Origin of the sequence: Campylobacter sp. IFREMER_LSEM_CL2194 (assembly GCF_025771685.1) — a bacterium.
Taxonomy (GTDB): Bacteria; Campylobacterota; Campylobacteria; order Campylobacterales; family Campylobacteraceae; genus Campylobacter_D.
In genome coordinates, this window is sequence record NZ_JAKMQS010000001.1 from 115,343 (window position 1) to 173,013 (window position 57,671).

The 57,671-nt window shown below is 29.8% G+C and carries 56 protein-coding genes and 1 riboswitch (2 of these 57 running past the window's edge); of the genes, 19 read left to right on the forward strand and 37 right to left on the reverse strand.

Features of this window, described 5'->3' with window-relative positions:
- Both L8V79_RS00625 and L8V79_RS00630 read right to left on the reverse strand, forming a co-directional pair.
- Positions 1-342 carry the 5' portion of a peptidase U32 family protein gene (locus L8V79_RS00625; protein ID WP_257396754.1) on the reverse strand. It extends 915 nt beyond the left edge of the window, so 342 of the gene's 1,257 nt are visible here — the first part of the coding sequence; it begins with the start codon at positions 340-342; its stop codon lies off the left edge, out of view.
- A complete protein-coding gene (locus L8V79_RS00630; RefSeq protein ID WP_240379224.1) occupies positions 339-1,046 on the reverse strand; it encodes a protein phosphatase CheZ in 708 nt (235 codons plus the stop codon). Before L8V79_RS00630 ends, L8V79_RS00625 begins: the two co-directional genes overlap by 4 nt.
- 202 nt (positions 1,047-1,248) lie before the next feature.
- Here L8V79_RS00630 and glnA point away from each other — a divergent pair, with 202 nt between their 5' ends.
- Positions 1,249-2,679 (forward strand): type I glutamate--ammonia ligase, encoded by a 1,431-nt coding sequence (glnA, locus tag L8V79_RS00635; RefSeq protein ID WP_263663129.1) that lies wholly within the window; start codon positions 1,249-1,251, stop codon positions 2,677-2,679.
- A 28-nt stretch (positions 2,680-2,707) separates the two neighbouring features.
- Here glnA and purU read toward each other — a convergent pair whose 3' ends face one another.
- From purU to L8V79_RS00705, 14 genes are all read right to left on the reverse strand, one after another.
- A complete protein-coding gene (purU, locus tag L8V79_RS00640) occupies positions 2,708-3,535 on the reverse strand; it encodes a formyltetrahydrofolate deformylase (RefSeq protein WP_263702111.1) in 828 nt (275 codons plus the stop codon).
- Positions 3,532-4,641, reverse strand: coding sequence for a CCA tRNA nucleotidyltransferase (locus L8V79_RS00645; protein ID WP_263702112.1), 1,110 nt, complete (start codon positions 4,639-4,641; stop codon positions 3,532-3,534). The genes purU and L8V79_RS00645 overlap by 4 nt, the downstream gene beginning before the upstream one ends.
- Entirely contained in the window at positions 4,610-5,050 is a 441-nt protein-coding gene (gene ciaD / locus L8V79_RS00650; RefSeq protein WP_263702113.1) for an effector protein CiaD, read from the reverse strand. The genes L8V79_RS00645 and ciaD overlap by 32 nt, the downstream gene beginning before the upstream one ends.
- Complete coding sequence (locus tag L8V79_RS00655) at positions 5,047-5,295, reverse strand: hypothetical protein (RefSeq protein WP_087691144.1); 249 nt, start codon at positions 5,293-5,295, stop codon at positions 5,047-5,049. The genes ciaD and L8V79_RS00655 overlap by 4 nt, the downstream gene beginning before the upstream one ends.
- A 61-nt stretch (positions 5,296-5,356) precedes the next feature.
- On the reverse strand, positions 5,357-6,529 hold the full coding sequence (locus L8V79_RS00660; RefSeq protein WP_263702114.1) for an MFS transporter: 1,173 nt from the start codon (positions 6,527-6,529) through the stop codon (positions 5,357-5,359).
- Positions 6,530-6,531: 2 nt separating this feature from the next.
- On the reverse strand, positions 6,532-6,699 hold the full coding sequence (locus L8V79_RS00665; RefSeq protein ID WP_257396760.1) for a hypothetical protein: 168 nt from the start codon (positions 6,697-6,699) through the stop codon (positions 6,532-6,534).
- A gap of 2 nt (positions 6,700-6,701) precedes the next feature.
- Positions 6,702-7,037, reverse strand: a complete 336-nt coding sequence (locus L8V79_RS00670) for a chaperone NapD (RefSeq protein ID WP_263702116.1) — start codon at positions 7,035-7,037, stop codon at positions 6,702-6,704.
- Positions 7,024-7,950: a WD40 repeat domain-containing protein gene (locus L8V79_RS00675; RefSeq protein WP_263702117.1), complete on the reverse strand. Its 927-nt coding sequence runs from the start codon at positions 7,948-7,950 to the stop codon at positions 7,024-7,026. The genes L8V79_RS00670 and L8V79_RS00675 overlap by 14 nt, the downstream gene beginning before the upstream one ends.
- 4 nt (positions 7,951-7,954) lie before the next feature.
- Complete coding sequence (locus tag L8V79_RS00680) at positions 7,955-8,473, reverse strand: nitrate reductase cytochrome c-type subunit (RefSeq protein ID WP_263702118.1); 519 nt, start codon at positions 8,471-8,473, stop codon at positions 7,955-7,957.
- Positions 8,463-9,254 carry a quinol dehydrogenase ferredoxin subunit NapH gene (gene napH, locus L8V79_RS00685; RefSeq protein ID WP_263702119.1) on the reverse strand — a complete coding sequence of 264 codons (792 nt, stop codon included), beginning with the start codon at positions 9,252-9,254 and terminating at the stop codon, positions 8,463-8,465. Before napH ends, L8V79_RS00680 begins: the two co-directional genes overlap by 11 nt.
- The gene (gene napG, locus L8V79_RS00690; protein WP_263702120.1) at positions 9,251-10,000 is read right to left on the reverse strand and encodes a ferredoxin-type protein NapG; all 750 of its coding nucleotides are present in this window, start codon (positions 9,998-10,000) and stop codon (positions 9,251-9,253) included. The genes napH and napG overlap by 4 nt, the downstream gene beginning before the upstream one ends.
- A 2-nt stretch (positions 10,001-10,002) precedes the next feature.
- Complete coding sequence (gene napA / locus L8V79_RS00695; protein WP_263702121.1) at positions 10,003-12,777, reverse strand: periplasmic nitrate reductase subunit alpha; 2,775 nt, start codon at positions 12,775-12,777, stop codon at positions 10,003-10,005.
- A 169-nt stretch (positions 12,778-12,946) separates the two neighbouring features.
- A complete protein-coding gene (flgG, locus tag L8V79_RS00700) occupies positions 12,947-13,741 on the reverse strand; it encodes a flagellar basal-body rod protein FlgG (RefSeq protein ID WP_039626513.1) in 795 nt (264 codons plus the stop codon).
- A 17-nt stretch (positions 13,742-13,758) separates the two neighbouring features.
- Complete coding sequence (locus tag L8V79_RS00705) at positions 13,759-14,571, reverse strand: flagellar hook-basal body protein (protein WP_039668554.1); 813 nt, start codon at positions 14,569-14,571, stop codon at positions 13,759-13,761.
- 135 nt (positions 14,572-14,706) lie between these two features.
- Here L8V79_RS00705 and rpoD point away from each other — a divergent pair, with 135 nt between their 5' ends.
- The gene (gene rpoD / locus L8V79_RS00710; RefSeq protein ID WP_263678759.1) at positions 14,707-16,584 is read left to right on the forward strand and encodes an RNA polymerase sigma factor RpoD; all 1,878 of its coding nucleotides are present in this window, start codon (positions 14,707-14,709) and stop codon (positions 16,582-16,584) included.
- A 20-nt stretch (positions 16,585-16,604) separates the two neighbouring features.
- Here the strand turns inward: rpoD and L8V79_RS00715 are convergent, their stop codons facing one another.
- On the reverse strand, positions 16,605-18,698 hold the full coding sequence (locus tag L8V79_RS00715; RefSeq protein WP_263682097.1) for an RNA degradosome polyphosphate kinase: 2,094 nt from the start codon (positions 18,696-18,698) through the stop codon (positions 16,605-16,607).
- A gap of 227 nt (positions 18,699-18,925) precedes the next feature.
- On the opposite strand from L8V79_RS00715, the gene nrfH reads away from it, so the two are divergent.
- Entirely contained in the window at positions 18,926-19,420 is a 495-nt protein-coding gene (nrfH, locus tag L8V79_RS00720; protein ID WP_012661729.1) for a cytochrome c nitrite reductase small subunit, read from the forward strand.
- 16 nt (positions 19,421-19,436) lie between these two features.
- The gene (locus L8V79_RS00725) at positions 19,437-21,254 is read left to right on the forward strand and encodes an ammonia-forming cytochrome c nitrite reductase subunit c552 (protein ID WP_263702123.1); all 1,818 of its coding nucleotides are present in this window, start codon (positions 19,437-19,439) and stop codon (positions 21,252-21,254) included.
- Between the two features lie 27 nt (positions 21,255-21,281).
- Here the strand turns inward: L8V79_RS00725 and thiC are convergent, their stop codons facing one another.
- The 3 genes from thiC to rpe all read right to left on the reverse strand — a co-directional run bounded on the left by thiC (position 21,282) and on the right by rpe (position 24,170).
- Entirely contained in the window at positions 21,282-22,580 is a 1,299-nt protein-coding gene (thiC, locus tag L8V79_RS00730; RefSeq protein WP_258107586.1) for a phosphomethylpyrimidine synthase ThiC, read from the reverse strand.
- Positions 22,581-22,624: 44 nt separating this feature from the next.
- Positions 22,625-22,729: riboswitch (TPP riboswitch) on the reverse strand.
- 32 nt (positions 22,730-22,761) lie between these two features.
- Entirely contained in the window at positions 22,762-23,526 is a 765-nt protein-coding gene (locus L8V79_RS00735) for a 3'-5' exonuclease (protein WP_257396772.1), read from the reverse strand.
- Positions 23,523-24,170, reverse strand: a complete 648-nt coding sequence (gene rpe / locus L8V79_RS00740) for a ribulose-phosphate 3-epimerase (protein ID WP_263702127.1) — start codon at positions 24,168-24,170, stop codon at positions 23,523-23,525. The genes L8V79_RS00735 and rpe overlap by 4 nt, the downstream gene beginning before the upstream one ends.
- 142 nt (positions 24,171-24,312) lie before the next feature.
- Here rpe and rpmB point away from each other — a divergent pair, with 142 nt between their 5' ends.
- The 4 genes from rpmB to L8V79_RS00760 are packed head-to-tail and all read left to right on the forward strand — an operon-like array spanning position 24,313 to position 27,084.
- Positions 24,313-24,507: a 50S ribosomal protein L28 gene (gene rpmB, locus L8V79_RS00745; protein ID WP_012661734.1), complete on the forward strand. Its 195-nt coding sequence runs from the start codon at positions 24,313-24,315 to the stop codon at positions 24,505-24,507.
- A 25-nt stretch (positions 24,508-24,532) separates the two neighbouring features.
- Entirely contained in the window at positions 24,533-25,660 is a 1,128-nt protein-coding gene (locus tag L8V79_RS00750) for a potassium channel family protein (protein ID WP_263678769.1), read from the forward strand.
- 47 nt (positions 25,661-25,707) lie between these two features.
- Positions 25,708-25,923, forward strand: coding sequence for a YdcH family protein (locus L8V79_RS00755; protein ID WP_012661736.1), 216 nt, complete (start codon positions 25,708-25,710; stop codon positions 25,921-25,923).
- Between the two features lie 33 nt (positions 25,924-25,956).
- A complete protein-coding gene (locus L8V79_RS00760; protein ID WP_263663110.1) occupies positions 25,957-27,084 on the forward strand; it encodes a methyl-accepting chemotaxis protein in 1,128 nt (375 codons plus the stop codon).
- An 8-nt stretch (positions 27,085-27,092) separates the two neighbouring features.
- Here L8V79_RS00760 and L8V79_RS00765 read toward each other — a convergent pair whose 3' ends face one another.
- From L8V79_RS00765 to groES, 3 genes are all read right to left on the reverse strand, one after another.
- Positions 27,093-27,662, reverse strand: a complete 570-nt coding sequence (locus L8V79_RS00765; protein WP_263678772.1) for an NUDIX domain-containing protein — start codon at positions 27,660-27,662, stop codon at positions 27,093-27,095.
- A 118-nt stretch (positions 27,663-27,780) separates the two neighbouring features.
- The gene (gene groL, locus L8V79_RS00770; RefSeq protein WP_070256698.1) at positions 27,781-29,418 is read right to left on the reverse strand and encodes a chaperonin GroEL; all 1,638 of its coding nucleotides are present in this window, start codon (positions 29,416-29,418) and stop codon (positions 27,781-27,783) included.
- A 13-nt stretch (positions 29,419-29,431) separates the two neighbouring features.
- Positions 29,432-29,692 carry a co-chaperone GroES gene (groES, locus tag L8V79_RS00775; protein WP_149062447.1) on the reverse strand — a complete coding sequence of 87 codons (261 nt, stop codon included), beginning with the start codon at positions 29,690-29,692 and terminating at the stop codon, positions 29,432-29,434.
- Between the two features lie 162 nt (positions 29,693-29,854).
- On the opposite strand from groES, the gene L8V79_RS00780 reads away from it, so the two are divergent.
- A complete protein-coding gene (locus L8V79_RS00780; RefSeq protein WP_263702132.1) occupies positions 29,855-32,398 on the forward strand; it encodes a hypothetical protein in 2,544 nt (847 codons plus the stop codon).
- Between the two features lie 29 nt (positions 32,399-32,427).
- Here L8V79_RS00780 and hpf read toward each other — a convergent pair whose 3' ends face one another.
- The 13 genes from hpf to yajC all read right to left on the reverse strand — a co-directional run bounded on the left by hpf (position 32,428) and on the right by yajC (position 46,505).
- Positions 32,428-32,946 carry a ribosome hibernation-promoting factor, HPF/YfiA family gene (hpf, locus tag L8V79_RS00785; protein WP_012661742.1) on the reverse strand — a complete coding sequence of 173 codons (519 nt, stop codon included), beginning with the start codon at positions 32,944-32,946 and terminating at the stop codon, positions 32,428-32,430.
- 78 nt (positions 32,947-33,024) lie between these two features.
- Positions 33,025-33,705: a 3-methyladenine DNA glycosylase gene (locus L8V79_RS00790; protein WP_263702134.1), complete on the reverse strand. Its 681-nt coding sequence runs from the start codon at positions 33,703-33,705 to the stop codon at positions 33,025-33,027.
- Positions 33,702-36,641 carry a DEAD/DEAH box helicase gene (locus L8V79_RS00795; RefSeq protein WP_263702135.1) on the reverse strand — a complete coding sequence of 980 codons (2,940 nt, stop codon included), beginning with the start codon at positions 36,639-36,641 and terminating at the stop codon, positions 33,702-33,704. The genes L8V79_RS00790 and L8V79_RS00795 overlap by 4 nt, the downstream gene beginning before the upstream one ends.
- Entirely contained in the window at positions 36,631-37,035 is a 405-nt protein-coding gene (locus tag L8V79_RS00800) for a bactofilin family protein (RefSeq protein ID WP_263682088.1), read from the reverse strand. The genes L8V79_RS00795 and L8V79_RS00800 overlap by 11 nt, the downstream gene beginning before the upstream one ends.
- Positions 36,963-37,874, reverse strand: coding sequence for a M23 family metallopeptidase (locus L8V79_RS00805; protein WP_263678820.1), 912 nt, complete (start codon positions 37,872-37,874; stop codon positions 36,963-36,965). Before L8V79_RS00805 ends, L8V79_RS00800 begins: the two co-directional genes overlap by 73 nt.
- Positions 37,861-39,030 (reverse strand): Mur ligase family protein, encoded by a 1,170-nt coding sequence (locus L8V79_RS00810; protein WP_263702136.1) that lies wholly within the window; start codon positions 39,028-39,030, stop codon positions 37,861-37,863. Before L8V79_RS00810 ends, L8V79_RS00805 begins: the two co-directional genes overlap by 14 nt.
- Position 39,031: 1 nt before the next feature.
- Positions 39,032-40,399 (reverse strand): hypothetical protein, encoded by a 1,368-nt coding sequence (locus tag L8V79_RS00815; protein ID WP_173787453.1) that lies wholly within the window; start codon positions 40,397-40,399, stop codon positions 39,032-39,034.
- A gap of 1 nt (position 40,400) precedes the next feature.
- Positions 40,401-40,898: an LPS assembly lipoprotein LptE gene (lptE, locus tag L8V79_RS00820; RefSeq protein ID WP_039668573.1), complete on the reverse strand. Its 498-nt coding sequence runs from the start codon at positions 40,896-40,898 to the stop codon at positions 40,401-40,403.
- On the reverse strand, positions 40,895-43,333 hold the full coding sequence (leuS, locus tag L8V79_RS00825) for a leucine--tRNA ligase (RefSeq protein ID WP_263702137.1): 2,439 nt from the start codon (positions 43,331-43,333) through the stop codon (positions 40,895-40,897). Before leuS ends, lptE begins: the two co-directional genes overlap by 4 nt.
- 8 nt (positions 43,334-43,341) lie before the next feature.
- A complete protein-coding gene (locus L8V79_RS00830; RefSeq protein ID WP_039618681.1) occupies positions 43,342-43,683 on the reverse strand; it encodes a DUF6394 family protein in 342 nt (113 codons plus the stop codon).
- A 2-nt stretch (positions 43,684-43,685) separates the two neighbouring features.
- Complete coding sequence (gene secF / locus L8V79_RS00835; RefSeq protein ID WP_263702138.1) at positions 43,686-44,657, reverse strand: protein translocase subunit SecF; 972 nt, start codon at positions 44,655-44,657, stop codon at positions 43,686-43,688.
- Positions 44,657-46,237, reverse strand: coding sequence for a protein translocase subunit SecD (secD, locus tag L8V79_RS00840; RefSeq protein ID WP_263702139.1), 1,581 nt, complete (start codon positions 46,235-46,237; stop codon positions 44,657-44,659). Before secD ends, secF begins: the two co-directional genes overlap by 1 nt.
- Entirely contained in the window at positions 46,230-46,505 is a 276-nt protein-coding gene (gene yajC, locus L8V79_RS00845; protein WP_012661754.1) for a preprotein translocase subunit YajC, read from the reverse strand. The genes secD and yajC overlap by 8 nt, the downstream gene beginning before the upstream one ends.
- Here yajC and L8V79_RS00850 point away from each other — a divergent pair.
- Positions 46,475-47,797, forward strand: coding sequence for an apolipoprotein N-acyltransferase (locus L8V79_RS00850; protein ID WP_263702140.1), 1,323 nt, complete (start codon positions 46,475-46,477; stop codon positions 47,795-47,797). The two genes, yajC and L8V79_RS00850, sit on opposite strands and share 31 nt — an antisense overlap.
- 10 nt (positions 47,798-47,807) lie before the next feature.
- Here L8V79_RS00850 and metK read toward each other — a convergent pair whose 3' ends face one another.
- Positions 47,808-49,001 carry a methionine adenosyltransferase gene (metK, locus tag L8V79_RS00855; RefSeq protein ID WP_263702141.1) on the reverse strand — a complete coding sequence of 398 codons (1,194 nt, stop codon included), beginning with the start codon at positions 48,999-49,001 and terminating at the stop codon, positions 47,808-47,810.
- A 132-nt stretch (positions 49,002-49,133) separates the two neighbouring features.
- Here metK and sstT point away from each other — a divergent pair, with 132 nt between their 5' ends.
- The 9 genes in view from sstT to smpB are tightly spaced (at most 9 nt apart) and all read left to right on the forward strand, a layout consistent with a single transcriptional unit that may run on beyond the window.
- Positions 49,134-50,360 carry a serine/threonine transporter SstT gene (gene sstT / locus L8V79_RS00860; protein WP_263702142.1) on the forward strand — a complete coding sequence of 409 codons (1,227 nt, stop codon included), beginning with the start codon at positions 49,134-49,136 and terminating at the stop codon, positions 50,358-50,360.
- Between the two features lie 9 nt (positions 50,361-50,369).
- Positions 50,370-51,248, forward strand: a complete 879-nt coding sequence (locus L8V79_RS00865) for an aspartate carbamoyltransferase catalytic subunit (RefSeq protein WP_263702143.1) — start codon at positions 50,370-50,372, stop codon at positions 51,246-51,248.
- A 4-nt stretch (positions 51,249-51,252) separates the two neighbouring features.
- Positions 51,253-52,974 (forward strand): M3 family oligoendopeptidase, encoded by a 1,722-nt coding sequence (locus L8V79_RS00870; protein WP_263702144.1) that lies wholly within the window; start codon positions 51,253-51,255, stop codon positions 52,972-52,974.
- Positions 52,967-53,413, forward strand: a complete 447-nt coding sequence (locus L8V79_RS00875) for a hypothetical protein (RefSeq protein WP_263702145.1) — start codon at positions 52,967-52,969, stop codon at positions 53,411-53,413. Before L8V79_RS00870 ends, L8V79_RS00875 begins: the two co-directional genes overlap by 8 nt.
- Complete coding sequence (locus tag L8V79_RS00880) at positions 53,410-55,473, forward strand: ATP-dependent helicase (protein WP_263702146.1); 2,064 nt, start codon at positions 53,410-53,412, stop codon at positions 55,471-55,473. Before L8V79_RS00875 ends, L8V79_RS00880 begins: the two co-directional genes overlap by 4 nt.
- Positions 55,470-56,288 (forward strand): tRNA pseudouridine(55) synthase TruB, encoded by an 819-nt coding sequence (truB, locus tag L8V79_RS00885; protein WP_263702147.1) that lies wholly within the window; start codon positions 55,470-55,472, stop codon positions 56,286-56,288. The genes L8V79_RS00880 and truB overlap by 4 nt, the downstream gene beginning before the upstream one ends.
- Positions 56,282-56,509 carry a carbon storage regulator CsrA gene (gene csrA / locus L8V79_RS00890; RefSeq protein ID WP_012661763.1) on the forward strand — a complete coding sequence of 76 codons (228 nt, stop codon included), beginning with the start codon at positions 56,282-56,284 and terminating at the stop codon, positions 56,507-56,509. Before truB ends, csrA begins: the two co-directional genes overlap by 7 nt.
- Entirely contained in the window at positions 56,506-57,261 is a 756-nt protein-coding gene (locus L8V79_RS00895) for a 4-(cytidine 5'-diphospho)-2-C-methyl-D-erythritol kinase (RefSeq protein WP_263702148.1), read from the forward strand. Before csrA ends, L8V79_RS00895 begins: the two co-directional genes overlap by 4 nt.
- A protein-coding gene (gene smpB / locus L8V79_RS00900) for an SsrA-binding protein SmpB (RefSeq protein ID WP_039668585.1) crosses the window boundary here: on the forward strand, positions 57,261-57,671 show its 5' portion. Its footprint extends 45 nt past the window's final position; only the first 411 of its 456 coding nucleotides appear in the window; it begins with the start codon at positions 57,261-57,263; its stop codon lies beyond the right edge, outside the window. The genes L8V79_RS00895 and smpB overlap by 1 nt, the downstream gene beginning before the upstream one ends.

The following is a 57,671-nucleotide window of genomic DNA, read 5'->3' on the forward strand; positions in this document are numbered from 1 at the left end:
AAGATTGATTTCAGGTGCAAGTTCTTTAACTAAACGCATAGCACCTACAGAAGCTACTATAAAAGCATCAGGTTTCATTTCTTTTAATTTTAAAATATGCCTTTTTAAACCCTCAATTTGTGAACTAAAATGAAAACCATTAATGGTTACATAAATTTTTTTTCCTCTTGTATGAGTATAATCAATAGCCTCTTTAAAAGTTTCATAATTGAAATCCCTAGCAGTTCTTGCTCTTAATGAAAAATTACTCACTCCTGCATAAACAGCATCAGCTCCATAAGCCAACGCTATTTTTAATTTTGTAAAATTTCCCGCAGGAGCTACTATTTCAGGAATAATCATTTTTTGCCTAAACTTGCGATTAATGCCTCAATATCATCATTGCTTACAACATCTGTAGTTGTATCACCTTCAATATGCACAGCCGATCCTACGCGTTTTTCATCATCAATTTTACCTTCAAATAAACTACTCATATATCTACTTAAAGCTCTCATAACATTAATAACACGTTCGATTTTTTGACGGTGAATATCTTGGTATTGCATAGCATCCATTGCCATCATAACTTCATCTTGTCCAGTTTGTAAACAACCCGTGATTTCATCTATAATATTTTTAGCATTATTGTTAGTTTCTATGGCTTCTTTAAAGCTTACAACATTAGGAAATTTTGCATTTAGTTTTTCAAAAATTTCTATATTTTTATTCAAAGCATCGCTAATTACACAAAGCTCATTTTCTGAATTTGCAAAGAAATCATTAATAATTTCTAACTTTTCCATCATTTCAGTAGCTTTGATTTCACTATCTCTTGTAACATCATCAAGCTGATGCACAACTTTATGCTCTTTGCTAGGTGGTGGTGGTGGCCATGCCATATCTGCTCTTGCTTTATAATCACCATTAATCATTGCATCAACAATTTGTTTATTTTTTTCCTCATCTTCATACTCTGTTTCAGGCTTTGTTTCTGTTTCTTCTACAGAATCAAGATCTAAATCTTCAGTGCTATTCATTAAAGCATCTAATTCTTCTTGAGTCATTTTTACACCTTTTTAATATAAAAAACTAATGTGAAATTATATTATAAAAAAATATAAACCAATATTAATTTTGTTAATTAATTATATAAATTAATATTTTTTTGTATTTGACCATAAAAAAAATATTAATTTAAACTTAATTTAATAAAAATATACTACAATCTTAAAAAATAAATTAATACCTAATTAAAAAGGAGAGAAAATGGGTAAGTTTGTAAATAACATTGGTGAGTTTTTTAGTTATTGTCAAGAACATGAGGTTTTATTTGTTGATTTTAGATTTACTGATATGATAGGTACTTGGCACCATATTACTTACAATATAAAAGCAATTGATGATAAAACTTTTGAAAATGGAATTCCTTTTGATGCAAGCTCTTTACACGGTTGGCAACCTATAGAAAAATCAGATATGATTTTAAAACCTGATGTAGAAAGTGCATTTTTAGATCCATTTACAGCAGATCCTACTATCATAGTAATTTGTGATGTATATGATATTTATAAAGATCAAATGTATGAAAAATGTCCAAGAAGTATTGCCAAAAAAGCAATGCAACACTTAAGTACAAGCAATATCGCCGATACAGCTTATTTTGGTCCTGAAAATGAATTTTTTATTTTTGATAATGTAAAAATAGTTGATTCTTCTCATTGTGCAAAATATGAAGTAGATACTGAAGAAGGTGAATGGAATGATAATAAAGATTTCACAGATAGTTACAATAGCGGACATCGCCCAAGAAATAAAGGCGGATATTTTCCTGTAAGTCCTATTGATTCTAGTGTAGATATTAGAGCTGAAATGGTGCAAGTTTTAGAAAGAGTGGGTTTAAAAACTTTCGTACATCACCATGAAGTAGCACAAGGACAAGCTGAGATTGGTGTAGAATTTGGAAATTTAGTTGAAGCCGCTGATAATGTACAAATTTACAAATATGTAGTAAAAATGGTAGCACATTTAAATGGAAAAACAGCAACCTTTATGCCAAAGCCACTCTATGGAGATAATGGAAGTGGTATGCATGTACATATGAGTCTTTGGAAAGATGGAGTAAATTTATTCTATGATAAAGAAGGCTATGGAAAATTAAGCGAATGTGCGATTAATTACATTGGTGGAATTTTAGCTAATGCAAGAAGTGTTGCCGCATTTACCAATCCTAGCTCAAATTCCTATAAAAGAATAGTTCCAGGTTTTGAAGCACCTTGCATTTTAACTTATTCTTGTCAAAATCGCTCTGCAAGTTGTCGTGTTCCTTATGGTATTAACGAAAAAAGTGCAAGAGTAGAAATAAGATTTCCTGATAGCACTTCTAATCCTTACCTAGCTTTTACAAGCTTGCTTATGGCAGGACTTGATGGTATTAAAAACAAAACCATACCGGTTGGCCCTATGGATGAAAATTTATTTGCACTAACCCTAGATGAGATTAGAGAAAAAGGTATAGAGCAATTACCTCACACTTTAAGAGGATCTTTAGAAGCACTCATTAGAAAAAATGCTTTCTTAAAACCTGTTATGAGTGATGTGTTTATTGATGATTATCAACATATGAAATTTGAAACCCAAGTATGGCCTGTAGAAGCTAGACCAACTGCATATGAGTTTAAAACTTGCTATTCTTGCTAATTTTTGATGCCTTTTTGGCATCAAAAATTTAAAACACTATCGTTTTATTTTCGTGTATAAAAATCCTATCATCAAAGACCAAATCCAAAGCCTTAGAAAAAACATTTTTTTCCACATTACGTCCTGCTTGTTGCATAGCCTGCCAAGAATATTCATGGGTAACTGGTATAACATCTTGAGTAATAATTGGTCCCTCATCTAAGTTATTATTTACAAAATGTGCTGTTGCGCCTATAATCTTCACTCCTCTTTCATAAGCTTGCTTATAAGGATTAGCTCCTATAAATGCAGGTAAAAAAGAATGGTGGATATTAATAATCTTTCCTTCAAAATGCTCCACAAAAGATGGAGATAATATTCTCATATATTTTGCTAAAACAATATAATCAAACTCATATTGTTTTAAACACTCTAGTAATTTTTCTTCATGCTCTTGCCTACTTAAATCCTGCGCTAAAATAGCATGAAAAGGTATGTTAAATTTATCCACTAAAGGTTTTAATACCTCATAATTTGCAATAACTGCTTTAATATTTGCGTTAAATTCCCCACTAAATTGGCGGATAAGTAATTCACCCAAACAATGAGTTTCTTTAGTAGCTAAAACAATAATATCTTTTTTTCTCTTTGGTGTAATTTCAATTTGTGCATTATCAGGAAGCATGGCTTCAAGCGTTCCCTTAAAAGCTTTTATATCAAGATCACCTTCTAAATGCGCCCTAAAGAAGAAACGATTTTCTCCAACAAATTCATCATTTTTTATAATATTGATTCTATATTTAAAAATAACATCTGAAATTCTATAAATCAATCCTTTTTCATCACTACTTGAAATTTTTAAAATATATTCATTCATTTTTGCTCCTTTATATAGTTTTTTAATTCTTGTAATCTTCTTTTTTCAAGCTCAATCCCAAGCTCTTTCCCACTAAATCCTTCCTTTAGTAAATCATTTGCACTAATTTTACTTTTAAAAGTATGATGATATAAATTTAATTTCTTTGCTTGTGCTATACGCTCATTATCCCAAAGTCCAAGCCATTTACAAAGTGGCATTTTCAAAGCAATTTTAGCTAAATTAAAATCATCAATTTTACCTAAAATAAATTCTTGTTCACATTTTTTTAATAGTTCTTTTTTTAATTTTGTTTTATTGAAAAATTCCTCTTTATTTATATAAAAAAAATTCAAATACAAATATAAATACAAAGCCTCATCGCAAATTAATTTTTGACTACGCTCTAAAAGTTTTTCAAATTCTTCATTACAGCTTTGATAAAAAAATATTTTTTCTTCTAAATTTAAAATTTTGAAATACTCATAAGCTTTATTTAGTCTTGAAGTTTTAAAAATTTTATAAAGTTCATTATTAATACGCTCTTTAGATAAATCGCCTATATCCATAGTTTGCATTAATTTTAAACTTTTTTTTGCAATTGTTAAATCAAACCTGCACGCAAAAGAAATTCCACGAAGTACCCTTAAACTATCTTCAACAAAACTTATATCATCAATATGTCTTATAACCTTTGCTTGCAAATCTTGCAAACCATTAAAAAAATCTAAAAACTTAAAATCAAAAATATTTACCATCAATGCATTAACGGTAAAATCCCTTCTTTTAGCTCCTTCTTGTTCATCATTGCAAACTTTAACTTCAAAACCTCTATGGCCTGTAGAAATTTTATTTTCATAACGCGCTAGAGCTAAATCAAATTTTTTGTATTTATATACAAAAAAACTTTTTCCTACTCCATTTGCACCAAGTTTTTGCATAAGCTCATCAAAAAGCTTAGGTTCAATATCATAAATTTCTATATCATAATCATCACTAGATAAATCTAAAAAAGAATTCCTTACACAACCACCTACTAAATAAGCTCTTTGCGTGTAAGGTTTAAGTATATTTTTAATTCTTAAAAAATCTTGATCATTTTTTAAGTCTATCTTCAATCTTTGCAAGTAAAAACTCTAAAAAAGTAATTGTAATATCTAGTCTTTTTTCTATATGCTCATCTTTAGTATTTTTTAATCCTTCAAATAAAACCAAAATACGCTCTCTGAGATTTTTTAAGAAAAATTCTTCATTATTTATAATACTTTCTTCTTTTTCCTCTAAAGCTTCAACTTTAATAGCCATAGCTTGCTTATCATCTTCTTTAACTTTTACTTCTAAATCATCTAATTCTTGGATCAATTCTTGTGCAACCTTACTAATTTCTTCTTTGATTTTTTTCTCTTGAGTATTAACACTTTTTTCTTGGGTAATTTCTTCTACCATAGGAGCAAATTCATCATTTTTACTTTTTTTATTATCTAACTCTGAATTAACTTCACTTATGGCCATTTTTGCTAAATCTTCTATATTCATAGTTTTATTAACCACCTTTTAAATTCATTAATTTCTTCTTCGCTTTTCATATTAACAAAAAAATCAAGCATGTCATAATTTAAATCTTCATGATTAGAGCGCAAACCACTTAAACGCCTTATAGCATCAATAGCATTTTTATTTTGCGGATCTTGCTTTAATATATTTTTATAAATCTCCAAAGCTTCATCTTTTAAACCTTGTGCTTCATAAATAGAGGCTTCTGTTACTGTATATCGCATTATCAACTCACAAAAAATAAAATGTCAAAATTCTAACAAAAAAGACTTTAATTTATTTTAATTTTTACTTAATCACAGGAGCTTTATATGCTAAAAATACAAAAATATTAAGTATTATAGCTACCGTAATAAGCATGATAAAGCCTAAAGTAAAATTTCCAAAACTATCATGGAGCATACCTATAATCCAAGGTGCTTGAGCTGCTATTAAATACCCTATGCCTTGTGACATGGCAGAAAGTTTAGCTGCTATAAAAGAAGTTGAACTTTTTATAGCAATAAACAATAATGAAATTGTAAAAACCCCACTAGATGCAAAACCTAAGAAAATAGCTGCTAATAACAATACTAATTTTACATCACAAAAAAACACCAAAATAAAACTTAAAACATATAAAAAACCCAATGTTATAATAACAAAACCCTTAGCATGAGCTCTTAGTTTTCCTAAAACAATAGGCAATAAAAACGCCACAGGCATACCTATGATTTGAGAAAGTAATAAAACATTAGAACCAAAATCAATTCCAAAACCTTTTTCACTTATCATCACACTAAGCCAAGCAAAAAGACTATAAGATAAAAAACTTTGCAGTCCCATTACAATAGTAACTTTCCAAGCTGTTAAATTCAAAAAAAGATTTATTTTATTGATGTTTTTCTTCTTAGGACGCAATAATCTTTTGTTTTTCAAATGCGGAAAATAAAAAATCAAAGCAATCAAAGCTAAAACAACCCAAAAAAACATAGCTTGAGGCACCTCAAAAATTTTAAGCAAAGGAAGTGATAAGGCCACTCCAGCAATTGAAGATAAACCTATAATTGATCCATATAAGCCCATAATTTTATAAGCATTTTTTGCAAATTTTTCTTTTACAAAAGAAGGTAATAAAACATTAGCTATTGCAATGCCTGCCCCAATTAGAAAAACCCCAGAAAATAAACCTATATTACCCCCATAACTTCTAATAAACTCTCCAAAAACAATTAAACACAAAGCAAAAAACAAAGCTTTAATTTGCGAAAAATACGCCACAAAAAAAGATATAAGCCCAAAGGCTATCAAAGGTAAAGCTGTAAGCATTCCTGCTAGGGCTGAATTTATCTTATAATATTCTTGAATGTATTCTATCATAGGACCTATAGAGGTTATAGGTGCTCTTAAATTTAAAGCAAGGGTAATTACAACTAAAATATTAATCCAAAAGAATTTTTTATATGAAATTTGTGTATACATGATTATTTTTGATTTAATATATTTTCAAGGTATTTTTGTTTATCTTGCTTAATATTTTTTTGTTCTATTTGCTTTTGTTGTTTTACTACTTCATTTTCCTTAGAAAAATAAAAATGATCAATAATAAAAACAGAAGAAATGATAAAAATCAAAGGAATCAAAAAAACCATAATCAATACTTTCTAAAGACATTGCCATAGTATTCTATATTATCTTTTTTTAAATTCTCATCAAAAGCATTTGCCTCAAAATTTGCTTTTAAAATTTTTTCTCTTTCTTCGTCTAAGTCCTGATAAGAAAAAACCATATTAATACTCACTACCCCATCAAGCTGTTCTAATTGTTTATATGCTTTTAACTCATCATCTAAATTTTCACTTTCTATTACTACTATAATTTTTTCATCCTGAGCTAATTCCACACTACAACAAGGTGTTTTTTGAATTTGCTCTTTGAGTTTTTCTACTTTTTCTTCTTTAGTTAAAATCAACACACTAGAAAGATTCATCTATACCCCAAAATATAATTTTATCTTCATAACCTGCACTAATAAGCTCATGCTCATTTAAAAATATAAGATATTCTAGCAAAAAATCTTTATTTTGGAATCTTTTTATTGTTTTTAGGTTTTTAGTATTTACAAGTTCTATAATATTTTTTTCATTATCTCCAAAAACTGCTATTGAGCCATCTTTATTTAAAGCACAAGTATAAATCAAAAAATCTCTTTCTATATTTTTTTCTTGATCATTTTTCACTATGCCTAATTTTCTATCAGTACTACAGCTTGCAATAATTGTGTTTTTAAAATCAAGTTGATAAATATTATCCTTGTGAATATTCTTATAACTTTTCATTTTTTGCCATTTCTTCACATCAAAAAGCATTAGCTCACCACTTTCAAAACCTGCCACTAATTGAGTTTTAGTTTCATTTAAAACCACATCACTTAAGCTTGAACTAGAAAAAGTAAAATTTTTTACAACGCTTTTTGTTTTTAGATCAAAAAGCTCTATATTAGAACCTAGCAAGGCTAATAAAATAGTATTATCATCTAAAAACAAAGCTTTTTTTGCTCCATCATTAGCTAAATCATAGCTTAAAAGTTGTTTATTTTTATAAACATATAATTTTTTACTTCCAAAATCACCTTCACTTAAAATCAAAATAGCCCCATTTAAGTAATCGATACTATAAATTCTGGGGCTAAGATTTTCTTCGTAAAAATTTTTAATCTTATTTAGCTGAGTGATTTTTTGCATTTTTTTATCTTTAAGGAAATATTGTTTTATCTCTCCATTATCAAGTCCTATAAGTAAACTATTATCAGCAAGCTTTAAAGCGTTTAAATTTGAATCAAGCTTAAGCTCATAACTCAATGCATAAATACTCATTAGTAAGATTAAAAACATTTTTTTCATAATTTTATTTTACACCTTCATTTAAAACATCTAAAAGATTAGATTTTTTCTTTGATTCTTCGCTTTTAAATTTTGCTTCAAAGCTATTTCCTACCAAAGGTTTAGCATCACTTTGTGGCACATGACATTGTGTACAATTAAATCTTGCATCGCTTATCATATCTTTAGTAGATTTGTTTTTTCTTAAATCAAAATAATGACTACTTGGAAGTGGTGTAGCTCCAACATCTTTAGCAATAGTCTTATCATGACAACTTAAGCAAATATTATTATCCTTAGTAATTGGAAGCATATCCTCTAAAGTGTGCGGGATTAATGGCGGAGCATTTTCAAACGATCTTTCAATCAAAACAGACTCACCAGCCACTACTTGAGAATATTTTGCATCCAATAATTCTACATTTTCACTTTCTAAACTTGTTTTTCTTAAACCTATATCTTTTGAATCAACACTTTTAACAGCAAGCCCACAAGCACTTATTAAAACAGCTGCTGCTAAGGATAAAAAGATTTTATTTTTCATTTTCTCTCCTTAAATTTATTATACTAAAACCTAAAGCATCATCACCGCAAATATCAATACATTTTCCACATCTTATACATTCACCTGATTTTACATCTTGATCTTCTTTACCTATCATCCAAAGCACTTGTTTTTCAGGGCACACTCCAAGACATTTATAACACTTAGTGCATTTTTGTAAGCTATATCTTACTTTTAACAATGAAAAATGCGAACTTAAAGCCCAAAAAGCCCCTAAAGGACAAAAATGCGAACAAGTAAATCTTGGACTAAAAAATGTATCTATACAAAAAATAATCAAAGCCATAAAAAGCCAAGAAACACCACCGAAAATAATCCCTCTTTGGATTATTCCTATATAAGAAAATTCCTCAAAAACAGGAAAAGAAAAAAGAAAAGAAAAAATCAAAACAAAAGCTAAAACATAATAACGCAAATTTTTATTTACATTAAAAACTCTTGCTTGATTAAAACCTAATTTATTTCTAATAAAATAAGCAAAATCAGTAATGATATTGACAGGACAAACCCAAGCACAAAATGCTCTTCCAGCAAAAATAGCATAAAACAAAAATACTATCAAAGCACCACTTAAAGCCATCAAATCTACTTGCAAACTTGCCAAAGCAAGTTGAATAAATGCAAAAGGATCACTTAGTGGCACCGAAGAAAATAAAACCGAAGAGCTTAAATTTCCTTTTAATATAAAATTAAATACACCAAAAGAAAAAAAAGTCAAAATAGACAATTGCACTACTCTTCTTAAAATAAGATACTTCATAGCAATTCTCCATCGTTAAGATAATCTTTAGCCTTATTTTTATTGAATTTTTTATCTGTGTTTACATCTTGTAAACGTTTTTCATCTTTTTCATCCCAACCTTTGATGTAATTATCCCCAGCTTTTCCTAAAACAAATTCTCTAGGTAAAACTTTAATGGCTGCTTTTTGTGTTATACAAGCTTTTTCACAAATCCCACATCCAACACACACTTCATGATCTACCACAGGTAGTAAAAATGCATGCTTTGCTGTTCTTTCATTGCGTTTTGTTTCAAGTTTTAATGCTTTATCTATTAGAGGACAAGCTCTATAACATGCATCACATTGAATTCCCCAATAAGCAACACAACTTGCACTATCAATTATAGCTATACCCATTTTTGTTTTATAAATTCCATCTTTTTGCTCTAGATATTTATGATCTAGAGCATTTGTAGGACAATCTCTTATACAAGGTATATCCTCACATAACCTGCAAGGATTTTCTCTTGCTACAAAAAAAGGTGTACCATTTTTAGCACTATTTTCTAAATTTGCTAACTTTAAAACATCATAAGGACAGGCTTTTACACAAAGTCCACATCGTATACATTTTGATAAAAATTCTTTTTCATCATCTGCCCCAGGAGGTCTTAAAAAATACTCCTGATTTGAGCTAAATGCTAAACTTGCCAAAAATGCACTTCCGCTTCCTATACATAAAAGCTTAAAAGCAAAGGCTAAAAATTCTCTTCTATTTTTCATTTTTATGCTTTAGTAATTTTTACGGCACATTTTTTGAAATCTGTTTGATTAGACAATGGACAAGTTGCATCTAGTGTAACTTTGTTTATATATACATTCTCATCAAACCAAGGCACATACACAAGGCCTTTAGAAGGTTTATTTCTACCACGAAAATCTACTCTAGCTTTTACTTTACCACGACGTGATTCTACCCATACGATATCACCTTGATTAATTTTCATAGCCTTAGCATCATCTTCATTCATATAACAAAGTGCTTCAGGTACTGCACGGAAAAGCTCAGGAACCCTCATGGTCATAGTTCCACTATGCCAATGCTCTAAAACCCTACCAGTACATAACCAGAATGGATATTCTTTGTTTGGTCTTTCAGGTGCTTTCATAAATGGTCTAAAGAAAATTTTCACTTTGTTTTTCAAGCTATATTTTTCTTTAGTTTGTGGAGCTAGTAAATCTCCTTTTGGTAATTCTTTAGCAAAATCACCATAAAACGCAAAGTCTGAATTTGGAGCGGCTTTTTTAGCATAATAGTCAAATTTAGTATTAAATCTCCACTGGGTTTCCTTGCCATTTACTACAGGCCACCTTAAACCTCTTACTTTATGATAAGTATCAAAATCAGCTAAATCATGTCCATGACCTAAGCCAAATTTGCGGTATTCTTCCCATAGATATTTTTGTACAAAAAATCCATAACCTTCAAATTCTTTACCGTCACTACCTATAACTTTTCTCTCATCACCAAATACTTCAGAATTATCAAATCCTTTTGCAATATTATCTTTAGCTTTAAAAGATTTTGCTTCTTTATTAGCAAATAATACATCATATAAAGTATCATCTTCGCTATAACCCATAGCTTTAGCTTCTTCTAAAACACTTGGTAGAGTAAGCTTATCATTTACCTTAGTTTCGCCCCAAACTTCTTTTAATTTAAAGCGTTTTGCAAATTCCATGATTTGCCAAGTATCACTCATAGCTTCACCTACAGGCAGCACTTGTTGCTTCCAGTGTTGAGTTCTTCTTTCAGCATTACCATAAGCACCCCATTTTTCATAAATCATAGCACTTGGTAAAATTAAATCTGCCACCTTAGCACTAATTCCTGGGTAACAATCACTCACAACGATAAAATTATCCATTTCTCTAGCCGCTGCTATCCAGTGATTTGCATTAGCTGTATTTTGCCAAGGATTATTTACTTGCACCCAAGCAAATTTGATATTTCCATCTTCTAAATCTCTCATAATTTTTAAGTATGGAGCACCTGGTTTAGGATTGATTGTTTTTGCAGGAATTTTCCAAATTTTTTCACTAATTTCTCTGTGTTTAGGATTTGCAACCACCATATCAGCAGGTAAACGATGCGAAAAAGTCCCTACTTCTCTTGCAGTTCCACAAGCACTTGGTTGTCCTGTTAATGAAAACGCACCACTTCCTGGCTTAGCTTGTTTACCAAGTAAAAAATGCACCATATAAGCTTGCTCATTTACCCAAGTACCTCTTGTGTGTTGATTAAAGCCCATAGTCCAAAAGCTTACAACTTTTCTATTTTTTTCTATATATAAATTTGCTAATTCTTGAAGTTTTTTCTTAAATTCTTCTATGCTTTCATCTTCATTACCCTTAGCAACTTTAGCAACATAATCAAGTGTATAAGGCTCTAAAGCTTTTTTGAAATCTTCAAATGAAATTTCCCAATGCGCATCAGGAGCATTTTGGTGTTTCATTTCAAATTTATCGCCTGCTTTTACACCCAAATAAGCCAAAGATACTGCTTCTTCTTCATCTACAATAATAGCATTTTGTTTTGCTACGGTATCTTTTTCACTTGCTTTAAATTTAGGATGATTTGGATTATTTCTCATTCCATAACCAATATCAGCATAACCTGTTGTAAAAATACAATGTTTTTCAATAAATTCTTTATCCATAGCTTCAGGATGATTATAAACAATCTCTCTAGCGATATAATTCCAAATAGCTAAATCAGTATTTGGTTTGAAAATGATTTCAGTATCTGCTATATGAGAAGTTCTATTAGAAAAAGTAGATAAATTTACGATTTTAACTTTATCTAAATTACTTAATTTTCTATCACTTACCCTTGACCATAAAATCGGATGCATTTCTGCCATATTTGCACCCCAAGTAATAATAGTATCAGTAAGCTCTATATCATCATAACAACCAGAAGGCTCATCAACCCCAAAAGTTTGCATAAAACCAACAACAGCACTAGCCATACAATGACGTGCATTTGGGTCTATATTGTTGGATCTAAAGCCAGCTTTTACTAATTTTGCAGCAGCATATCCTTCTTGTATAGTATATTGACCACTTGCAAAAATTCCAATCCCCTCAACACCTTTTTCTTTGTAGGCTTTTTTGAATTGTTTTTCCATTTCATCAAAAGCTCTTTGCCAAGAAACTTGTTGAAATTTTCCTTTTTTATCAAACTCACCTTTTGCATTTACACGAAGTAAAGGTGTTACTAAGCGATCTTCTCCATACATAATTTTTGCATTAAAATAACCTTTAATACAATTTAATCCACGATTTACCGGAGCTGCTGGGTCTCCTTTTACAGCGACAATTTTACCATCTAAACTTGCAACTAAAATTCCACAGCCTGTACCACAAAATCTACAAACAGCCTTATCCCAACGCCATTTATTCTCAGTATTTGCAAGTACACTACTTGGAACACTAAGGCCTGCAACACCACAAGCACTAGCAATAGCGGTATTTTTAATGAAGTCCCTTCTGTTCATTATATCCCTCGTTATTGTTTATTTATGTATATAAAGAATACATAAATAAAATATTACTATGATTAGTTTAAATTTAAATTATAATAGAGAATATTTTACAAGTATTTATAAATAGGAGTTTTTTAGTATTTTTTAATATTTTTTGCATATTATAAAACGCTAGTTAATTCTAGCGTTTTAATTGATTTACAATTCCAAGCATATCATCACTTGTAGTAATAGCTTTTGAGCCAGCTTCATAAGCTCTTTGCCCTGTGATAAGATCTGTCATTTCTTCTACAAGCTGAACATTACTAAGCTCTACAAAGCCATGTTTAATTACAGAAAATCCATTCTCTCCCGCTATACCTGCAATAGGCGCTCCACTTGCATCAGTTTCTACTAAAAGATTATCTCCCAAAGCATGCAAGCCCGCTGGATTAATAAAATTTACAAGCTCAATTTGACCTATTTGAGTTTCTGCTGTATTTCCTGGTTGCATAACAGAAACTGTTCCATCGCTTGCTACGTTAATAGCTGTAGCATCTTCAGGTATAGTCATTTCCGGCAAAAGTCTATAACCATCTGAATTTACTATATTTCCTTCAGCATCTTTAGTAAATTGACCATTTCTAGTATAAGCTATAGTTCCATCAGGCATTTGAATTTGAAAAAAGCCATTATTACCAGCAATTGCCATATCAAGACCTGAAGTTGAAGTTTGCTTTAAACTACCTTCACTAAAAATTTTACTCACAGCTGTCACTCTTGAGCCAAGACCCACTTCTATACCACTTGGGTGTTTTGTGGTACTTGAGGTTGAAGTACCTGCGTATTTCATCGTTTGATACATCAAATCTGCAAATTCTGCACGTGATTTTTTATAACCTACTGTATTAACATTTGAAATATTATTTGAAGTTACATCAATTTGTGTTTGTTGTGATACCATCCCTGATGCTGCTGTGTATAATGATCTTAACATTTTATCTATCCTTAGTTTTATTTAGTACTTGCTAATTTATTAATAGCTTCTTGATTTAAATCATCCATATGAGATGTCATAACTTTTTGATACATCTCAACCATTCTATTTGCTTCGATTAATCCTACCATTTCTGTAACTGGATTAACATTTGAACCTTGAGTAAAACCTTGCTTAATGGCATTTGAATTTGGCAAATCTCTAATTTTGTTTAAATTATCGATTTTATACATATTATCACCATCTTTTTGCAAATCTCTTAAATCATCAACTTGCGCTACGAATAATCTTGCTATATCTTGATTAGATGCACTGATGATTCCATTTTTATCCACATTAATAAAAGAAGTGGAATTTCCTATGCGTATGCCATCGTTTTCAGGATTGTTAAAATAATCACTGCTTAAAACTCTATACCCTTGGCGATTTACCAAATATCCCTCATCATCAAGCTGGAAATTTCCGTCTTGACTCAATCTTACCTCACCATTATTTGTTTTAATTAAATAAAAAGTATCCTCACGAGTAAGAGCTAAATCCAAAGGATTATGCGTCATTTTCATAGAACCTACGCTAAAATTTGTATAGACGTGATTAACTTGTGGAACCCTATCTATAGTTGTATTTACAAATCTTGCAGCATCTCTTGTATGATTTTGTATAGGTAACTCATCTTGAGTTTCTTTAAAAATCCTTTTAAAATCTGCAATAACAACATTATCTCTTTTATAGCCACTTGTATTTACATTTGCTAGGTTATTAGTTACAACATCTAAGCGATTAAACTGCGTAACCATAGCACCAGTAGCTTGATAATACCCATTTTGCATTGTTTTTCCTAACTAAAATCTTAATTTTCTACATGATAAAGCAAAAGCTGTTCCAAAATGTTTTTATTTGTTTTTAATTAATTTTTAGGCATAATATTTAGTTTTACACTCATTACTTAAATACAAGGAGTATCCATGGCTAATGAAACCAATGTTTTAGAAGAACTTTTCAAAGAAAATTCTAAAGATTATATCACATATGAAAAACTTGTCAAGTATTTTGCAAAACTTCCAAATGCAACAAGTGCAAAAAAAATCCGCGATTTAATGGATAAACATAAAGTAGAATTAATTTCTTCAGCTGAAATTGCTAAAAAAAGAAATTTAGAAGAAGCAAAAAAATTACAAGAAGAAAAACAAAAATTACAAGATACGAGTTTAGAAAATGAATTTGATTTAGCCAATGAAAACGATTTGCTTGAATGGAGTAGATCAGACTCTCCTGTTAGAATGTATTTAAGAGAAATGGGACAAATAGCTCTTTTAAACAAGGACGAGGAAGTTGAAATTTCTAAAAAAATTGAGCTAGGTGAAGATATTATTATTGATGCTTTTTGTTCTGTGCCTTATTTGATAGATTTTATACTTGATTATAAAGAACCTTTAATCAATAGAGAAAGAAGAGTAAAAGAGCTTTTTAAAAGCTTTGAAGATGATGATAAAAGTGATGATGATAAAAGTGATGATGAAATAGATTCTGAAGAAGAAAATGAAAACGAGGAAAATGAAAACTCAAGTGAAAAAAAACCTAAAAAAGCAAGTAAAAAAGAAGACGAAAGAACCTTAAAAGTTATAGAAAGTTTTAAGGCCTTAGAAAAAGCAAAAAAAGAATGGTTAAAAACCATATCTACTATTAATGCAGAAAAAAACGATGATGAATTGTTAGATAAACTCATAATTGCTTTTAAGAAAAATATATTAAAAGAAAAACTAATGGATCTAGGTCCAACTTCAAAACTTATCTCTGAAATCGTAAAATCCATGGAAACAGCTTTAAAAAGCGATGAGGAATTTGACAAAGAATTAAAACGCTTAGAATATCGCTTGCCAATGTTTTCAGAAGAATTAAAACAAAGACACCAAGATATCTTAAAAGATATCACCAAACTTAGCAAAGAAGAAATCGCTGAACGCGCACTAGAAACTACGATGGTAAGCACTTATATGGAGATTAAAAAACTCATTCAAACTAAAGAGGCTAGTCAAAATTCTTTTGATTTAGAAAAAGATCAACTAAAAGAAATTCTAGAGCAAATAAAACGCGGTAAAAAAATCTCAGATGAAGCTAAAACTAGAATGGCAAAATCAAATTTACGCTTGGTTGTAAGTATTGCTAAAAGATATACTAACCGTGGATTACCATTTTTAGATTTGATCCAAGAGGGCAATATAGGCTTAATGAAAGCGGTAGATAAATTTGAATACAAACGCGGCTATAAGTTTTCAACCTATGCAACTTGGTGGATTAGACAAGCCATTTCAAGAGCAATTGCCGATCAAGCAAGAACGATTAGAATTCCTATTCATATGATAGAAACTATTAATCAAATCAATAAAATCATTCGTGAATATTTACAAAAAGAAGGTAAAGAACCTGATGTAAGCATTATTGCTAAAGAAGTAGGACTTAGCGTAGATAAAGTAAAACAAGTGATTAAAATCACTAAAGAACCAATTTCTCTAGAAGCACCTATTAGCAATGAAGATGATGGTAAATTTGGAGATTTTGTAGAAGATAGAACTTCAATTTCACCTATGGATCACATCTTAAAAGATGATTTAAAAGAACAAATTGATGAAGTTTTAGATCAGCTTAATGACAGAGAAAAAGCTGTTATTAGAATGCGTTTTGGTTTAATGGATGATGAAAGTGATAGAACCTTAGAAGAAATCGGCAAAGAACTAAATGTCACAAGAGAAAGAGTAAGACAAATAGAAAGCTCAGCCATAAAAAAACTCAAACACCCAAAAGTTGGTAGAAAACTTAAAAATTATATAGAAGGTTGGAAATAATCCTTGCTAAAAAGCAAGGATTAGCTATCCCTAAAAAGCTTCGTTGCTAAATGTGCTGCTCTACTATGATCGGTATCTTTTTTCAAGGTATTAAAAATTCTACTAATATATTCTTCTAAAATTTGTTGAGAATTATTAATTTTTTCTGCTTCATTTAAAGTAATCTTACGATATCTTCCTTCACTGTTTAACTCATAAGCTAAATCATTATCGCTTAATTGTAGTTTTAAAATTTGGGCTAATTTTGCACGCGAATGCTCATCAAAAATAGGAGTCATTAATTCCAGTCTTCTTTCTAAATTTCTTGGCATCCAATCAGCGCTTGAAATAAAATAATTTGGCTCAGTGTGTTTAAAATATAAAATTCTAGCATGTTCTAAATATTTTCCAACTATACTTCTAACTTTTATATTTTCACTATACCCTTTTACTCCAGGTCTTAAACAACAAATTCCACGCACAATAAGATCTATTTTAACACCCTTATTTGAAGCCTCATATAAAGCTTTAATCACATCACCATCTACTAAAGCATTCATTTTGGCTATGATTACCCCATCTTTTCCATGACTTGCTTCTGTAGCTATCATATCTAAAATTCGTTCTTTGATTTGCTTTGGACTCATTGATAAAGTCTTTAATCGACGGCTTTTACTATATCCTGAAAGTATATGAAAAAAGGTTGTGGTATCTTGAGAGTATTCTTCTTTAGAAGTAAAATAACTCACATCAGTATAAATTTTAGCTGAACTTGCATTATAATTGCCTGTACTTAAATGATTATAAATTTTTAATTTATCCCCTTCTTTTCTAATCACTTGAGCTACTTTTGCATGCACTTTAAAACCAGTGATTCCATACACCACATGAGCTCCTGCATTTTCTAATGATTTTGCCCAGTGCAAATTATTTTCTTCATCAAAGCGTGCTTTTAATTCCACCATTACTGTAACTTGCTTACCATCACTGGCTGCATCAATTAAAGCTTGGACTATGTTTGAATTTTTTTCTACCCTATAAAGAGTCATTCTTATAGAAACAACCTTAGGATCTTTACTTGCTTCTTTGATAAATTGATACACAGGCTCAAAACTTTCATAAGGCTGTATAGCCAATATATCTTGTTTATCAATTGCACTAAAAATAGATACATTATCTCCAAAAGGTGGTAAAATCTTTGGTGTATACACAGGGTTTAATAAATGTGTAAATTCTTTATTAGAAATGATTTGCCACAGTGATGGTAAATTTAAAAGTATGCTGTATTCATAAATGTCTTTATGAAAAATATTCATATGAGAACTTAAAAATTCAATCAACTGCTCATCTGCGCCTTTTTCTATTTGCAAGCGTATAAAAGCACCTTTTCTACGAAGCTTTAAACCCTGCTCCAAAATCAACATAAAATCATCAGCTTCTTCTTCTTCTATTTCCATATCTGCATTTCTAGTTACTCTAAAAGCAGCAGATGATAAAAGCTTATAACCAGGAAAAATATGTTCAGTATGATGGCGCACTATACTTTCTATAGGCACATAAATATTAGAGCTTACTTGATAAAATCTTGGTAAAACCCTAGGTATACGTATCATACCAAATTTTAAAAGTTCAGGATGCATAGGATCACAAAGCTTTACCGCCAAAGAAAATGAAAGATTATTTAAATGCGGAAAAGGATGGGTTGCATCAACCGCAATAGGCACTATTACAGGAAAAATATTAGAGAAAAAATGCTCATTACATTGTTGTTTTAAATCCTCATCAAGTTCTTCATATAAACGAATAAACAAATTTTCTTTTTCTAAATCTTGAGTTATTTTAGTAAAATACTGCTCTACTACATATTTTTCTTCATGTAAATAATTTCTAATAGCTTTAAGCTGTGCAAGTGGTGTCATTTCATCATTACTTGCTGTGCTTATTCCTGCTATAAAAAGCTGTTTTAATCCAGCTACCCTTATCATATAAAACTCATCTAAATTTGTACAATATATAGCTATAAATTTAAGTTTTTCAAGCAAAGGAAGATCTTTAGAACATTGATCTAAAACACGGGAGTTAAATGCAAGCCAAGAAAGTTCTCTATTAATATACATTGATGGTTGAATTTGCATAATACACCTGCCTTATTTTCTAGTATGTAATATTTTAGTATTTCTTTTATTAAATTTTATTTTATTTTTATAATAGTAAATAAATTTATATAAAAAAATAATACTTTTTTTATCTTATTAAAAAAATTATAAATAAATAATAAATTTATATTTACTTTTTAAGATTTTATAGATAATATAATTATACTTAAGTTCTTGTAACTTAAACTTCATTCAAAGGAGAGACTTTGAAAAAAGCAAACTCAAAACTTTTTGCTGTTTTCCTCTTCTTGCTTGTAATTTTAGCAGGAGTTGGAATGTATACTTTCCATAATGCTAAAGGCACTTCTTATTTTAGCGATGCTAGTGAAAGCTGTAATAATTGTCATATTATGAACGAAGTTTATAATGATTATTTAAAAGCTTCACACTCTAAAGAAGTTGATGGTAAACCAAGAGCAACCTGTAATGATTGTCATTTACCACATAGCTTTTTTGAAAAATGGATTGCCAAAGCTCAAAGTGGTTTAGGACATGCTTATGCATTTACTTTTAAACTTGATTCTTTACCTACACATTTAAGTGCAAATGCAAAAAGTAAAGAAATAGTCCAAAATAACTGCATAGAATGTCATAAAGAAATTGCGAGCAACACTATCAACCCTACTCTAGATCCACACAAAGATAATTCCTTAAGTTGTGTATCTTGTCACCAAGGTGTTGGTCATAAGAGAGGATTTTAAATGAAAGGAGTAATTAATGAATAATAAAGGCATTTTATATAGTGCTATAAGTGCTACTATAGTAGCTATTGCGGGCGTATTGTGGTTAAATCAAGATATCACAGCTAAAACAAATGATTCAGTAGGTGGAATCATTTCTCAAGAAATTGTAAAACTTGGCGATGAAAACCCTACTTTTGATTATTGGGGAAAGAATTTTCCTGATTATTTAGATATGCATACAGCAGTGGAAAAACAAGCACCTAATGCAACAGAATTTGGTGGAAATTTAGCTTATTCAAAACTAATCCGCTATCCACAACTAACTGTTCTTTGGGCGGGTTATCCATTTAGCATTGATGCTAATGAAGAAAGAGGACACTTTTGGGTTCAAGTAGATCAAATGGATACAGCTAGAAATAACAAAGATTTCTTAAATGCACATGGCTTTGCAGGATTTGGTGGTCAACCAACAGCTTGTATGAATTGCCATAGCGGATGGACTCCTTGGCTTTTAAACAACACTGCAAAAGGTGATTGGGTAGCATTTAACTCTGCAAAATATTGGACTATGATTAAAACAGTTCCTGCAGTAAATGGAGCTAAAGAAAACTCACCTGAGCACAGTGGACCTCATGGCGGAAAAAGAATGGGTGTAACATGTGCAGATTGTCACAACCCAACAGATATGAGTTTAAGACTTACAAGACCGGCTTTAATCAAAGCATTAATTTCAAGAGGCTATGAGGCAGATGAAAAACAAGGCATTAAAGCTTCAAGAAGCGAAATGAGAACTTTAGTATGCTCTCAATGTCACGTTGAATACTACTTCAAACCAACAGGCACCAAAGTAAAAACTATCGGGGAAAGTATAGCTAACGATAGCTCTAAAAAATGGTGGAATGGTACTCAAAAAACTTATGATGAGTTTGATTCTTGGAGAGATGGAAATAAACCAATTGAAATTGAAGTTGATGGTATAGAACTAGCATTTCCATGGAGTGAGTGGAAAAAAGGTGAGCCATTTAGAATAGAAATGTTTGATGATTATTATGAAAAAAATAGAGAAAATTTCCCAAGTGATTGGGTTCATAAAATCACTAAAGCACCTATGTTAAAAATTCAGCACCCAGAAAGCGAGCTTTATAGTGGTGGAGTACATGCTGCAAATGGTGTAAGTTGCGCAGATTGTCACATGCCTTATATTAGAAAAGGTGCAAAAAAAGTTACCAGCCATAACATCACCTCGCCTTTAGTTGATATTAATTCAGCTTGTAAAACTTGCCATACTCAAAGCGAAAGCTATCTAGCTAAACAAGTAAAAGATATTCAAAATTCAATAGCTCATGATTTAAGAACAGCTGAATATTCTTTAGTAAGCTTGATTAAAGATGTAGAAACTATTCGCGCAGAGCTTGGAAAAATGCCTAAATTCCAAACTAATGGCAAAGCAGATGATGCTAAAATTTCAGCTGAATTAAAAGAAGTATTAGAACTTCATAGAAAATCTCAAGTAAGAGCAGACTTTGTAGGTGCTGAAAACTCAACAGGATTCCACAATCCTAGAGAAGCTTCAAGAATGCTTTTACAATCAGTTGATATGTCAAGACAAGGACAAACTAAATTAGTAGAAATTGCGGCCAAAAATGGTATTAAAGATTTCAAAACTTCAAATTTAGGTTTTGAAGATATTCAAAAATTAAATCCAGGTGAAATTCACTATAAAGTAGATCTAAATGGCAACAAAGCAGGAGATCGCTACTATAAACACCAAGAAGTAAATGGTAATCCACCAGCAAAACTTCTTGAAGATGATAAAAATCTAAAACCTTATAATTATAAAGTAATAGATTAATCAAACTAAACCCTCATAATCGAGGGTTTATTCTTTTATCAAACTTACATCCTCACCTTTTAAAATTTTATTCATAGTGTTCATAGCACACATTTTTCCACACATTGAACAAGAATTAAGTTCCTCAGGCTTTCTTTCATTAAACATTTTCTTAGCCTTTTCTCCATCAATTGCCAATTTAAACATTTTTTCCCAATCAATATCTTGTCTAGCTTTACTCATTTCATCATCTATTTTTCTTTCTTTAGGAAGTTTGGCTATATCTCCTGCATGAGCTGCTATTTTAGTCGCTACTATACCATCTCTTACATCTTCTAAATTTGGAAGTCTTAAATGCTCAGCAGGGGTTACATAGCAAAGTATATCAGCACCAGCTGCTGCTGCAACTGCTCCGCCGATTGCTCCACTTATATGATCATATCCTGCACCTATATCAGTAACCAATGGTCCTAAGACATAAAAAGGCGCGCCGTTGCAAATTCTTTTTTCAAGTTGCATATTAGCTTCTATTTCGTTAATAGCCATATGGCCAGGTCCTTCTATCATTACTTGCACATCTTGAGCCCATGCTCTTTTAGTTAATAACGAAAGTTCGATAAGTTCAGCAATTTGAGCTCCATCACTTGCATCATGAGTACAACCAGGTCTTAGCGCATCGCCCAAAGAAAGTGTCACATCAAATTCCTTACATATAGCGAGTAAATCATCATAATATTCATAGAATGGATTTTCAGCATCATTCATTTGCATCCAAGCATAAAGAACTGAACCTCCTCTTGAAACTATATTAGTAATCCTATCACACTCTTTAAAAACCCTAGCAGCACGAGAATTTATCCCTGCATGAATTGTCATAAAATCCACTCCACTTTTAGCGTGATGATATACTACATCTAAAAAATCTTTTGCCTTAATATCTTTTAAATCTTTTTCTAAAAATCCAACCGCATCATAAACAGGCACAGTGCCTATCATAGCTTTTGAAGTAGCAATTAACTCATCTCTAAAACGACTAGTTTTACCATAATTACTAAGATCCATAATAGCTTCTATATTAAATTTATGAGCCAATTCTACTTTTTTCATTTCTTCACTATAATCTACACAATCATTTGAAACACCTAAATTTACATTTACCTTTGTTTTAAGTCCATAGCCAATACCATTTGGGTCTAGTGCTTTATGGTTGATATTTGCAGGAATGATAATTTTTCCACATGCTATATTTTCAAGCAAAAAATCTTCACTTACTTGCTCTTTTTGCGCAACAATTTGCATTTGTTTTGTAAAAATTCCTTCTTTTGCATAAGACATTTGAGTTTTCATTTAAATTTATCCTTAAAATAAAATTTGGATAAATGAAGGGTATGTGAGTAGTTGATAAATTATCCCAACGCTAGCATTACCTAGTTCTGGTGCGGTCTAAGCTTTTAGCTTACTCTCAGCCTGTATCACAAGCTCCCGTCATTTATGCAAAGCAAGTATAGCAATAAATACAAAACAAAGTTTATTTTTTTATTTGATTTTTAGCTTGCTTGCTAAAATGTAACAATTCTTCGGTAGTTTTTATATAAAAAGGAATTTTTTTAAGACAGTATTTTAAAATTTCACTTGCAGCCAAAGCATCACTTAAGGCTCTATGATGCTTACTTTCAATGCACAAAAACTCTTTTAGCGCATCAAGACCGTATTTTGGACTTTCAATACACTTTTTAGCTAAATCAATAGTACATAATCTTCTATTTAAAAGCACCCCAAAATCATTTTCATACATAGCTTTAGATATAAAATGATAATCAAAACGCACATTGTGTGCTACAAAAATACTATCTTTTAAAAATAATTTAAAATCATTTAACACAGTTTTTAAAGAAGGTGCATTTTCTACCATATCCAAACTAATCCCGGTTAATTCTGTAATATTTTCAGGTATGCTTTCTACTTTTATAAAACTCTCAAATCTATCAATTTCTTTATAATTTTGAATTTTAACCGCACCTATTTCTAAAATTTGACCACTTTTTATCCCACCAGTGCTTTCAATATCTACTACACAAAAAATCTCATCTTTTATTTTTGTATTTTTACTTTTTAAGCACAAGCAATTTTGCGCATTAAGCTCCACTCCTAGTCCTAAAAGCTCAAAAATATATAAATCAAAGTCATAATGATTTAATTCTTCTATTTTTGCAAGTTCTTTTAAAACCCAAGGAAAAGGTTTGTTTTCTTTGCTTAGCTTGATGATTAAATCATCGATTTGTTGTTGGCTCAAAATTCAAGCTTTAAAGAATTAATTGCTGTTTTTTTATCTTGCGAGGAAAAGATATAACTACCTGCGACTAAAATATCAGCTCCTGCTTCATCTAAATCAGGCGCATTTAAACCATTTACCCCACCATCTACTTCTATAAAAACTTTAAGATTTTTCCTATCTATCATTTCTCTTAACTGTCTAATTTTATCATACACTAAAGGTAAAAAATTTTGCCCGCCAAAGCCTGGATTAACACTCATTAAAAGCACCATATCTACAAATTCTAAAATATGCTCTATACTTGAAACTGGAGTATGTGGATTTAAAACAATAGCAGGATGAATACTATTTTTTCTTATATACTCACACACCCTAATAGGATGACTTTCAGCTTCTAAATGAAAACTAATAAATTTTGGCTTTATTGGGATAAATAAATCTACAAAACTACTAACATTATGCACCATTAAATGCACATCTAAAGGCACTGAAGTAATTTTTGAAATATTTTCAATCACACAAGGACCAAAAGTAAGATTTGGTACAAAATGCCCATCCATCACATCAATGTGTAACAAATCAGCCCCTGCTTCACACACATCTTTAATCTCATTTTCCAAATTTAAAAAATTTGCAGACAATAAACTTGGTGCTACATACATTTTATATCTCCAATAAAAGTAAAAAATAATTTTATCATACTTATTATCAAATTTTCTTTATGTATTTTTGATAATATTTGATTTTTTTAAGCTTGTTTTAGATACAATGCTAAAAATTATTTTTATTTCATAAGGAAAATTTATGTCAAGAATTTGCCAAATTACAGGAAAAGGACCTATGGTAGGTAACAATGTTAGCCATGCTAACAATAAAACAAAAAGACGCTTTTTGCCAAATTTAAGAACAGTTCGTATTACTTTAGAAGATGGAACTACTAGAAAAGTTAGAGTTGCTGCTTCAACTTTAAGAACACTTAAAAAGCAAAGTAGTAAATAATCCTTAATGTAAATGAGGAATTACTATGTCTTTTTTAAAAAAGCTACAAAAATTCCTCAATTGGTCTCCCTCTCCAAAACCTTCAATTAATCTCAATGATGAGCTTTATGAGCAACTTAAATTTTTAAGAATTCCTCTTATTGCCGTTGTTGTTATGACATTAATTGGGGCTTTTGGTTATATGCTCACAAGTAATTACAACCTTAACGATGCTATTTATCAAGCCGGTATGACTTTTACCACTTTGGGTTATACTGAAGTTAATCCCATACCAACAGCGGGTAGAATTTTTACTGTTGTATATGTACTATTAACTTTTACAATATTTACTTTTTGTATGGGTTTAGTAATAGAAATAGTAAAAAAAGGTGTTTTGTCTAAAATTATCAAGGAAAGAAGAATGCTGCATAAAGTTGCAAGATTAAAAAATCATTTTGTAATATGCTACCATAATGATTTTACCATAGAATTAGCACAGCAATTTAGAGAAAATCATATTCCTTTTGTTGTGGTTGATGAAGTTGAAAATTTCAGCGAGATTGCTGAAAAATATAATTATCCTTATTATATAGAAAGCGCACCTCATACTAATACAGCCTTTTTAAAAACCAATCTTTCTAGCGCAAAAGGCGTAATAACCCTTAGTAATAACATAGCAGATAATATTGCTATCATTGCCTCAGTAAGATTATTTGAAAAAGAACTACAAAGAATTAATCCTTATTTTATACTAGCTAGCTCAAGCAACGAAGATGAAACAGAAAAACTTAAAAAACTTGGAGCAAATTCTATTGTTTCTGCTACAAAATTAGTTGCACAAAGACTTAGTGCGATGTCAGCAAGACCAGATATGGAAAATTTATTAGAAAATTATCTTTATAAAAAAAATAGCCCTATTGATTTAGAAGAGGTTAAAATTCCTGATGAATCATGGGTGAGATTTAAAAGATTAAAAGAAATTCATTTAAGAGATATGGCAAACGTAAGTATAGTAGGAATTTTAGAAAATAAAAAATTCACACCTATGCCAAGAGGTGATACTTTAATAGGTACTGGAGCAAAATTATTAATCGTAGGTACAGCAGATAGCATAAAAATAGCCAAAAAGATTATAAAAAACAAGCAAAAACCTGATGAGTTAAAATATATTTAACTTATTTTAAGCTATAATCAAATATTAATTTTAAAAAGGAGGCTTATATGCTACATGAATTTAGAGATTTAATTACTGAGCTAAAAGGTAAAGACATGCACTTTGATAAATTGTTTGAAGAGCACAATGAACTTGATCACAAAATCAAAGACGCAGAAGAAGGTAGAATTCATCTAGATAGCTTGGAAATTGCAAATCTTAAAAAAGAAAAACTAAGATTAAAAGATGAGCTAAACACTTATTTATCAAATTATAAAAAATAATTTCTTTCTAATTTTAACTTTCAAGGAAAAACTATGTTTGGAAAAAAAAGTCAATCAAAACAAGACTTTGAAGATTTACAAAATAAAATCAAAGAACTAGAAGAAGAAAACAAAAAACTTCTTTTAGAAAAACAAGAATTAATCGAAAAATACGAAAAGCAACTTCAAGAAGATTGTGGGAAAACTGCACTTGAAACTCGTCTTTTGGAGATGTTATTAACTGGAGTGTTAAAAGGCATTTCAAATGTACAAGGCGATATGCAAGAAAATGTAAATAAAGCTGAAATGATTTCCCAGTATTCTGACTCATCATTAAAAGATATGCAAGAATTAAATGCAATAACCCACTCTATCATATCTTCACTTCAAAGCATTATTGAATCAGCTAACCGTTCAAGAGATACAGCAGGTAATTTACACCGCAGTGTTGATGAAATCACTAATGTTATTAACTTAATCAAAGATGTATCTGATCAAACTAATCTTTTAGCACTAAATGCCGCAATTGAAGCTGCTAGAGCAGGAGAACACGGCAGAGGCTTTGCTGTTGTTGCTGATGAAGTTAGAAAACTTGCTGAAAAAACACAAAAAGCGACCTCTGAAGTAGAATTAAATATTAATCTATTAAAGCAAAATGCAGATGAAATGTATGGACAAAGTGAACAAGTAGAAAAAGTATCATTAGAATCAAATGAACATATTATAAAATTCTCTAGTAATTTTGCTCAATTAATCTCTAATGCAAATTCAACTAGCTCGCACGCTAAACGTATTGCTTCTGAAATTTTTGTTTCCTTAGCAAAATTAGATCATGTTGCTTTTAAATTAAATGGTTATAATGAAATCATTCATGCTTCAGGTAAAGCACTCTCTGATCATTTGAGTTGTAGACTTGCAAAATGGATTGCAGGTGTGGGCAAAGAAAGATTTTCTAGCGGAAGAGCTTTTGGTAAGTTAAATTTACCACACCAAAAGGTGCATGAAAATATCAACCAAGCCGTTGCCTTAGCACATAATGAAAATACAGGCAATGAATTAGTTCAAAATCAAATTCTAGATAAATGCTCAAATGCTGAAAAAGCCTCTGAAGATTTATTTGTAATCTTTAAAGAAATGCTTGATGAAAAAGACCCAAACATTGAAAATAAAGAAGAAAAATAAAGGTAAGGTTAATTCTTACCTTTAAACCACAAATACGCATATTCAAGTAAAGGGGTTTTGATAGGATTTTCTTTAGAAAATTTTTCAAAGTCTTTTCTTTTTATCCATACTGCTTGAATATCCTCTCCATCAATTCCACCACCATGACCAGTTTTATCATCTTCGGTAATTTCAGCATAAAATAAAAACTGTCTACTTACACCTGAACCAAAACCTGTATAAAACTCTCCTATTTTTTCTACAACCTTAGGAGTATAACCTAGCTCTTCAATACATTCTTCTTTAGCTATTTCGTCTAAACTCAAATTTTTATCAACAAGTCCTGAACAAAGCTCTATGCTAAATCCCATCTCATCTAATTTTAAGTTATTACGTTTTTGATAATCCCATAAAGGAATTCTAAATTGTTTTACAAAGACAAAAGAATCTTTTTGAGTATGATATAAAAAAACAGAAACACTATCTAATGCTTCTATAAAATCCCAAGTATATTTTTTATTATCTTTGCCTATATAAGTATATCTTTTAGGTTTAATGTATTTTGAGTTGGAAAATCGCTCTTCTTGTAAGTTTTTCATGTAAAATCCTTATAATTTTACATCTATTATAACAAAAATAAAAATCAGTGCAGAAAAATAAAAAAAAGAGTGAGTTGCTTTATATAAAAAGCAACTCAAAAGCAACAAAAAGATGGTATTACATCATACCACCCATGCCTCCCATACCGCCCATGCCACTCATATCAGGCATAGCAGGTTTATCCTCTTTGATTTCACTAATTGTAGCTTCAGTTGTTAAAAGCATACTAGCTACTGAAACTGCATTAAGTAAAGCCACTCTTTCTACTTTAACAGGATCAATAATACCGCTTTCAAGCATATTTACATATTCACCTTTTGCAGCATCAAAACCGGTATTTTCTTCTTTACTATTTTCTACTGTATTAACAACTACACCAGCATCAAATCCAGCATTTTCAGCAATTTGTCTTAAAGGTGCTCTTAAAGCTCTTTCTACAATAGCAGCACCAATAGCCTCATCACCTTGCAAATTCAAGCTGATTTTTGATTTTGCTTTGATTAATGCAGCACCACCGCCTATTACTATACCTTCTTCAACAGCAGCTTTTGTAGCGCTTAATGCATCATCAACTCTATCTTTTTTCTCTTTCATTTCAGTTTCCGTAGCAGCACCAACTTTAATTACAGCTACACCGCCACTTAATTTAGCAAGTCTTTCTTGTAATTTTTCTCTATCATAATCTGAGCTTGTTTCAGCAATTTGAGCTTTAATTTGGTTGATTCTTGCATCAATATTTGCTTTTTCACCTGCACCATTTACAATAGTTGTATTATCTTTGTCAATAATCACGCTTGAAGCTTGACCTAAATCTTGGATACTAGCACTTTCTAAAGTTCTTCCAAGCTCTTCAGAAATCACTTCACCACCTGTTAAAATAGCAATATCTTCAAGCATAGCTTTTCTTCTATCACCAAAACCAGGAGCTTTAACTGCTGAAATATTTAAAACACCTCTTAATTTATTTACAACTAAAGTTGCTAAAGCTTCACCTTCAATGTCTTCAGCTATAATTAAAAGTGGTTTTCCTGTTTTTTGAATTTGCTCTAAAATTGGTAACAAATCTTTTAAATTAGCAATTTTTTTATCAAATAACAAAATAAAAGGATTTTGCAATTCAGCTGTCATTTTTTCAGTATTTGTAATGAAATATGGGCTTAAATAACCTCTATCAAATTGCATACCTTCAACCACATTTAATTCATCATTGATTGATTTTGCTTCTTCAACAGTGATAACACCATCTTTTCCAACTTTTTCCATAGCATCAGCGATTAAATTTCCGATTTTCTCATCTGAATTTGCAGAAATTGTTGCAACTTGAGCGATTTCTTTTTTGTCTTTAACTTCGCGAGAAAGTTTTTTAAGCTCAGCCACTATAGCTTCACAAGCTTTATCCATACCTCTTTTAACTTCGATAGGATTAGCACCTGCTGTGATATTTCTTAAACCTTCTTTAAAAATAGCATGCGCTAAAACTGTTGCCGTTGTTGTTCCATCGCCTGCTTGATCAGCTGTTTTACTAGCTACTTCTCTAACTAAAGAAGCACCCATATTTTCTAAAGAATCTTTTAATTCTACTTCTTTAGCCACACTCACACCATCTTTTGTGATAGTTGGAGCACCAAAACTTTTTTGAATTAATACATTACGACCACGTGGTCCCATAGTAACTTTTACTGCATCATTAAGTTTTTTAACACCTTCATAAAGTTTATTTCTTGCTTCATCTGAAAAAAATATTTCTTTTGCCATTTTTTATCCTTTTTTATTTAATAATCCCTAAAACATCATCAATATTAAGAACCAAATACTCTTCATTGTCAAGTTTAATTTCAGTTCCGCCGTATTTTGCAAACATTACTTTATCATTTACTTTAACATCTTCTATTTCTTTACTCACTGCAACAACTTCACCATTTAATGGTTTTTCTTTAGCATTATCTGGTATAATAATCCCAGAAGCAGTAGTTTTCATTTCTTCTAAGCGTTTTACCAAAATACGCTTTCCTAGAGGTTGAAAATTCATTTTGTATCCTTTCTAAAATGTGCCATTTTTAGCACTCTTTGTTTTTGAGTGATAGAATTATACATTAAAGAAAGTTAATTGTCAATAAATTAAGTAAAATATATCATATAAGTTTAGTCTATTACGCTAAATTTTTATGATATATTATTATAAAGGTTTCTCATGAAAAAAATTCTTTACATCCTTTTAGGCGTAGTATGTGTGGCATTGCTAGCTATATATACATTATTGTTTACAAGCATGGGTAATGCTTTTTTAAAGCCAAGAATCGAAACGATTATTGCTCAAAAAAGTGGTATGAATGTTAAATTTGAAAATTTTAAAATTAGTTTTTCACAACTTGACATTAAAGCAAATATTGATGATAAATTTTTTGCTAATATAGAAGGTGGCATATCACCTTTAAGACTAGGATTTGATTTAAACTATCTTTTAGGACTTAAACAAAACTATATTCAAAATCTTGGCTTAAAAAGCGATAAAGATTTTACATTTAAAGGTAGTGCTGTAGGTAAAAGTAGTGATTTTTTAGTAAAAGGTAATGGATTTTTATTTGATTCTAATCTTAGCTTAGATGCAAAAATTGTTGATTTTTCTCCTATAAATCTTGAATTTATTGGAAAAAATATAGATTTAGCTCAAATTTTAGATTTTGCTAATTTACCAAGATATGCTCAAGGAAAAATTAGTATTATAAGTGATATACAAGCTAAAGATTTAAAACCAAATGGTAATGCTTTGATTAATTTTTACACAAGTTCTATCAACAATACTCTAATTGAAAAAGATTTCAATCTAAGCCTGCCAAAACAAAGCTATATAAAAGGCGAGATAAGATCTTTAATCCAAGACAATGAAGTTGTATCTAAAAGTGAAATTTTAAGTAACTTCTTCAAACTTTATACACAAAAAAGTATTTATGATATAGCAAAACAAAGCTTAACTAGTGATTTTGACATCAAAATAGATGATTTTAATCAATTTTCATCTTTAGCTAAAATGAAACTCCAAGGCAAAAGTCAAATTCAAGGTAATTTACTTTTTGCAAGCAATCAATTACAAAAATTAGATGCTAACTTGCTGGGATTTGGTGGTAGCTTAAAAGCTATTTTAGAAAATAATAATCTTAATATCAACACAACCAATATAGAAGTAGCAGAGCTTTTAAAGACTATCTCTATGCCTGCTTTTATTAATTCTAAATTAATTTTAGATTTAAAAGCGCAAGGACTTGATTTTAAAAATTTCAATCTAAATACTAGGTTAAACAATGCAAATATAAATGTTGTAGAATTTAAAAAACTAAGCAATCTTGATTTTCCAAAAACAACTTTTAATCTACAAGCTAAAGCAAATGCGAAAAATTCTTTGATTGATTATGAAGCTTTGCTTGATTCAAACATAGCAAAAATACCTCAGCTAAAAGGCTCTTATAATCTTACAAACAAAGATTTAAAAGCACAAATTAGTGCTTTTGTAGATAATCTTAACAAATTAAAACCTTTAACCAAACAAGATCTCAATGGACCTTTAAATTTAGATGCCAAAGTTGATCTTAAGGCAAATCAAATTCAAAATCTTGATGCAAATATTAAAATCATGCAAGGACTTATCAATGCAAAATCTAATGGAAAAAGTTTACAAGCGAAAGTTGATAATATAAAATTAGAACAACTTTTCCCTTTAATAGGACAAAAAGTTTTAGCATTTGGCGATGTAAATGCTGATATTGATTTAAAAACACTTGATTTTAACAATATTAATGGTGATTTTAAAGCCACTATCAATTCTTCTTTTAATGAAGTAGAATTATCCAAGCTTTTGGATAAAAAATTTCCAAAGAATACTTCAGCAAAAATCAATCTTGATGGAAAAATTTCTAAATCAATCATTGATTTTAATGCTAAAGCTCTAAGTTCATTTGCAAATATTAACTCATTAAAAGGAAATTTTGATCTTAATCAAATGGCTCTAGCAAGCACTTATAATATATCATTGCAAGATTTTTCTAAACTAGGATTTTTAGTCGATAGAAACTTAAAGGGCAAGGCTGATTTTGAAGGAAAATTTGATTTTAAAAACGCTTTAATTGATGCAAGCGTTAATAGTAAAAATATATTTAACGGCTCATTAAATGCAACTTTAAAAAATAATATTTTTAACGCTAAAATGCAAAATACTGATCTTTCAAATTTAGCTCAAAGTTTAGATTTGCCTGATTATTACCAAGCAAAATCAAATTTAAGTATTGACTATAATCTTTTAAAAGAAAGTGGTGTGGTGCTAATGAACTTAGCCGATGGACAGCTTAAGAAAAACCTCATCACAAGTGCTTTAATGTTACTTTTACAAAAAGATATCACTCAAGATGTATATCGCAACGGTGAAGCTAAAATAAATATCAATAAAAATCTTATAGATTTAAATTTAAACCTAGTAGCTGATAGAAGCAATATAAATATTAGCAAAGGCAAAGTTGATACAAAAAGCACTAAATTAAGCATTCCTTTTAATATTGTTATCGATAGAGCAAATTTCAAAGGCATTATAAAAGGAACAACACAAGATCCTAAAGTAAGTCTTGATACAAAAAGTGTTGTAAATTCTATTGTTAATACAATAGGTGGAAATGCTAGTGATGGTGCTAAAAATACAGGTAAAAAAGTAGATCAAGCAATAGATAAAATCTTTAACAAGCTCTTCTAATACATCTAGCCTTAAAAAGGCTAGATTTTTTAAAATAAACCAAATTTACCATCTTTTTTCTTATATAACACCCTCATTTTTGCATCTATGTCATTAAAAACTAAAAATATATCCTTACTTGCTTTTAGCTTTTCTAATGCTTCTTCAATTTCTAAAGGTTTATATAGCTCAAGTTCTGTTGGAACTATCTCATCTTCCTCAATCACACTTGGCAATACTAAATTTTCTTTTATCTCATCTTGATGCTTATGAGTAATATTTTTATCATGTAATCTTCTTAAAACCTTAGAAATTCTATCAATAGCTAAATCTATAGCAGCATATAAGTCTTTATCTTTTTGCTTTACAACCACTGTATTAATACCAGCTAAGTTAATGCTAAATTCAGCCCAAAATCCTTTCTTTCCATGCCTTTCATCAGCGCTTATAACACAACGTGCAGAAATCACATCTAAGCCATATTTACTTAAAGCATCAAAGCTTTTTTCCACATACTCTTTTATAGACTCAGTTAGCTCAAATTGCTTTCCAACTATACTTGTATTCATTACTTCTCCTTTTTATGAAGTTAAATACATTATAGCACTTTAATCGTAAAAAAATAACTTTTTAAATAAAAAATAAATTTAAAATTTTAAAGGATCTAAAATAAGTGCACCATCTGCTGAAAGTTTTTTACCTTGAAAGTGTGTTTTACAAAAAGAAACAATTAAAGCATGAAAAATTTGATAAAGCTCATATAATTCACATTCTTTTTTTAGTAAAACACATAATTCTTGTTGATTTTTAGCTATGTCTTTTTTTAAAAAATCTGCTAATTCATCATAACTTTGACACTCATAACCTAAATAATTAGCTATTTTTGCACTATAAGCATCAACTACTAAAACTTCTTTTTTACATATATAATTTAAAATTCCATCTGCACTTTCTTGACCCAAGCCTTTAATATCTAAAAGCCATTCTCTATCTACTTCTTCTTTAAAAAGTTCAAAAGAATTAAAATCTTGGAAATATTTTTGAGTGAAATTTTTAATATATTTTGCCTTGGTATTATAAAATCCACTTGGCTTTATTAAAAGTGCTAAATCTTGAGTGTTTAACTTTGATAAATCTTCTATATTAGTAATATTTGCTTGTTTTAAATTTATCAAAGCTTTTAACACATTTTTCCAGTTTGTATTTTGGGTTAAAACTACAGAAATTAAAATTTCAAACTCGCTTAAAGTATTATTTTCTAGCCACTCAAAATCCTTATAGTTGATATTTGCATTAACTAAAGCTTTAAAAATTTCATATCCGCTCATACTTTTTCACTCTTTCTTAAATGCATCAAAATAGCCTCGATCACATCATCATCGTCTTTGCTTTTTGCCTTAATGACTTCCTTACTCTCATCATCTTTTACAAAACAAATATTTTGCTCATAATTACTCACTAGTTTATAATGCTTGCTAGCTAAAATTTTTATGATGATTAAATCCAAAAACTGCTTTGTGAAGATATCAGGCTTACCAAAACGATCATTCATCTCACTTTCTATCTCATAAACTTCATTAACACTCATACATTTACTAAGTCTTCTATAAAGCTCTAATCTCAAACGATCTTCACCAATATACTCACTATTTAAAAAGGCATTGATATTAAGCTTTAGATCTATTTTTTTCTCTTTAATTTCTTCTTTTTTGCTTAGCTTATTAATTTCATCTTCTAACATTTTAAGATATAAACTATAACCAATTTGTTCTATATGTCCACTTTGATCCACGCCTAATAAATTTCCACCACCACGAATTTCTAAATCATGATAAGCAAGCACGCTTCCTGAACCTAAATAAGAATTACTCTCTAAGCTCGTAAGTCTTTTTAAAGAATCTTTTGTGATTTTTTCCTTATCTTCAATCAAAAAATAACAATATCCTTGCTTAGCACTACGCCCTACTCTTCCTCTAAGTTGGTGCAAATCAGCCATACCAAAGCGATCTGAATTTTCTACTATAATAGTGTTTGCATTTGCCAAATCAATACCACTTTCAACTATAGAAGTACAAAGCAATAAATCATATTCTTTATTTTCAAATTTAATCATTTCTTCTTCAGTAATTTTTGCATCAATTTTAGAATGCAAGATTAAAATTTTTAAATTCGGAAACAAATCTAAAAGATATTTTTTACACCCATCAATACTTGCTATATGATTGTGTATATAAAAAATTTGCCCTGCTCTTCTTAATTCTCTTGAAATAGCTTCTTTAATCAAAGCACCATTACTTTCTCTAACAAAGGTACGCACATCCAAACGATCCTCAGGTGGAGTTTGTAAAACACTATATGATTTTAAAGAACTAAGAGCTTGATTTAAGCTTCTTGGTATAGGCGTTGCTGACATAGATAAAATATGGGAGTTTTTACTTAATTCTTTGAGTTTTTCTTTTTGTTTTACACCAAATTTATGCTCCTCATCTATCACGACTAAACCCAAATTTTCACACTCAACCCCTAAAAGAGAATGCGTTCCAACCACCACACAAGGCTTATTTTCTTTTAAAAATGCCAAAACTTGTTTTTTTTCTTTAGCACTAGTAAAGCGATCTAGCTTAAAAACCTCTATATTAAAAGAATCAAATCTTCGTTTTAAGGTTTTAAAATGCTGGGCTGAAAGTAAAGTAGTTGGCACAAAAAACAAAGCCGTATAGCCACTTTTTACACAAGTAAATATAGCATTCATAGCAACTTCTGTTTTACCAAAGCCCACATCACCACTTAAAAGCCTATCCATCACCTGCATACTTTTTAAATCTTGAGTGATTTCTTGACAAACTTGACTTTGATCTTTAGTATAAAAAAATCCTGCTTTATTGATAAATTCATCTTGTAATTCTTGAGAAATTTTTAATTCTTTTGCTTTTATCAAAGCTCTAGCCGCTGCTAAAGAAACTATATTTGAAGCAATGGCAAATAATTTTTCTTTTAATCTTTCTTTGATTTTTAGAAAACTTCCTTTTCCAAGCTTATCAAGTAAAGGCACGCCACCACTTGCACCGATATATTTATCAATCATATATAAATTTTCAACAGGCAATAAAAGCTTATCGTTATTTAAATACCCAAGAGTGACAAATTCTTTTTTTGCTCCTGCAATTATAATAATCTCAAGACCTAAAAATTTAGCTATACCATAATCTTCATGTACAACAAAATCCCCAACCCTAAGCTCATCTATTACCAAACTTGCTTTTCTAACTCTTTTACTTTTTTCTTTTTTATTTAAAGAGATAATAAGCTCATCTTGAGTGATTAGGTTGATTCTTTCTTGAGATATTTTTAATTTAATATTTGAAAATTCTTGTAAATTTAAAGCTTTAAACAAAGCTTCATTTTTTGCCAAAATAGTAATTTTTTTATCTTTGTGAAAAGTGAAAAAATCATGATTATAAGAACTTACTAAATCTTTACAACATCTTGGTTCAGGTAAAATATTTTGATTAATTTTACTAATATCTTCTTCAAAATCATTTATATCAAAATTTTTTATACTCACAAAATTTAAATCTAAATAATCACAAAAATCATCAACACACCAAAAGCCTAAAGAATTAACATCATTAACAATACTTTGACTTTGAAAATTTTGAATTTTTTCTTGTAGATTTTCATATTGCTCTTGATTAAAAGCACTTAAAAATGGACAAATTTCTATATTGGAGAGTTCAGCAGGGATTGATTTTTGCGTATGTATATCAAAATATCTTATACTTTCTATCTCATCTGAAAAAAGCAAAATTCTAAAAGGTTGTTCTTCATTAATCGCAAAAATATCTATAATATCCCCGCGTATTGAAACCTCACCCTTATCTTGAACTATATCTACAAACTCATACCCACTATGTAAAATTTCTTCTTTAAATTTCTCTAAAGCAAGAAGTGAATTTCCTTTAAGAATAATGTTTTTTAGATGCTTTTTCCCGGGGAGTTTTTGCAAAATTGTTTTTATAGGAGAAATTAAAATTTTATTTTCATCTTCTTTGTGATAAGCATTTAAAACTTTACAAATTTCAAAAAGCTCTTTAGAAAAAGAGCGCAAGTCACTACCAAATTCTGCTCTAAAATCAGGTAAAACGAAAGTTTTTAAATTTAAAAATAAACAAACTTGAGCTAACTCATCTGCTTCTTTATCATTCTCACAAACTATTAACTCAGTTTTGTTACTTAATAAATATTCATATAATTTAGCTTGCATTTTCTGAATTTTCTATGCTCACATCAATAGTTGCAAGTTCTTCGTCTTTTTCAATTATTTTACTGCTTCCATTAAATTTTCCACCATTTTCAATGCTTAATTGTTTAACTATGATATTACCATTAAGCACACCACCGGATAAAATTTCCAAAGAATCAACTTGCATTTCTCCTTCAAAAACCCCATTAATCACTATCTTACTTGCCTTAACTTGTCCTTTTAAAACACCACTTTTACCTATCACTATCACATTAGAAGAATCAATCACACCTGTAATCTCTCCATCTAAATGAAGCATAGAGTCAAAATAAAATTTTCCTTCTATTTTTGCTCCGTTTGAAATGACTGTAGTTTCGGATACTGTAGCAATAGAGCCTTTATTAAAGATTGCCATGGAACTCTCCTTTCTTTATCAAATATTTGTTCATAATTTTTTCGGTTTAAATCTATAAAAATTTTAGGGTCTAAAAGTTTATTAATAAATCTAACCTCATAATGCAAATGTGGTCCCGTAGAAAGACCGGTATTTCCTGTATATCCAAGCAAATCACCTTTTTTTACAAATTGCCCTGCCTTAACAACATCTTTGCGCATCATATGTGCATATACCGTTTTAAAGCCAAAATTATGGATCAAAATCACTGAATAACCATAACCATTATTACTATATGCAGCATATTCAACTACTCCATTTGCCGGTGCATAAATAGGAGTATTTAAAGCTGCTCTTAAATCAATACCTGGATGAAACTCTTTTTTATTTAATATAGGATGATGGCGCCATCCGAAATTACCTGTGACTCCATTATCTTCTATCACATGGCCATTTGGAATTTGTGTTAAAAATAAATAGGCTTGATCGTTAGTAAGCTTAACTTTTTCCAATCTTTCTGGTATATCCAAACCCTCATCTTGCTTTAAACCTAAATTTTCTTCAATATCTGCAAGTTGAGTTTGGAGTTCATCATACAAGGCTGTTTTTTCCTCTAAACTTTTTTGCATACTTTCATTTTGAGAAAATAATTTAGTATTTTTTGCTGACAATGTTTCTTGCTCTTTTAAAAGCTCTGAACGCTTATCTGCCAAATAATTAATATATAAAGCACCCAAAACTATAACAACAAAAACAAAAGTAGTAAAATAAATAATTACTTTTTTTATGATCTGACTTAATAAAAAATGTCTAGAACCATTTACATCTGTGATAGTTAACGTAAATTTATCTTTCATTATAGCCTCTTAAAAAATTTTCTACCAATACAAAAGAACCAAAAACTAAATACAACTCATCTTTTTTTATTTGTTCAAATTTTTGATAAGCAATATCTAATTTTTCTAAATTTTCTAGCAAAACAGAGCCTGCTAAAGGTCTGTCTTTGCTTTCATATTCATAAATTTCAACTATTTTTATTATAGGCTTTAAAGCTCTTAAAATTTTATAAGAATCTTTATCTAAAAAGCAATTATAAACCAAATGAACTTTTTTTTCCTTGAAAATTTCAGCTAAAGTTAAAGCTGCCATTTCATTATGGCCTACATCAACAAAAATATTTTGACTTATTTGCTCACACCTTCCTTTTAAATCAAGTTTTGGCAAATTACTAATGCTGCAAATCAATTCTTTTTCATTTTTGGCATAAATTTTAGAAAAAGCTTCTAAGGCTAAAAAAAGATTATCTTTTAAAAAAGTTGCTAAATTATATTTTTGAATATATTCCTGTACACAAGGATAAATAATTGTATTTTTATCTAACGCACTAATATCTAAACTAGCTTGTTTTAATTTTGCTATTTTTTGAGCCAAATTTAATACTTTTGTTTCTTGCTTATGATTAATTAAAGCTTTAGCACTCATGGCTTTTAATTTTGTTCTTGCTATTTCATCTAAGTTTTTACCCAATAAATCTTGATGATCAAAACCTATTTTAGTAAAAATACTAAAATCTATCTCAAAAACACTTGTTGCATCGTACTCTCCACCTACTCCAGCTTCTAAAATCACATAATCACAATCTTTAAAAACAAAAAATGCTAAAAATGTAGCATACTCAAAATAGCTAAGTTTTTTCACATCATCTAAAAAAACACTTTCCAATTCTTCGTGTGCTTTTTCTAAAAGCTCATTGCCTGTAATTTTTCCATTTAACCAAAATCTTTCATTAAATTCAAAAATATGTGGACTTGTATAATGCCCTATTTTACATCCTTGCTCTAAGAGTAAAAGCGCTAAAAATCTACCTGTACTTCCTTTGCCATTAGTGCCAATAATTTGAATATTTTTAGTTTTTGGGATAAATTTTTTATATTTTTCATACATACTAAACATAAAAAATCTACTGATTTTTTGTACATGCATAGTTTTTTGTGAAAGTGTTTGCTGGAATTTCATACTAAGCTTTTTGCATTAATTCTTTTAAAATATCGCCATCTGGAAATTCTTTTTTTTCTATACAAGAAGATGATAAAACAAGTCTAACTACTTCTTCTTTATAAATAAATTTATAATCATCTATAAGTTTCAAAGCTTTTTCCGTAAAGATTTGAGCATCTTCTAAGCTTTTACCCGGAAAAACAATTAAATAAGAACTTTCATCTAAAATCCAAATTTCAGCTAAATTTTTACATAAGTCTTTGAGGATTTTTTTAAACTTCCCACTAATGGTTTTAAAACTATCAATACCATAAGCATTAATAACATGTTCTATATTATTGATTTTAAAGAAAGATAAAGCATAATTAACCGCATAAAGCTTATAATTTTCATCAAGTTTTTTAAGCTCTTGAGCAAGACTCCATTGTTCTCTTTGCTCATCATCGCTTGTAGCTTGAATTTGAGTTTTAATTTGAGCTATTTGCTCGTTTGCATACAAAAGCTTATCTTTTAATGTATCAAAATTAACCTGCACATTACCATTTTCATCTTTAGTTAAAGCATTAATAAATTTCACATCTTCTTGGCTATTATCATAAAGCTTTGAAACCATTTCATTGAGGCTTTCTAAATGTTGATTGAAAAAAGAAAGATTTTTTTGTATGTAGTATTTATCTATTGCTTCTTTTTTTTGTAGCATCAAACAATATTCATGTGCAAATTCTTTTCTAGCAATCAATCTAGGATTTTCTTTTAATTTTTGCTTAAATTGCTCTACTTCTTTACTCTCACCAAATAAAGGTTCCAAAGAAGCTAGTAAAAGTTCAGCTTGTTTTTCATAAGAACGTTCTTTTAGCATAGTGATAAGTTTTTCTATTAAAGCATGAAAATCCAAAAAAGCTCGGATATTAAATTCTTCTAATTTTTTTAAGAGTTCTCCATCTTCATAAGATTTTTCAAGTTCTTTCCATTTAGCTCTTAAAAGATATATGGTTTCTAAATCCATAGCTTGGGATAATCTGTGTTGAGTAATTTGAGCAAGCTCTTTGATTTTTTTATCTTTACTAATACTAAGTTGTTGAATGATTAAGCCAAGCAAAGCATAAACATCTTCATATTTTCTACTTACCTGTCTATTGAGCCTAGAGACTAAAAACATCAAAAACTCATCAATAGTTCGAATACTTTTTCCTTTTAATTCTTGTTTGTAAGAATCATCTAAAAGATTGGTGTATTTTTCTATTCTAGCTTTATTTGAACTCATCACTCCTGCTTTTTTAGCACACTCTTCAAACACCTCGCTATAATTTTCAGGAGTTGGATATAACTTACGCTCTTTTAGTTTTATCAATGTTTCTTTTGCAATTTCATTGATATGACTTGCCATTTTATTTATAACCCCTAATAGCTATAATAGAAACAAATTCATCAAAAGCTTCACTTGATGCATTTTTAATCGCTTCAAATCTTGCTTGATCACTGATGATAGAGTTTGGATTAATATCAAAATTATAACTTCCTTTAGTATTTACAATTTCTTCCTTGCCATTTTTATAACGCAACACAAACTCCAAATAAAGCTCTGCTTTATAATTAATCACATAACCATTTTTATCATAAACCATAGGATGAAATTCTAATTTTTTCATCGTGACTATAATAGAACTATCTGCATTATACTCATCTGTGATTTTTCTACCAAGCTTATTAAGCATGGCTTCTCTTAGAATGTCTGTTATGTAAACACTGTTTTCAGGATCTTGTTTGCTAATATTGATTTTTAAAAATACATTTTCACCCAAAACCCTACTTGCCATCTGCGAAGAGGGAATATATCCACAAGCTATGATGAAAAAAGCAAAAAACAACACTAGATATTTTTTCATTTAATCACCAAATTTACTAATTTCTTGTCAATATAAATTTCTTTTACTATAGTTTTTCCTTCTAGCCATTTTGCGACATTTTCTTTAGCTAAAGCTAAAATCTCATCTTCTTTAGCTTCTGAATTTATTTCAATCTGTGCTCTTTTTTTACCATTAACACTAATAGCTATATTAAAGCTATCCTTTATAAAAACCTCATCTTTTATTTTTAATACTTTAAAATTTTCACATTTAAATAAATGCTCACTAAGTTCAAAACAAACATGAGGGATGATAGGCTCTAAGATATTTAAAATAATATAAAAAGCTTCTTTTGAAACTTCTTTATGATTTATAGCATTTAAAGCATTTAAAGCATTTAAAGCCTCCATACATGCAGCTATTAAGGTATTAAAGGCAAAGCTTTCTTCATAAACTTCGAAAGATTTTTTCAAAGCTTCATATACTTTTAATCTAGCATATTTTTCTTCTTTATTTAAACTTTGATGATCAATTTCTTGTAATTTTCCACATTCTAAACTCATAGCCTTTTCATAAAGCCTATTGATAAATTTAAACGCACCTTCTAATGCACTATCGTTCCATTCAAGTTCTTTAGCAGGTGGTGCAGCAAACAATATAAACAATCTTGCACTATCTGCTCCATATTTTTCTATAATATAATCAGGATCAACCACATTCCCCTTAGACTTACTCATCTTAGCACCATCTTTAGTGACCATTCCTTGGGTTAAAAGTCTATTAAAAGGCTCATCATCTTTTAAATAACCCAAATCTCTAAGTGCTTTTTGGAAAAATCTAGCATAGAGTAAATGCAATATCGCATGTTCAATCCCACCAATATATTCATCAACATTCATCCAATAATTAACACTTTTTTCATCTACTGCTTTTTCTTGCCATGTTTTATCATCACTTGCAAAACGCGCAAAATACCAAGAACTTTCAAAGAAAGTATCTAAAGTATCGCTTTCTTTTTGTGCTTTTTTACCACATTTTGGACAAACGCACTCTTTCCATGTTTCATGCTTATCAAGCGGATTTCCTTCTCCATTTATCACCACGTCTTCAGGCAAGGTAATAGGTAAATTTTCTATTTTTTGAGGGACTATGCCACAAGAGTCACACTTAATCATTGGTATAGGAGCACCCCAATATCTTTGTCTAGAAACACCCCAATCACGAATTTTAAAATTGGTAACCTTTTTACCAATACCCAAAGATTCAATTTTTAAACTAATTTTTTCTCTAGCATCATTGCATTCTAGTTGATCAAATTCGCCACTATTAATTAAAACGCCTTCTTTTAAAGTATAACACTGTGTATCATTTTCATCTTTATAAATTACTTTTTTTATAGCCAAATTATAAGTTTTTGCAAACTCATAATCTCTTTCATCATGAGCAGGTACACTCATAACAGCACCACTACCATAATCACTTAAAACAAAATTAGCTACCCATAAAGGAATTTTTTCTTTGCTTAGTGGATGGATTACATAAAGATTTAAAAAATATCCTTCTTTTGGTGCGGCTTGTCTTTGGCGCGGTGTTTGATTTTGTATATTTTGAATTTTAGCTATAACATCTTGATCTAGTAATTTTTTATCAATTAATTCATTTACTATTTCATGATCAGGCGCTAAAGCAATGTAAGATACTCCATAAATAGTCTCAGCTCTTGTGGTAAAAACATTGATTTTTTTTGCACTGATTTTATTATTTTCTTCTATATCAAAATCAAAACTAAGCCCTGTGCTTTTACCTATCCAATTCTCTTGCATAGTTAGAACTTGACTTGGCCATTTTCCTTCTAATTTTTTAAGATCTTGCAATAATTCATCTGCATAAGCGGTAATTTTTACATAATATCCTGGCATTTTTTTTCTAATGACTTCATGCCCACAACGCCAACATTTGCCATCTTCAACTTGCTCATTTGCTAAAACTGTTTTATCATTCTCACACCAATTAACTTCAGCTTCTTTAGTATAAACAAGCCCTTTCTCATACATTTTGATGAAAAATTCTTGCTCAAATTTAGTATATAAAGGATCAGAAGTAGCAAGCATTCTTTTTTTAGAAAAAGAAAAACCCAAAGAAGCAAGCTCATTTTGCATATAATCAATATTTTCATAAGTCCATTTTTTAGGATGGATGCCATGTTTAATCGCAGCATTTTCAGCAGGCATACCAAAACTATCAAAACCTATAGGATGTAAGACATTAAAACCTTTTTTTCTATAATATCTAGCCATAGCATCGCCTATGCTATAGTTTCTCACATGTCCCATATGAATTCTACCACTTGGGTATGGAAACATAGATAAAATGTATTTTTTTGGCAAAGAAAAATCATCTTTTGGTTCAAAATATTCTTTTTCTTGCCAAATTTTTTGCCATTTTTTTTCTATTTTACCTGCTTCATATGCCATTTTCACTCCTAATTTTCTTCTTGATTTTTTACTGAATCAACTATAACTAAAATCATTGAAAAGATATTAGCTATCAAAGCACCAATTGCTAAAGTATAAACCATAACATTAGCTTCTGGATTAATTTGTATTAAAGCAAAAGCTGGAATTAAATGCAAATCAGCCACCAAAGAACTAGCAAATAATTCAGCTGCTAAGAAATTTCTAACCCCAATTTTCAATAAAGTAGAAATTAAATTCACACAAGCTGCAATAAATAAAGCAACTTCATTTTGATCATATAAAAATCCTGCGGTTGTAGTTAAGCTCATTAGAGCAAAAAAGATATAAATAACCTTACCCCAATTCATTTTTACACTGTTCCTTTTTCATACATCGCTCTTAATTTCTCTTTTTCTTGTTTTTTCTTTACTTTTTCTAATTCTTTTTGACGATACTGCGCAACACTAAATTTAAACCATAAAAGTGCTGGACTTGCTACAAATATAGAACTCGCAGTACCTGCTACAATACCCACTATCATAGTTAGAGCAAAACCTTCTATCATAGATCCACCAAAGAAATAAAGCACTACAACAGTAATTAAAGTTAAACCCGTTGTTAAAGTAGTTCTTGATAAAGTTGCAGAAACTGATTCATTGATAATTAAATCAAGTTTTGAATTTTTACTTATTTTAACACCTTCTCTAATCCTATCAAAAATAATAATCGTATCATTTAAAGAATACCCAAGTACGGTTAAAACAGCCGCCAAAATATCTAAATTTACATCTATTTCGAACAATGCAATAGCACCTAAAGTAATGACTATATCATGAATTTCACACACAATAGAAGCCATAGCAAAACGCCATTCAAATCTTACTGCCAAATAAATCAAAATAGCAATCAAAGAAATTCCAACCGCCATAAGACCTTTATTACGCAGTTCATCTCCTACTTTTGGACCTACTACATCCACACGGCGCACTTCAAATTTACCTGTATCTTTTAATAAATTTGCAATACTTACTCCAATATCACTTCCTAAACTATCACTACTTCCTGAAAAACGAATAATCACTTCATTAGCACTACCAAATTCAGTAACACTAGCACCTTTTAAATTTTCATTAATAGCTAAAGCTTTGCGAATTTCAGCCAAAGGAGCTTTTTGCTCATATTGAAGTTGCACCAAAGTTCCACCGGTAAAATCAATACCAAAATTCAAACCCTTAGTAAAAAGGATAAAAATAGAACCAAAAAATAAAATAAAAGACAAAGAGATGGCTGCAAATCTCATTCTCATAAAATCATAAACATGTTTTTGACTAAAAAATTGCATTAAGGTCTCCTATATCCAAACCATAATCTTGTGTTATTGCTTTTTTCCATACGATTCATAAACATTTCAAACATACCATGAGTTCCAACAATAGAAGTAATCATCGAAACTAAAATCCCAATACTCAAAGTCACCGCAAAACCTTTTACTGCACCTGTTCCATAAGCATAAAGTACCACTGAAGTAATAAGCGAAGTAATGTTAGAATCTAAAATCGCACTCATTGCATGCTTATAACCATTTTCAACACTTTGCCTTATACTAGCACCTTCTCGCAATAACTCCCTAATTCTTTCATTAATAATAACATTAGAATCTACTGCCATACCCACAGTAAGCACAAGTCCTGCCATACCAGGTAAAGTTAAGGTTGCACCAAACATAGCCATTACAGCAATAATCACTAAAATATTTGCCACTAAAGCAATATTAGCAAAAATTCCTGCTATACCATAATACATCACCATAAATGCAATAACTAATATAGAAGCACCTGCTAGGGCTATCATACTCATTTTAATACTATCAGCACCCAAAGATGGTCCAACACTTCTTTTTTCAAGCATTTTAACCGGTGCTAAAAGTGCCCCACTTCTTAAAGCAATGGCCACATCATGAGCTTCTTCAACAGTAAAGCTACCACTAATTTGACCACTACCCCCACCTATTCTTTCATTAATTCTTGGAGCTGAATATACTTTATTATCTAAAACTATAGCTAAGCGTTTGCCTACATTATTTCCTGTATAGTCTCCAAATTTTTTAGCACCTTCTGAATTTAAGGTAAAATTAATCACAGGAAGATTATTACTTTGCGCAAAGCCTACTTTTGCATCTGTTAACATAGAACCATCAAGAATAGGTATAGATTTTACTAGATATTTAATTTGAGGATTTTTTGCATCTTCAAAAATCAAGTCTCCATATTCAGCAGCTTGAGCTGGAGTAAGATTATTTACCTGATCCATTCTAACATCATCTACTTCCATTAATTGCAAATGTGCAGCTTTTGCGATAAGCTCTCTAGCTCTAGCCTCATCTACAGCAGTTTTAATACCTGGAAGTTCGACTAAAATTTTATCCTCACCTGATCTTGCTACATTTGGCTCTGCAAGACCAAATTGATCAAGTCTGTTTCTAATGGTTTCCACGGCTTGTAAAATAGCTTGCTCATGAGTTAATTTAATTTCTTCTTGGGTTAAAGAAAGTGTGTAGTGTAAATTTTCATGTGTAATAGCCAAGCCTTTGATGTCTTTTAATAACAAATCAACCTTAGCTATATCATTTTCATCTAATAAACTAAATTCAATACTAGTATCATTTACTTTGATTTTATCAACAATAATATCTTCTTTATTAATAGAATAACTAAGAGAAGAGGCTATGGATTTAACCTTTGATTTAACCGCCTCTTCTACTTCTACACCTAATAACATATGCAAACCACCTTGCAAATCAAGTCCCAGGTTGATCTTAGCACCACTTTGGGTTTGCATAAAAGAAGGTATGGAAAAAATTAATCCTATAAGAAAAACTACAAAGAAAATGATACTTCTATAAGTAATTTTTCCACTACGCATCAATTTTCTTTGCTATGAAATCTCTAGAAATTTTTACAACTACATTTTCATCATTAAGCTTAACTTTGATAAAATCCTCTTCTGGTTTTACCACCTCGCAAATTATCCCACCATTTGTGATGATTTTATCTCCTTTTTCTAAAGATAAAACCATTAATTTGTGGTCTTTTGCTTGTTTTTGTTGTGGTCTGATAACCAAAAAATAAAAAATCGCAAAAAGCACAATGAGAGGCAACAATGAAGTCCAAATATTTCCGTTTTCTGCCATTTCTTCCCCTTTTTTTAAAATTCATAAATTCTAATTCTACCACTTTTAAAATAATAAAAGCCTTTTTTTCTGCACTTTTATTGTCAAATTTTATTTATTTTTCTTTTTTTGAAAATTTACTTTTTGAATTTATTTCACCATTTTTAAGTATATATGGTTTGATTTTATTGCTAAGAAATAAAAGTAAAATAGGATATTTTTATACCGGATTTTTTGTAGGAATTTTATGGTTTTGGTGGATAGCTTTATCATCAATTTATTTTAATTTAGCTTATTTAATTCCTTTAGAAATTATCTTAATCGGATTAATTTATGGATTATTATTTTTAGTATGTTTTTTTCTTAAATATGATTTTTTAAGACTTTGTGGAATTTTTTTACTTAGTTTTGTTCATCCTTTTGGATTTGATTGGCTAAATTGGGGTGTTTTAAGTGTATATGGAATCTTTGATGCAAGTTATCAAGGCATTATAACTATGTTTTTGATTGCTTATTTTTATTATGAAAAATATATTTCAAGATATTATAAAATAGCAATCATTTTAATTCTTATTCTAATCGGAGCTCAATATAGTCAAAAACAACCACAAACACTAAATTTAGACTATAAATTAATTCAAACTAATATCTCCCAAGATCAAAAATTCATACAAGAAAATTTACAAACTCATTCTAAAGATATATTTTATCAAATCAATCATGCCATAAAAGAAGGCAAAGAAGCAATTATTTTTCCTGAAACAGCTTTTGCCTTTGCTTTAAATAAAGCGCCAAGTTATTTACAAGCTTTAAAAGATTTATCAAAACAAATCATCATCATCACAGGTGCTATAAGTACCACACCTAATCATCTATACAATAGCACTTATGTATTTGACAATGGCAACATACAAGTTTTTAACAAACACTATCTTGTACCTTTTGGGGAAGAAATTCCTATATTTAAAAACTTTTTTAAAAAATATCTTTTAAACATTGATGAATTTTCAAAAGGAAAGGAATTAAATCAATACATTCTAAATAATCAACTCATCACTAATGCTATCTGCTTTGAAGCAACTAAAGAAAAACTTTACAAGAACTCAAAGATCATCATAGCCATTTCAAACAATGCTTGGTTTAATTTTTCAAGTGAATATAAATTACAAAATTTTCTAATGCGTTTTTATGCAAATAATTATAATGCAAGCATATATCATGCAGTTAATGGAAAAGAAAATGCTGTAATTAAGTCAAAAGAGATATTGATTTTAAAGATAAAAGAAAAACTTTTAAAGCAAAATGAAGCTTAAAAGCTTCATTTTATAATGCTTTAAATTCATCAAGAGCGTCTAATTTTTCCCAAGGATAATCAGCCTGACCTACTTGACCACGAGCAGCTACATTAGCATACATGAAAGTATCTTTGCTTGGTTTATCAAGATTGAATTTATTTTTAATCCAATTTGGAGTTAATGGGAAAGTTTTCATTACAAAATCACTTAAAACATCATCATTTAATCTTGTGTTTGTTCCCATGCAATCCACACTAACAGAAGTTGGTTTAGCTACACCTATAGCATAAGAAAGCTGCACTATGCATTTTTTAGCAAGACCTGCGGCTACGATATTTTTAGCAAGCCATCTTGCTGCATAAAGCCCACTTCTATCAACCTTAGTATAATCTTTAGAAGATTGTGCTCCTCCGCCTATTGGAGCATAGCCACCAAAGCTATCTACTATAAGTTTTCTTCCTGTTAAACCACTATCATGTAACGAGCTGTGATTTACATATTTTCCCGTTGGATTGATTAAAATTCTTGTTTTTTCTGGACAAAAAAGTTCTTTTGGTAAATTTGAATCTAAAATCAAATCCATCACCAAAGCTCTTAGATCTTCTATTTTCATACTTTCAACACAAGGAGCTGAAACTACAATAGTATGGATGCTTTGAGGTTTACAATTTTCAAAATTTTCTTTATTTACATAATCAATCGTAACTTGAGTTTTAATATCCACTCCAAGTTTATCAGGATTGTTTTTTGCAAACTCATATACTTTATCACAAAGCATTCTAGCATAAGAAATAGCTGCTGGCATATATTCTTTTGCTTCATTACTTGCAAAACCAAACATTATCCCTTGATCACCCGCTCCAATCTCTCCATCTTCTTGATCAACACCTTGATTAATATCAGGACTTTGTTCATTTAAAAATACCATTACATCTAAATCATCAGGATGTAAACACTGTTTTTTGCTAAAATGCGGATGCCCATCATAACCAATATCTGCTAGAGCTTTTTTTACAATATTTTCATAATCTTGTTTTTCTAGCTTATGTTTTGATTTAATCTCACCACCAATTACTACTTTATTTCCTGCTACAAAAACCTCACTAGCAACCCTTGAATCTTTATCATGAGTTAAAAAAGCATCTACTATAGAATCAGCTATAATATCAGCACATTTATCAGGATGTCCTGCACTAACAACTTCAGAAGTAAACAAATACATATTTTTTAATATTCCTTATCATAAAAATTCTAGCTTTATTTTAACATAAGCTAGCTTAAAAATAAAAAAGCTTATTTAAGCTTTACTTTGTTAGAATAAATTAAAAATTTATCACTACAAAAAAGGTAAAAAATGAGTTTATTTTCTTGTGCAATCAAACGCTATAAAGATGGAAATCTTATTTTACAAATTTGCATAGGTATTATTTTAGGAATTTTAGTAGGTGTTTTTTCTAAAGATTTAGCTATTTTTGCAAATATTTTTGGTGCTTTATTTACAGGAGCTTTAAAAGCCATAGCACCGATTTTGGTTTTTATCTTAATCTTAACAACTATTTGCACAAAAGAATTTAATCATGGAAGCGAAAAAATAAAACATATCATTTTCTTATATATATTTGGAACTTTTTTAGCTTCTTTAAGCGCGGTTAGCATAAGCTTTGTCTTTCCCGTAGAATTAGTATTAACCGATATTGAAAAAGCTTCTACTACAAGCCCTGCACATATAGGCGAAGTATTTAAAACCTTACTTTTTCAAATCGTAGATAATCCTATCCACGCCTTATCTTCAGGAAATTATTTAAGTATATTAGCTTGGGCCATAGGTGGGGGTTTTGCTCTAAGGCACTGTTCAAATGACGCAAAACAACTTTTTACTGATATCAACGAAGGTGTATTAAAAATTGTTAAATTTATAGTCAAGCTTGCTCCATTTGGAATTTTTGGACTTGTAGCAAATTCAGTTGCTCAAACAGGAGCAGCAGGACTTTTAAGTTATGTTAAATTATTAATAATTTTAGTTTTAACCATGTTTTTTGTAGCCTTTGTGATTAATGCTTTAATTGTCTTTGCTTATACAAAGAAAAATCCTTATCCTTTGATTTTTATTTGCTTAAAACATAGCGCTGTTTTTGCATTTTTCACAAGAAGTTCTGCAGCAAACATCCCTGTAAATATGGCACTTTGCTCTAAATTAAATATCAATAATAATTTATATAGTATTTCTATTCCACTAGGCGCTACGATTAATATGGCAGGAGCAGCTGTAACCATAGCCATATTAAGTCTTGCAGCAGCTCACACAGTAGGCATTGAAATAAATTTTTTACAAGCTATGCTTTTGAGTGTTTTAGCCGCATTTGCAGCTTGTGGAGCTAGCGGGGTTGCTGGAGGCTCACTCTTACTTATACCACTTGCTTGCTCTTTGTTTAATATTGATTATGACATAGCCATGCAAGTAGTTGCGGTTGGATTTATCATAGGGGTTATCCAAGATAGCGTTGAAACAGCTTTAAATAGCTCAACAGACGTTTTATTTAGTGCTATTTGTTCAGATAATGAGCTTAATTTAAAAATTTAAGGAGGACTTATGAGGCATTTAATTACTACAAAAGATTTTAGCAATGATGAAATCTTGGCTTTATTTAAAGAAGCAAAAGAATTCCTAGATGAAAAACCGCGTACATTTTTAGAAGGAAAAAGTGTCACAACAATTTTCTTTGAAAATTCAACACGCACCCAATCAAGCTTTGAAACAGCTGCAAGAAGACTGGGTGCTAAAGTTTTAAAATTAGATGTTTCAAGAAGTAGCTCAAGTAAAGGTGAAACACTTTTTGATACTGCTGCGAATTTAGATGCAATGGCACCAAGTGCTATTATAGTTAGACACAAAAACTCAGGTGTGCCTCATACTTTAGCAAATTATACTCATTGTCCTATAGTTAATGGAGGCGATGGCAAACATGCTCATCCTACCCAAGCCTTACTTGATCTTTTTACTATAATGGAGCATTTTGATTATAATGTAAAAGGTAAAAAAATAGCAATAGTAGGAGATATTAAAAACTCGCGCGTTGCTGCTTCAAATTTAGAATTATTGCCTCGTTTTGGTATTGATATCGCCCTAGTAGCCCCGCCTCATTTTATGCCAAATTATCCTATTAAAAAAACAAATAAATTAAAAGAAGTCATTGATGATGTAGATATTATCATGAGTCTTAGAACACAAACTGAAAGACACAATATTCCAACCTATGCATCGCTTAAAGATTATGCAAATGATTTTTGCATTAGTAAAGATTTAATAAAAGATAAAAATCTCATTATCCTACATCCTGGTCCTGTGCATAGAAACATTGATATTAGCGATGAAGTAATGGCTGATAAAAGATGTAAGGTTTTAACTCAAGTTAAAAATGGTGTTGCCATTAGAATGGCTGTATTAAAAAAACTCATTTTAGAAAGCTAAAATCATGCAAAATTGGAACTTAAGTACATTATTTAAAGATGAGCAAGAATTAAATCTTTTTTTACAAAAAACCCAAGATGAAGCTTGTGAATTTAAAAAACAATATGAAAATAATCTTCATAGTTTAGACAATGAGCAATTTTTACAAGCTTTAAAAAATTATGAAGAATTAATCTTAAAACTTTCTCACATACTAACCTATGTGTATTTAAATTTTGCTCAAGATACCACCAAAGGTGCTTTTTATGCAAAATATGAAAATTTAAGTAAAAAAATAGAAGAAAATCTCTTATTTTTTGACCTTGAATTTTGCGAATTAAAAGAAGAAAAAAGCAAAACTTTTATCACATTTTGCAAAGATTATGAGTTTTATTTAAACAATCTTATCAAACACAAAAAACACAATCTTTCTAAAAAAGAAGAAAGAGTTATCCTAACTCTATCAAGTACAGGTTCAAATGCATTTGCAAGATTATTTGATGAAACCTTTAGTGCTTTAAAATTTAATTTTGAAGGACAAAAATTAAGCGAGGAAGAAATTCTAAGCAAGCTTTATGATAAAGATAGAAGCATTAGAAAAAAAGCTTCAAAATGCTTTAGTAAAACTTTAAAAAAGCAAAACAAACTTTTAGTATATATTTTCAATATGATTAAAAGTGAACTTGCTAGTATTTGTGAGTTAAGAGCCTATGAAAGTCCTGAAACTCCAAGACATATAAGAAATCAAATTTCTAAAAAAAGTGTTGATGCGCTTATTAGCACTAGCGAGAATAGTTTTGATATTGTTTCTAAATTTTATAATGCAAAGAAAAAAATTCTAGGGTATAAAAAGCTAAAAGATTATGATCGTTATGCACCCATTGGAAAAGAAATGCAAGTTGATTTTGATCAAGGAAAGGATATAGTTTTAAAAACCTTTGAAAAATTTTCTAAAGATTTTTACACCATAGCAAAAGAAGCTTTTGAGAATAATTGGATTGATGTCTATCCTAAAGAATTTAAACAAAGCGGTGCTTTTTCTCACTCAAGTACACCACTAAGCCATCCTTTCATACTTTTAAACTATACCAACCAAAGACGTGATCTTTTCACCCTAGCACATGAGCTAGGTCACACTATACATCAAAAACTTTCTTATAAAGTAAGTTTTTTAAATCAAGATACACCACTAACTACAGCAGAAACTGCTTCAGTGTTTGCAGAAATGTTGATTTTTGATTATATTAAAGAAAATTTAGACAAAGAAGAGCTTTTATCTTTATATGCAGCAAAAATAGAAGATATTTTTGCTACTCTTTATAGACAGATTAATTTTACTACTTTTGAACGCAGATTTCATGCTAAAAAAGAAGAGTTAAGCGCTCAAGAACTAAGTGAAATTTGGCTTGAAGAATCAAGAAAAATGTTTCAAGATAGCGTAGTTTTAACCAAAAATTATGGCCTTTGGTATTCTTATATACCGCATTTTATACACTCTCCATTTTACTGCTATGCTTATGCTTATGCACAACTTTTAGTTTTAGCACTTTATGGTCTATATAAAAGTGGTAAATGTCCTGATTTTACTTCAATTTATATTGAGTTTTTAAGTAGCGGGGGAAGTAAAAGTCCAAAAGAACTTGTAGCTATGTTTGGCTTTGATATAGAAAGTGATGAGTTTTGGAATATAGGCTTAGAGCAAGTTAGAATACTAGTAGATGAATTTTTAAGGCTAAGCAATGATTGATAAAATTTTAAATAATAAAAATTTTATAAGTTTAATGCAAAAAAGCATTTATGAATGTTTGCAAATTTTAACTCAAGAGAATATTGAGTTTAATATCATTGTAAATACTAAATTTGTTACACTCGAACCTCCTTTGCCACCAGAATTAGATGTAGTGAGTAAAAATCCTTATTGTCTTTTTGCTCTTGGTGGCTATACTTTTAAATCCATAGTTTTAACAAATGAACATATAGAATTTCATGCAGGTTTTGGCCCTGATGATTTTGCAACCTTTGTGAAAGTGGATTTAGGGGCAATTACTCAAATTCAAGTTGAAGATAATATCATTTTTGTTAATTTTTCAAACTATTTCAAAAAGCAAAATAATCAAAAATTAAAAGAAAAATCCATGAATGCTTTTTTAAATAATCCCAATAATAAAGATTTATTTAAAAAATGAGTTTTTTTGAAGGTTTAAATGATAGCCAAAAAGAAGCTATCATGCATATTGATGGAGCTATGTTGATACTAGCAGGTGCAGGTAGCGGAAAGACTAAAACCATTACCACTAGACTTGCTTATTTAATCGATCATGTAGGTATTCCTGCGCAAAATACCCTCACATTAACCTTTACAAATAAAGCTGCTAATGTAATGAAAACAAGAGCCTTAGCACTTTTACAAGATCAAAATTTACACAATCCCCTTTTATGTACTTTTCATAAATTTGGCTTGTTATTTTTAAGACTTTATAGCGAAAGAATTAATAGAGCAAATAATTTTGTCATTATTGATACAGATGATAAAAAGAAAATACTAAAAGATTTAGCTAACGAAAATTTGCAAAGCTCCTTAGCAAGTATAGGTGCTTATATTTCAAATTTTAAAAATCAAAGCAAAAGTGCTCAAGAAATACGCAAAGAACTAGAATTTTTAAAAGATGAAAAAAACAAAAATTACGAAGAAATCATTCATTTATATGAACAATATGAGCATTTTTTAATCCAAAATAATTTTATGGATTTTGATGATTTACTCATGCTAACTAATAAAATTTTAGAAGATGAACAATTTGCAAAAGAGCAAAGTCAAAAATATACTTATATAACAGTAGATGAATATCAAGATACCAATGCCTTGCAATATCAAATTCTAAAAAAACTTTGCACGTCTCATGAAAATATTTGTGTGGTGGGCGATGATGATCAAAGTATTTATGGTTGGCGTGGGGCTAAAATAGAAAATATCTTAAATTTCAAAGAGCAATTTAATAATGTAAAATTAGTCAAACTAGAGCAAAACTACCGATCAACTAGCGCTATTTTACAAGCTGCAAATGAACTTATAGAGCATAATAGAAAAAGACTAGGAAAAACTTTAATTTGCACCAAAGATGAGGGCGAAGAAATTACAATTTTACAAAATGATGATGAAAAAATTGAAAGTTTTAAGGTTGCAAGAGAAGTTTCAAAACTTTTAAACTCAGGGATTAATCCTAGTGAAATAGCCATACTTTATAGAGTAAATGCCCTATCTCGCGCTCTTGAAGAAGCTTTTAGCAAAGAAAAAATTCCTTTTAAATTGCTAAGTGGAATTCGTTTTTATGAAAGAGCTGAGATTAAAGATATCATTTCTTATTTAAGATTGCTTTCAAATTTAAATGATGATTATTCTTTTAAACGCATTATCAACCGCCCTAAAAGAAACTTTGGTAATGCAAGTTTAGAAAAGCTAGAAAATTATGCCAAAGAAAATCATTTGTCTTTATTTGAAAGCCTATGTGCTTTGCAAGGAAATGGATTTTTTAGCAAAAAAACAGACAAAGAATTAGAAAAATTCATACTAAGCATACACAAAATCAAAGAAAAAGATGATTTGCTTGCAATGATTTTAGCCTTAGAAGAAGAATTTAAAATCAAAGAATTTTATAAAGATAATCCAGAGGGTGAAGATAAACTTTTAAACATAGATGAACTTTATGCTAACTTAAAAGATAAAATCACTCATGGAAATTATAATGGCTTAGATGATATTTTAAATGAAATTTCTTTACTTAATGAGCAAGATGGACTTGATAAAGAAAGTATTTGTATTATGAGTATTCATGCAAGTAAAGGACTTGAGTTTGATAATGTTTTTATCATAGGCTTAGAAGAAGGATTTTTTCCACTCACTAGCGAATCCAGCAATATAGAAGAAGAAAGAAGACTTGCTTATGTAGCAATCACTAGAGCCAAGAAAAAACTTTATCTAAGCTATGCTAATTCTAGATTTTATAAAGGAAGTCGCACAAGATTAGAAAAAAGTAGATTTTTTGGCGAGAGCAATGTAATCAAAAAAGAATTAACACTAGATCATCAAAAAAATTGCTATAAAAAAGGCGATTTAATCAAACATAAAATTTTTGGCATAGGCAGAGTCACTGGGGTAAGTAAAATAGGTGCTGAAGAAAAACTCACGATTAATTTTGGAGGCATAGAAAGAATGATAATGTCAAGTTTTGTGGAAAAAGTAATATGAATAAACTTTTTGTAGCTTACAAACCAAGTGGAATGAGTTCTAATGCTTTTTTAGGCAAACTCAAGAAAAAATATAAAAATAAAAAAGCAGGTTTTTCAGGAACACTTGATCCTTTTGCAAAAGGTGTTTTACTCATAGCCTTTGATCAATACACAAAACTTTTTCGCTTTTTTGATAAAAATCCAAAAGTTTATAAAGCAACGCTTTGGCTAGGTGTGCATTCACTAAGCCTTGATAATCAAAATATCAAAGAGATCAATCTTATAAATGCTTTTGAAGAGAAAGTTTTAGAACAAATTAAAAATGAACTTTTAGGTAAAATCACCTACACCCCACCCGCATTTTGTGCAAAAAAAATAGATGGAGTGCGCTCTTATGAGCTTGCAAAAAGAGGTTTTGAAGTCAATTTAAAACCTTGCGTTATGGAAATTTTTTATACTAAAATTTTACACTATAACCACCCCTTTTTAACCATAGAAATAGCAGTTAGTGAGGGTTCTTATATACGCTCTTATTGTGAATTATTTGCTAGAAAACTTGGTATTAAAGCCACGCTAAGCTCATTAGAGCGTTTAAGTGAAGGAAGGTTTTTTTATGAAAATGAAAAAGAGTTAAATCCTTTAGCTTATTTAAATCTTAGAAAAAATACGATAAAATACCCCCAAAAATTACACAATGGACAAAAAATATTTTTGGACGATTTGGAAATTCAAGAAGAAGGTAGCTATATTTTAGAAGAAAAAGATTTTTTTTCTATCATTTCTATCCAAGATAATCAAGTGCAATATTATTTAAATAAGGTATTAAAATGTTAATTTTATCAAGAAAAGAAAATGAAAGTATAAAAATCGGAGATGATATAGAAATCAAAGTAGTTCAAACAGGCAAAGGCTATGCTAAAATAGGCATCGAAGCTCCAAAGTCTTTAATGATACTACGCAAAGAGCTTATCGAGCAAGTAAAAAGTGAAAATTTACATGCAATTAGTGATGAAACGATAAAACTTGATGATCTGAGTAAAAAGCTTAAAAAATGAAAGCTTACGCAAAAGCTAATATTTTTTTAAAAATCATAGGAATTGACTCAAGATCTTATCATTTATTACAATCACGCTTTGTTTTATTAAAAGATATTTTTGATGAATTAAGCTTTAGTGATGAAAAAACCAAAGAAGGGTTTGAAATTACTGGAAATTTTACTCAAGATACCATCATATGCAAAGCTTATAAAGAATTAGAAAATTTAGGATTTTCTAATGAATTAAATGAATTTTTTAAAGACAAAAGTTTAAAGCTTATCAAAAACATTCCCATAGGTGGAGGCCTTGGTGGAAGTAGCACTGATGCAGTGACATTTTTGCTTATGATTAACGAATCTTTAAATTTAAAACTTAACCAACAACAACTTGAACAAATCTGCCAAAAACTCGGTTCTGATTTAATCTTTTTTTTAAGTGGATATGATAGTGCAAATGTTAGCGGGTGTGGCGAGATTGTAGAATATTTTGAAGATGATTTTAGCCAACTTGATTTTACTTTTCCTGCTATTGAATGCTCAAGCGCAAAAGTATATAAAGCATTTGATGAAAGCTCATACGATTTAACAGCAAATTTAAATTTAGCCAAAACACTTAAAACACTTAAAACAAGTGAAATTTTAGAGTATAAAAATACTGATTTAAACGACTTATTTGCTCCTTGTGTAAAAATTTATCCTAAAATGCAAACTTTTCTTAATGAGGCTTATTTTTTAAGTGGAAGTGGAAGTGGAGTTTTTAAGGCTAAATAATGAAAAAAACTATAGTAAAAAACAAAAAAGCTTTTTTTGATTATGAAATTTTGGAAAAATTTGAAGCAGGTATTGTTTTAAAAGGTTCTGAGGTAGTAGCATTAAGAGCTAGTAGAGCAAATTTAAAAGATTCTTTTGTGCGTATTATCAAAGGTGAAATTTTCTTACTTAATGCTCATATTTCTCATCTTAGTACTACACATTCTTTTTATAAGCATGATGAAAAAGGCGCGCGAAAACTTTTAATGCATAAAAAGCAAATCGATAGGCTTTTTGGTAAAATTAGCACTCAAGGCTTTACTATAGTTCCATTAGAACTTTATTTTAATGAAAAAAATAAAGCAAAAGTCTTAATAGCCTTAGCTAAAGGAAAAAACTTACACGATAAAAGAGAAAGTTTAAAGAAAAAA

Coding starts and splice junctions, on each gene's coding strand:
- L8V79_RS00750 (WP_263678769.1), top strand. CDS start 24,533: ATGTCTTTTTTAAAAAAGCTACAAAAATTCCTCAATTGGTCTCCCTCT.
- L8V79_RS00875 (WP_263702145.1), top strand. CDS start 52,967: ATGATTGATAAAATTTTAAATAATAAAAATTTTATAAGTTTAATGCAA.
- L8V79_RS00880 (WP_263702146.1), top strand. CDS start 53,410: ATGAGTTTTTTTGAAGGTTTAAATGATAGCCAAAAAGAAGCTATCATG.
- csrA (WP_012661763.1), top strand. CDS start 56,282: ATGTTAATTTTATCAAGAAAAGAAAATGAAAGTATAAAAATCGGAGAT.
- L8V79_RS00800 (WP_263682088.1), bottom strand. CDS start 37,035: ATGGCAATCTTTAATAAAGGCTCTATTGCTACAGTATCCGAAACTACA.
- groL (WP_070256698.1), bottom strand. CDS start 29,418: ATGGCAAAAGAAATATTTTTTTCAGATGAAGCAAGAAATAAACTTTAT.
- L8V79_RS00680 (WP_263702118.1), bottom strand. CDS start 8,473: ATGAAAAATAAAATCTTTTTATCCTTAGCAGCAGCTGTTTTAATAAGT.
- hpf (WP_012661742.1), bottom strand. CDS start 32,946: ATGAATACAAGTATAGTTGGAAAGCAATTTGAGCTAACTGAGTCTATA.
- leuS (WP_263702137.1), bottom strand. CDS start 43,333: ATGGCATATGAAGCAGGTAAAATAGAAAAAAAATGGCAAAAAATTTGG.
- L8V79_RS00765 (WP_263678772.1), bottom strand. CDS start 27,662: ATGAAAAACTTACAAGAAGAGCGATTTTCCAACTCAAAATACATTAAA.
- thiC (WP_258107586.1), bottom strand. CDS start 22,580: ATGAAAACTCAAATGTCTTATGCAAAAGAAGGAATTTTTACAAAACAA.
- purU (WP_263702111.1), bottom strand. CDS start 3,535: ATGAATGAATATATTTTAAAAATTTCAAGTAGTGATGAAAAAGGATTG.
- L8V79_RS00865 (WP_263702143.1), top strand. CDS start 50,370: ATGAGGCATTTAATTACTACAAAAGATTTTAGCAATGATGAAATCTTG.
- L8V79_RS00870 (WP_263702144.1), top strand. CDS start 51,253: ATGCAAAATTGGAACTTAAGTACATTATTTAAAGATGAGCAAGAATTA.
- secF (WP_263702138.1), bottom strand. CDS start 44,657: ATGCAATTTTTTAGTCAAAAACATGTTTATGATTTTATGAGAATGAGA.
- napG (WP_263702120.1), bottom strand. CDS start 10,000: ATGAAAAATAGAAGAGAATTTTTAGCCTTTGCTTTTAAGCTTTTATGT.
- rpe (WP_263702127.1), bottom strand. CDS start 24,170: ATGTATGTAGCACCAAGTTTATTGTCTGCAAATTTTTTAAATTTGGAA.
- L8V79_RS00660 (WP_263702114.1), bottom strand. CDS start 6,529: ATGTATACACAAATTTCATATAAAAAATTCTTTTGGATTAATATTTTA.
- L8V79_RS00670 (WP_263702116.1), bottom strand. CDS start 7,037: ATGAATCTTTCTAGTGTGTTGATTTTAACTAAAGAAGAAAAAGTAGAA.
- ciaD (WP_263702113.1), bottom strand. CDS start 5,050: ATGAATATAGAAGATTTAGCAAAAATGGCCATAAGTGAAGTTAATTCA.
- L8V79_RS00665 (WP_257396760.1), bottom strand. CDS start 6,699: ATGGTTTTTTTGATTCCTTTGATTTTTATCATTTCTTCTGTTTTTATT.
- metK (WP_263702141.1), bottom strand. CDS start 49,001: ATGTATTTGTTTACTTCTGAAGTTGTTAGTGCAGGACATCCTGATAAA.
- L8V79_RS00760 (WP_263663110.1), top strand. CDS start 25,957: ATGTTTGGAAAAAAAAGTCAATCAAAACAAGACTTTGAAGATTTACAA.
- lptE (WP_039668573.1), bottom strand. CDS start 40,898: ATGAAAAAATATCTAGTGTTGTTTTTTGCTTTTTTCATCATAGCTTGT.
- glnA (WP_263663129.1), top strand. CDS start 1,249: ATGGGTAAGTTTGTAAATAACATTGGTGAGTTTTTTAGTTATTGTCAA.
- truB (WP_263702147.1), top strand. CDS start 55,470: ATGAATAAACTTTTTGTAGCTTACAAACCAAGTGGAATGAGTTCTAAT.
- yajC (WP_012661754.1), bottom strand. CDS start 46,505: ATGGCAGAAAACGGAAATATTTGGACTTCATTGTTGCCTCTCATTGTG.
- L8V79_RS00725 (WP_263702123.1), top strand. CDS start 19,437: ATGAATAATAAAGGCATTTTATATAGTGCTATAAGTGCTACTATAGTA.
- napH (WP_263702119.1), bottom strand. CDS start 9,254: ATGAAGTATCTTATTTTAAGAAGAGTAGTGCAATTGTCTATTTTGACT.
- flgG (WP_039626513.1), bottom strand. CDS start 13,741: ATGTTAAGATCATTATACACAGCAGCATCAGGGATGGTATCACAACAA.
- L8V79_RS00830 (WP_039618681.1), bottom strand. CDS start 43,683: ATGAATTGGGGTAAGGTTATTTATATCTTTTTTGCTCTAATGAGCTTA.
- L8V79_RS00715 (WP_263682097.1), bottom strand. CDS start 18,698: ATGCAAATTCAACCATCAATGTATATTAATAGAGAACTTTCTTGGCTT.
- L8V79_RS00810 (WP_263702136.1), bottom strand. CDS start 39,030: ATGAAATTCCAGCAAACACTTTCACAAAAAACTATGCATGTACAAAAA.
- rpmB (WP_012661734.1), top strand. CDS start 24,313: ATGTCAAGAATTTGCCAAATTACAGGAAAAGGACCTATGGTAGGTAAC.
- L8V79_RS00895 (WP_263702148.1), top strand. CDS start 56,506: ATGAAAGCTTACGCAAAAGCTAATATTTTTTTAAAAATCATAGGAATT.
- L8V79_RS00815 (WP_173787453.1), bottom strand. CDS start 40,399: ATGGCAAGTCATATCAATGAAATTGCAAAAGAAACATTGATAAAACTA.
- L8V79_RS00780 (WP_263702132.1), top strand. CDS start 29,855: ATGAAAAAAATTCTTTACATCCTTTTAGGCGTAGTATGTGTGGCATTG.
- L8V79_RS00630 (WP_240379224.1), bottom strand. CDS start 1,046: ATGACTCAAGAAGAATTAGATGCTTTAATGAATAGCACTGAAGATTTA.
- L8V79_RS00850 (WP_263702140.1), top strand. CDS start 46,475: ATGAAGTCCAAATATTTCCGTTTTCTGCCATTTCTTCCCCTTTTTTTA.
- sstT (WP_263702142.1), top strand. CDS start 49,134: ATGAGTTTATTTTCTTGTGCAATCAAACGCTATAAAGATGGAAATCTT.
- L8V79_RS00795 (WP_263702135.1), bottom strand. CDS start 36,641: ATGCAAGCTAAATTATATGAATATTTATTAAGTAACAAAACTGAGTTA.
- L8V79_RS00705 (WP_039668554.1), bottom strand. CDS start 14,571: ATGCAAAATGGGTATTATCAAGCTACTGGTGCTATGGTTACGCAGTTT.
- L8V79_RS00755 (WP_012661736.1), top strand. CDS start 25,708: ATGCTACATGAATTTAGAGATTTAATTACTGAGCTAAAAGGTAAAGAC.
- groES (WP_149062447.1), bottom strand. CDS start 29,692: ATGAATTTTCAACCTCTAGGAAAGCGTATTTTGGTAAAACGCTTAGAA.
- L8V79_RS00675 (WP_263702117.1), bottom strand. CDS start 7,950: ATGAAAAAAATGTTTTTAATCTTACTAATGAGTATTTATGCATTGAGT.
- rpoD (WP_263678759.1), top strand. CDS start 14,707: ATGGCTAATGAAACCAATGTTTTAGAAGAACTTTTCAAAGAAAATTCT.
- L8V79_RS00790 (WP_263702134.1), bottom strand. CDS start 33,705: ATGAGCGGATATGAAATTTTTAAAGCTTTAGTTAATGCAAATATCAAC.
- napA (WP_263702121.1), bottom strand. CDS start 12,777: ATGAACAGAAGGGACTTCATTAAAAATACCGCTATTGCTAGTGCTTGT.
- secD (WP_263702139.1), bottom strand. CDS start 46,237: ATGCGTAGTGGAAAAATTACTTATAGAAGTATCATTTTCTTTGTAGTT.